General features: G+C 71.0%; 41 protein-coding genes and 2 rRNA genes (1 of these 43 running past the window's edge). 23 read left to right on the top strand and 20 right to left on the bottom strand.

The genetic code is table 11. From position 1 onward, the window contains the following. From prfB to ACIQBL_RS05435, 3 genes are all read right to left on the bottom strand, one after another. Positions 1–10, bottom strand: partial view of a peptide chain release factor 2 gene (gene prfB / locus ACIQBL_RS05445; protein WP_401937155.1) — the 5' end (the start) only. Its footprint begins 1097 nt before the window's first position; only the first 10 of its 1107 coding nucleotides appear in the window; the start codon lies at positions 8–10; the stop codon falls past the left edge of the window. Between the two features lie 160 nt (positions 11–170). Then, positions 171–1412, bottom strand: a complete 1242-nt coding sequence (locus ACIQBL_RS05440) for a serine/threonine-protein kinase (RefSeq protein ID WP_401937153.1) — start codon at positions 1410–1412, stop codon at positions 171–173. 156 nt (positions 1413–1568) lie between these two features. After that, entirely contained in the window at positions 1569–3272 is a 1704-nt protein-coding gene (locus ACIQBL_RS05435) for a serine/threonine-protein kinase (protein WP_401937151.1), read from the bottom strand. Positions 3273–3605: 333 nt separating this feature from the next. Between ACIQBL_RS05435 and ACIQBL_RS05430 the strand changes: the two genes are divergently transcribed. The 8 genes from ACIQBL_RS05430 (at position 3606) to ACIQBL_RS05395 (ending at position 19386) form a co-directional block, all read left to right on the top strand. Further along, positions 3606–7256 carry an FHA domain-containing protein gene (locus tag ACIQBL_RS05430; RefSeq protein ID WP_401938875.1) on the top strand — a complete coding sequence of 1217 codons (3651 nt, stop codon included), beginning with the start codon at positions 3606–3608 and terminating at the stop codon, positions 7254–7256. 155 nt (positions 7257–7411) lie between these two features. Further along, on the top strand, positions 7412–8797 hold the full coding sequence (locus ACIQBL_RS05425) for an ABC transporter substrate-binding protein (protein ID WP_401937148.1): 1386 nt from the start codon (positions 7412–7414) through the stop codon (positions 8795–8797). A gap of 70 nt (positions 8798–8867) precedes the next feature. Beyond that, complete coding sequence (locus ACIQBL_RS05420) at positions 8868–10148, top strand: carbohydrate ABC transporter permease (protein WP_401938872.1); 1281 nt, start codon at positions 8868–8870, stop codon at positions 10146–10148. Beyond that, on the top strand, positions 10145–11053 hold the full coding sequence (locus tag ACIQBL_RS05415) for a carbohydrate ABC transporter permease (RefSeq protein WP_401937145.1): 909 nt from the start codon (positions 10145–10147) through the stop codon (positions 11051–11053). Before ACIQBL_RS05420 ends, ACIQBL_RS05415 begins: the two co-directional genes overlap by 4 nt. 154 nt (positions 11054–11207) lie before the next feature. Beyond that, on the top strand, positions 11208–13469 hold the full coding sequence (locus tag ACIQBL_RS05410; protein WP_401937142.1) for a CDP-glycerol glycerophosphotransferase family protein: 2262 nt from the start codon (positions 11208–11210) through the stop codon (positions 13467–13469). 151 nt (positions 13470–13620) lie between these two features. After that, positions 13621–15855 (top strand): CDP-glycerol glycerophosphotransferase family protein, encoded by a 2235-nt coding sequence (locus ACIQBL_RS05405; protein ID WP_401937140.1) that lies wholly within the window; start codon positions 13621–13623, stop codon positions 15853–15855. Between the two features lie 7 nt (positions 15856–15862). Next, positions 15863–18085, top strand: coding sequence for a CDP-glycerol glycerophosphotransferase family protein (locus ACIQBL_RS05400; RefSeq protein ID WP_401937137.1), 2223 nt, complete (start codon positions 15863–15865; stop codon positions 18083–18085). Continuing rightward, positions 18082–19386, top strand: coding sequence for a hypothetical protein (locus tag ACIQBL_RS05395; protein ID WP_401937135.1), 1305 nt, complete (start codon positions 18082–18084; stop codon positions 19384–19386). The genes ACIQBL_RS05400 and ACIQBL_RS05395 overlap by 4 nt, the downstream gene beginning before the upstream one ends. Positions 19387–19459: 73 nt before the next feature. Here ACIQBL_RS05395 and ACIQBL_RS05390 read toward each other — a convergent pair whose 3' ends face one another. Beyond that, complete coding sequence (locus ACIQBL_RS05390; RefSeq protein ID WP_401937132.1) at positions 19460–19873, bottom strand: organic hydroperoxide resistance protein; 414 nt, start codon at positions 19871–19873, stop codon at positions 19460–19462. A gap of 130 nt (positions 19874–20003) precedes the next feature. Here ACIQBL_RS05390 and ACIQBL_RS05385 point away from each other — a divergent pair, with 130 nt between their 5' ends. Beyond that, positions 20004–20477, top strand: a complete 474-nt coding sequence (locus ACIQBL_RS05385; RefSeq protein ID WP_401937129.1) for a MarR family winged helix-turn-helix transcriptional regulator — start codon at positions 20004–20006, stop codon at positions 20475–20477. On the opposite strand, the gene ACIQBL_RS05380 is transcribed toward ACIQBL_RS05385, so the two are convergent. Beyond that, entirely contained in the window at positions 20437–22206 is a 1770-nt protein-coding gene (locus ACIQBL_RS05380) for a hypothetical protein (protein ID WP_401938870.1), read from the bottom strand. The two genes, ACIQBL_RS05385 and ACIQBL_RS05380, sit on opposite strands and share 41 nt — an antisense overlap. Before the next feature lie 188 nt (positions 22207–22394). On the opposite strand from ACIQBL_RS05380, the gene ACIQBL_RS05375 reads away from it, so the two are divergent. From ACIQBL_RS05375 to ACIQBL_RS05365, 3 genes are all read left to right on the top strand, one after another. Next, positions 22395–23666 carry a glycosyltransferase 87 family protein gene (locus ACIQBL_RS05375; protein ID WP_401937127.1) on the top strand — a complete coding sequence of 424 codons (1272 nt, stop codon included), beginning with the start codon at positions 22395–22397 and terminating at the stop codon, positions 23664–23666. Between the two features lie 78 nt (positions 23667–23744). Further along, the gene (gene galE, locus ACIQBL_RS05370) at positions 23745–24725 is read left to right on the top strand and encodes a UDP-glucose 4-epimerase GalE (RefSeq protein WP_401937124.1); all 981 of its coding nucleotides are present in this window, start codon (positions 23745–23747) and stop codon (positions 24723–24725) included. A 13-nt stretch (positions 24726–24738) separates the two neighbouring features. Next, positions 24739–24861 (top strand): hypothetical protein, encoded by a 123-nt coding sequence (locus ACIQBL_RS05365; protein WP_401937122.1) that lies wholly within the window; start codon positions 24739–24741, stop codon positions 24859–24861. A gap of 20 nt (positions 24862–24881) precedes the next feature. Here ACIQBL_RS05365 and ACIQBL_RS05360 read toward each other — a convergent pair whose 3' ends face one another. Beyond that, positions 24882–25508, bottom strand: coding sequence for a TetR/AcrR family transcriptional regulator (locus ACIQBL_RS05360; RefSeq protein ID WP_328682918.1), 627 nt, complete (start codon positions 25506–25508; stop codon positions 24882–24884). 566 nt (positions 25509–26074) lie between these two features. On the opposite strand from ACIQBL_RS05360, the gene ACIQBL_RS05355 reads away from it, so the two are divergent. Both ACIQBL_RS05355 and ACIQBL_RS05350 read left to right on the top strand, forming a co-directional pair. Then, the gene (locus ACIQBL_RS05355; protein WP_401937118.1) at positions 26075–26992 is read left to right on the top strand and encodes an ABC transporter permease; all 918 of its coding nucleotides are present in this window, start codon (positions 26075–26077) and stop codon (positions 26990–26992) included. Continuing rightward, complete coding sequence (locus ACIQBL_RS05350; RefSeq protein ID WP_401937117.1) at positions 26985–27854, top strand: ABC transporter ATP-binding protein; 870 nt, start codon at positions 26985–26987, stop codon at positions 27852–27854. Before ACIQBL_RS05355 ends, ACIQBL_RS05350 begins: the two co-directional genes overlap by 8 nt. 4 nt (positions 27855–27858) lie before the next feature. Here the strand turns inward: ACIQBL_RS05350 and ACIQBL_RS05345 are convergent, their stop codons facing one another. Further along, positions 27859–28320: a GtrA family protein gene (locus tag ACIQBL_RS05345; protein ID WP_401937114.1), complete on the bottom strand. Its 462-nt coding sequence runs from the start codon at positions 28318–28320 to the stop codon at positions 27859–27861. A gap of 115 nt (positions 28321–28435) precedes the next feature. Next, positions 28436–33367: an NAD-glutamate dehydrogenase gene (locus tag ACIQBL_RS05340; protein ID WP_401937113.1), complete on the bottom strand. Its 4932-nt coding sequence runs from the start codon at positions 33365–33367 to the stop codon at positions 28436–28438. Positions 33368–34033: 666 nt separating this feature from the next. Between ACIQBL_RS05340 and ACIQBL_RS05335 the strand changes: the two genes are divergently transcribed. Next, positions 34034–34600: a DJ-1/PfpI family protein gene (locus tag ACIQBL_RS05335; protein ID WP_401937110.1), complete on the top strand. Its 567-nt coding sequence runs from the start codon at positions 34034–34036 to the stop codon at positions 34598–34600. An 82-nt stretch (positions 34601–34682) separates the two neighbouring features. Here ACIQBL_RS05335 and ACIQBL_RS05330 read toward each other — a convergent pair whose 3' ends face one another. Next, positions 34683–35348, bottom strand: coding sequence for an HAD family hydrolase (locus ACIQBL_RS05330; protein WP_401937108.1), 666 nt, complete (start codon positions 35346–35348; stop codon positions 34683–34685). An 86-nt stretch (positions 35349–35434) separates the two neighbouring features. Beyond that, positions 35435–35950, bottom strand: a complete 516-nt coding sequence (locus ACIQBL_RS05325; protein ID WP_401937105.1) for a DUF6912 family protein — start codon at positions 35948–35950, stop codon at positions 35435–35437. A gap of 320 nt (positions 35951–36270) precedes the next feature. On the opposite strand from ACIQBL_RS05325, the gene ACIQBL_RS05320 reads away from it, so the two are divergent. Next, the gene (locus ACIQBL_RS05320) at positions 36271–36903 is read left to right on the top strand and encodes an Rv3235 family protein (protein ID WP_401937103.1); all 633 of its coding nucleotides are present in this window, start codon (positions 36271–36273) and stop codon (positions 36901–36903) included. Between the two features lie 591 nt (positions 36904–37494). Here the strand turns inward: ACIQBL_RS05320 and secA are convergent. After that, positions 37495–40311: a preprotein translocase subunit SecA gene (secA, locus tag ACIQBL_RS05315; protein ID WP_401937101.1), complete on the bottom strand. Its 2817-nt coding sequence runs from the start codon at positions 40309–40311 to the stop codon at positions 37495–37497. Between the two features lie 269 nt (positions 40312–40580). Between secA and ACIQBL_RS05310 the strand changes: the two genes are divergently transcribed. Next, positions 40581–41150 carry a GNAT family N-acetyltransferase gene (locus tag ACIQBL_RS05310; RefSeq protein ID WP_401937099.1) on the top strand — a complete coding sequence of 190 codons (570 nt, stop codon included), beginning with the start codon at positions 40581–40583 and terminating at the stop codon, positions 41148–41150. A 58-nt stretch (positions 41151–41208) separates the two neighbouring features. Continuing rightward, positions 41209–42384: a winged helix-turn-helix domain-containing protein gene (locus ACIQBL_RS05305; protein ID WP_401937097.1), complete on the top strand. Its 1176-nt coding sequence runs from the start codon at positions 41209–41211 to the stop codon at positions 42382–42384. Positions 42385–42399: 15 nt separating this feature from the next. On the opposite strand, the gene ACIQBL_RS05300 is transcribed toward ACIQBL_RS05305, so the two are convergent. The 7 genes from ACIQBL_RS05300 to mtnA all read right to left on the bottom strand — a co-directional run bounded on the left by ACIQBL_RS05300 (position 42400) and on the right by mtnA (position 51369). Beyond that, a complete protein-coding gene (locus ACIQBL_RS05300; protein ID WP_401937095.1) occupies positions 42400–43143 on the bottom strand; it encodes a response regulator in 744 nt (247 codons plus the stop codon). A 206-nt stretch (positions 43144–43349) separates the two neighbouring features. Further along, positions 43350–44042 carry a ribosome hibernation-promoting factor, HPF/YfiA family gene (gene hpf / locus ACIQBL_RS05295; protein ID WP_200713180.1) on the bottom strand — a complete coding sequence of 231 codons (693 nt, stop codon included), beginning with the start codon at positions 44040–44042 and terminating at the stop codon, positions 43350–43352. 313 nt (positions 44043–44355) lie between these two features. Beyond that, positions 44356–45429 carry a ComF family protein gene (locus tag ACIQBL_RS05290; RefSeq protein ID WP_401937092.1) on the bottom strand — a complete coding sequence of 358 codons (1074 nt, stop codon included), beginning with the start codon at positions 45427–45429 and terminating at the stop codon, positions 44356–44358. A gap of 188 nt (positions 45430–45617) precedes the next feature. Next, complete coding sequence (locus ACIQBL_RS05285; RefSeq protein WP_401937090.1) at positions 45618–47456, bottom strand: LpqB family beta-propeller domain-containing protein; 1839 nt, start codon at positions 47454–47456, stop codon at positions 45618–45620. Further along, the gene (gene mtrB, locus ACIQBL_RS05280; RefSeq protein ID WP_401937087.1) at positions 47446–49530 is read right to left on the bottom strand and encodes an MtrAB system histidine kinase MtrB; all 2085 of its coding nucleotides are present in this window, start codon (positions 49528–49530) and stop codon (positions 47446–47448) included. The genes ACIQBL_RS05285 and mtrB overlap by 11 nt, the downstream gene beginning before the upstream one ends. Before the next feature lies 1 nt (position 49531). Then, positions 49532–50221 carry a two-component system response regulator MtrA gene (gene mtrA, locus ACIQBL_RS05275; RefSeq protein WP_016438163.1) on the bottom strand — a complete coding sequence of 230 codons (690 nt, stop codon included), beginning with the start codon at positions 50219–50221 and terminating at the stop codon, positions 49532–49534. Between the two features lie 8 nt (positions 50222–50229). Further along, on the bottom strand, positions 50230–51369 hold the full coding sequence (gene mtnA / locus ACIQBL_RS05270; RefSeq protein ID WP_401937084.1) for an S-methyl-5-thioribose-1-phosphate isomerase: 1140 nt from the start codon (positions 51367–51369) through the stop codon (positions 50230–50232). A gap of 140 nt (positions 51370–51509) precedes the next feature. On the opposite strand from mtnA, the gene ACIQBL_RS05265 reads away from it, so the two are divergent. Genes ACIQBL_RS05265 through ACIQBL_RS05245 form a run of 5 tightly spaced genes read left to right on the top strand, consistent with a single transcriptional unit; the run spans position 51510 to position 57165 of the window. Beyond that, positions 51510–52886 (top strand): hypothetical protein, encoded by a 1377-nt coding sequence (locus ACIQBL_RS05265; RefSeq protein ID WP_401937082.1) that lies wholly within the window; start codon positions 51510–51512, stop codon positions 52884–52886. Positions 52887–52890: 4 nt separating this feature from the next. After that, positions 52891–53676 carry a DUF4129 domain-containing protein gene (locus ACIQBL_RS05260; protein WP_401937079.1) on the top strand — a complete coding sequence of 262 codons (786 nt, stop codon included), beginning with the start codon at positions 52891–52893 and terminating at the stop codon, positions 53674–53676. Further along, positions 53673–54866 (top strand): DUF4350 domain-containing protein, encoded by a 1194-nt coding sequence (locus ACIQBL_RS05255; protein ID WP_401937077.1) that lies wholly within the window; start codon positions 53673–53675, stop codon positions 54864–54866. The genes ACIQBL_RS05260 and ACIQBL_RS05255 overlap by 4 nt, the downstream gene beginning before the upstream one ends. Continuing rightward, entirely contained in the window at positions 54866–55855 is a 990-nt protein-coding gene (locus ACIQBL_RS05250) for an AAA family ATPase (RefSeq protein ID WP_401938867.1), read from the top strand. The genes ACIQBL_RS05255 and ACIQBL_RS05250 overlap by 1 nt, the downstream gene beginning before the upstream one ends. Beyond that, positions 55855–57165, top strand: coding sequence for a DUF58 domain-containing protein (locus tag ACIQBL_RS05245; RefSeq protein ID WP_401937074.1), 1311 nt, complete (start codon positions 55855–55857; stop codon positions 57163–57165). Before ACIQBL_RS05250 ends, ACIQBL_RS05245 begins: the two co-directional genes overlap by 1 nt. Before the next feature lie 95 nt (positions 57166–57260). On the opposite strand, the gene rrf is transcribed toward ACIQBL_RS05245, so the two are convergent. Both rrf and ACIQBL_RS05235 read right to left on the bottom strand, forming a co-directional pair. Further along, positions 57261–57377: ribosomal RNA gene (rrf, locus tag ACIQBL_RS05240) — 5S ribosomal RNA — on the bottom strand. Positions 57378–57469: 92 nt separating this feature from the next. Continuing rightward, positions 57470–57671, bottom strand: a 23S ribosomal RNA gene (locus ACIQBL_RS05235); the annotation flags it as partial.

Raw genomic sequence — 57671 nt, 5'->3', positions numbered from 1 at the left:
CGACTGCCACGCCCCCAGCGTAACGGCTCCGCCAAGCGGGGTGCGCCGTGCCTGTCACCGGGCTCTGGTCACCCCGTGCCGGTGCCGGCGTACCTGGGGACTCCGCCCCCGTACCCCCGACCTGCGCCCGCGCACCACCCGACTCGGTCGGCCGAGAGGTGCCGAAACCCCTACGGCGAAGCCGGTGCCGAGCTGTTCGTGGCCGGGGAGTCCGCGCCGGAGTCGTCGCTGGACGTGGCCACCCACGTACCGACCCCGACCGCCGCCACCAGCGCCACCGCCGCCGCGCCCAGCGTCAGCCGCCTGCGGCGGGTCGCCGCCCGGTGCCGGGCCGAACCGGGGCGTGGAGCGCCCGCCGGGCGGGGTGCCCGGGCCGTTCCGAGGGGGCCGCCCGCCAGCTCGTCCGGGGCGGGGACCCGCATCGAGGTGTGGGTGTCCCGGTTGGAGTCGGCGGGCTTGGCGCCCGGCACCAGCGGTACGGCACCGCGCCGTACCCGCTCCCCGCGCGCGGGCGTGGCCACCGGGGTCTCCTCCTGCTCCGCCTCCTCCTGCTCGGTGTCCGGCTCGTCCACGTCCAGCGGGGGCATCCCGGCCAGCAGGGGGAGCTGTTCGCGCAGGCGGGCGGCGAGTTCGGAGGCCCGCAGCCGGGAGGCCGGGGCCTTCGCCAGGCACTGCACCATCAGCTGCCAGAGTTCGTCGGGGATCCCGGGCAGCGGTACGACGGTCTCGGTGACGTGCCGGCGCAGCACCGCGCCGGGGTGGCCACCGCCGAAGGGGGTGAAGCCGGCGAGGAGTTCGTACAGGACGGTCGCGAGGGCGTAGATGTCCACGGCGGCGCGCGGCGGCAGGCCCTCGACGATCTCGGGGGCGAGGTAGTCGGGCGTGCCGATGATCTTCGTGGCGCGGGTGCGGCGCGGGGAGTCGATGAGTTTGGCGACCCCGAAGTCCGTCAGCAGGGCGGGGTGCGCGCCGCCGGGGCCGAGCGGGCCCTGCATGTCGAGGAGCACGTTCTCCGGCTTGACGTCCCGGTGCACGACCCCGGCCGCGTGGGCCGCCGCCAGTCCGTCCGCGATGTCGGCGACGATCGCCACCGCGGCCTCGGGGGCGAGCCTGCGTTCCCGGTCGAGGCGGGTGCGCAGGTCGGTGCCGCGGACGAGGTCCATGACGAGGGCGAGGTCGTTGCCGTCGACGACCAGGTCCCGCACGGACACGATGTTCGGGTGCTCCAGGCCGAGCAGGGCCGTGCGCTCCTGCACGAAGCGTCCGACGAGTTCCTGGTCGGACGCGAGGTCCTCGCGCAGCAGCTTGACGGCGACGGGCCCCTCGGGACCCTCACCCAGCCACACCGTGCCGGCGCTGCCCCGCCCCAGGATCTGGTTGGCGGTGTACCGGCTGCCGATCTTCCGTGCCAAGGCTGCTCCTACCAGACGCGTGTTGTCGCTAAAACTACGCGCCGGATGAGCCAACCTTCACCGCTGGGGCGGAAATCACCCACCGGGTGTCGACAAATCACCAACACAACGCCGGACTTGGGGCTTTAGGGCCGTAGGTCGGCGGTCGGTCGGCGGTCATTTGCCCGACGCGGAGCCCAGATCCTTGACCCAGCCGCTCACCGTGCCGACGAGACCGCTGATCTCACTCCAGTAGCTCTTGCCCGTGCCGATCCAGTGCTGCAACGGGGTCAGCTCCCAGACCAGCCAGCCCGCGACGAACAGCAGGACGATCGTGAACAGGCAGCCCTTCAGGCAGCCGAGTCCGGGGATCTTCATCGGGTTGGCGCTGCGCTGCCGCGGCTGGCGGGGCTCGCGCGCGGGCTCCTGGGGCCGCTGGGGCTGCTGCTGGCGCGGCGGGGCGTACTGCTGCGGCTGTTGCTGCTGCGGACGGCCGTAGCCCTGCTGTTGCTGCGGGCGCTGCTGGCGCTGCGGGGGCCGCTGCTGCGGGCGCTGCGGGGCGGCCTGGCGGGGCTGCTGCGGCGGCTGCTGCGGGCGGGAGACCTGGCGCTGGGGACGGCGGCGCAGCGGGTCCTCGCCCGGGTCGAGGTAGGGCTGGAACTGTGTCTGTTCGTTGCGGTCGCGGGCGGCGCGCAGCTGGTTCTGCCAGGGGTGCGGCTGCTCGGGGCCGGGGCCGGACTGGCCCTGTTGACCCTGCCCGCCCTGCTGGCCGTACGGGTTCTGCGGCATGACCGTGGTCGGGTCGGCCGCGCCGCGGTGGGGCATCACGGTGGTCGGGTCGGCGGCGCCCACCGGGCCACCGGTGTGCGGGAGGACGCTGGTCGCCGCGTTCGGGTCGTAGGCGCCCGCTCCGTGCGAGAGGACCTGCGTCGGGTCGGCGGCGCCGGGTGCGCCCGGTACGGCGGCGGGCGCGGGGTCGGGGGCCAGGAGCATCGCGACGTTCTCGGCGGCGGCGATCTGCGCCGAGTTCGCGTGCACACCGACGCCCTCGGCGACGACGCGCAGGCCGCGGGCGAGGTTCTCGGCGCTGGGGCGCTCGTCCGGGTTCTTGCGCAGGCAGCGCTCGATGACCGTCCACAGGGGGTCGGGGATCGTCGAGGGGCGGCGCGGTTCGGCGCTCAGGTGCTGGTGCAGGACTTCCAGGGCGGAGCCGCCGGAGAACGGCGGATGGCCGGTGACCAGCTCGTACAGCAGGATGCCGGCGCCGTAGATGTCCACGGCGGAGGTCTGCGGGCGGCCCTCGGCGGACTCCGGCGCGATGTACGCGGGCGTGCCGACGAACTCCTGGGTGCGGGTGAGGCCCGGGGAGTCGGCGAGGCGGGCGATGCCGAAGTCGGTGAGCAGCGGGTACATCTGGCCGCCGCCCTGCTTGAGCAGGACGTTGGCCGGCTTCAGGTCGCGGTGGACGACGCCGTCGGCGTGGCTGGCGGCCAGCGCGTCGGCGACCTGCGCGGTGAGCAGGGCTGCGCCGACGGGGCTGAAGGGGCCGTTCTCGCGCAGGTAGTGATGCAGGTCGGGGCCCTCGACGAGGTCCATGACGAGCGCCAGGAGGTCGCCCTCGACGACCAGGTCGCGGACCCGGACGATGTTCGGGTGGGTCAGGCGCAGCAGCACCGACCGCTCGCGGAGGAACCGCATCACGATGTCGGGATCGTTCGCGAGCTCTTCCTTGAGGACCTTGATCGCGACGGTCTCGCCCGGCTGGCCCTGGACGGCCGCCTCGGCGCCCGCGGTCTCGCGCTGGCGGGCCCGCCAGACGGTGCCCGTGGCACCGCGTCCGAGTGGCTCCTCCAGGAGGTACTTGCTGCCTACCGGCCGCACGTCTGCGCTCCCTGCTGCTTGCCTGTGTTCCGGTCCACTGTAGTGCCGCCCCTCTCGCGGCTACCTACGTAAGCGCTGCCGTACATGTTCGAAGGAAAGACGCTCACCCCGGTCTCCTGGTTGCCGGAGCCGGACATGACCGGTCTCACTCGATCACCGGTGCGGCACTGGTCAGGCACTTTTGGGGACAGAGCTGACCAATCAAGATCACTTGCTGCCGGGCCCCGGGCGCGTTGTCAGTGGCAGGTGCGAGGATGCGTGCAGAACTGGCCGATGTGCTCGTGTGGGGGCGCGGAGAAATCCGTGCCCGGGCAGAAGGGACCGCTGACGGCGATGCAGATCCGGCTGACCGTCGTAGACCCGCAGGGGCCGCCCGCGCAGCCGCGGGGCCGCTCCGCGAGTTGCGACGTGCTGGTCACCGCGCCCGCCGGCACGGCCCTGGCCGCGGTGGCCTCGGCGCTGGCCTCGGCGGTCTCCGCCGACGCGGCGGCGTCCCAGCCCGAGCGGAGCCGTGAGTCCGGCGGCCCGATCGTGCTGTACGCGGGCGTGGAGCGCCTCGACACCCAGCGCTGCACGCTCGGCGAGCCGCCGCTGACGGACGGCGCGGTGCTGTCCCTGGGCGCCCCGGCCGAACCCGAGGCGCATCCCGAGCTGGACGACGCCCCGACCCAGCTCCATGTGGTCGCCGGGCCGGACGCGGGCGGGGTGCACCTCCTCCATGGCGGGCAGATCCACATCGGCCGCTCCGCCGACGCCGACGTCCCCCTGGACGACCCGGACGTCTCCAGGCTGCACTGCGCGGTCACCGTCGACCCCGGTGGCCGCGTCTCGGTCGCCGACCTGGGCTCGACGAACGGCACGACACTGGCGGGCACGCGCGTGGGCACCCGCCCGGTGCGCTTCGCGCCGGGCGCGCTCCTGCGCATCGGCGAGTCGGCCCTGCGGCTGACCCCGTCCGGCGGTGCGGGAGCGCGGGCGGAGACGGCCCCCGACGGCGAGGGCCACGTGCGCGTGTCTCCCGGCACCCCCTCCGCACCCCGTAGCGAACCGCTCGTGGTCCCGGGCCAGGCAGGCGCCCCGAGCATCGAGCACCGCGTCGTCCACGAGGGCGGGGACACCCACGCCGGCCGCTTCGGCGTGTTCGGCGAGGCCCTTGAGGACGGGGCCGCCGATGACGCGTTCTCCGCGCGTACGACGACCTCCCGCATCCCCACCGGCGACGACTCCGGTGACCACGGCGGACGCAAGGGCACCCCGCTGAGGGGCACCGACGTGCCGCCGGGTGTGCGCAGGCGCGGCGGCATCGGCAAGTGGGCCCGCCGGCTGACGGGCGGACGCGGCGATGCGACGACCGAGGACCCCGAGTCGCCGTACGGCTCGGCATACAGCGCCTCCTACGACGAGGAGGGCGCCGACGAGAGCGTGCCGCCCCCGCCCGTCGTCCCCCAGCAGCCGGACACCTGGCCCGACCCGGCCGCCCTGCTGCTCACCGCCCTGGGCCCGGGACCCCGGCTGTGGGAGCGCGCCCCCGGTCACCCCGAGGCGCTCACGGTGCGGCTCGGCACGGCGGACCGGGCGACACCGGACGGCTCGGCACTGCTGCCCGCCGTGCCGGTGACCTCCGGGCTCCGCGAGGTCGGCGCGCTGGGCCTGGCCGGTCCGCGCGCGCGGCTGTCGGGACTGGCCCGCGCGGTGGTGGCCCAGCTCGCCGCGCTGCACTCCCCGGACGCCCTGGAGATCGTGCTGATCAGCACGGACCGCGCGCGTACCGCGGCCGAGCGCACCGCCGAGTGGTCCTGGCTCGGCTGGCTGCCGCATCTGCGCCCCGGACACGGCCAGGACTGCCGTCTCCTCCTGGCCTACGACCGCGAACAGGCCACGGCCCGCACCGACGAACTCCTCCGCCGCCTGGAGGACCAGGCGTCCGACACGCAGGGCACGGGTCGGCCGACCGTCACGTCCGGCGCCTCCGACCGGCGCACTCCGGGCATCGGCGCGCAGCGCGGCTCGACGGAGGGGCGGTCGGGGATGTCCTCCCCGTCGGGGGTCTCCTCACAACTCGGTTCGGCCGAGGGCCAGTTGGGGGCCGACACCGCACGGCACGCGGCCGACGACCACCGTCGGCGCGGCGCGACCACCAGGTACAGCACCAGCGACGACGCCCACCACCACCGGTCCGGCACTTCCGACCCGTCGGGCGCCCTCACCCCGCACACCTTCGACGACCCGGCCTCCGGCGCCACCCGGCCGCGCCCCGCCGACACCGAGCCCGCCGACTCCGCCGACCCGGTACGCGGCGCCGCCCACCGCCCGTCCTGGGCCCGCACCGACGACGGTGACGGCTCGGCGGACGGCTTCGTGGGGCCGTACACCGTGCTCGTGGTGGACGGTGACCCCGGCGGGGCCGATGTCCGCGAGGCGGTGGCGCGGCTGGCCCATGACGGACCCCGGGCCGGTATCCACGTCGTGTGTCTCGCCGAGACGGAGCCGGCCTCGCCCGCGTCACCCGTGACGGAGACGTACGAGGCGGCGTGCGCGGCGGCGCCGACGTTCCGGGAGTGCGGGGCGGTCGCGCTGCTCAGCGGTGATGTCGCGACGGCACTGCGGGTGCTGCGGGTCGCGCACGGCGGTGCGGGGTCGGCTCGGCCCGGCACAGAGGCGTCTCGGCCCGGCCGGACGGACTCCGGTTCCTCCGCCCCCGGCCCCGTCGGCCCAGGCACCGAGGCCGCCGTGGACGCCGTCTCGCTCGCGTGGGCCGAGCGGTTCGCGCGGGCGCTGGCGCCGCTCCGGGCGGACGGTCCCGCGGGCGAACGGCACACGCGCGTGTCGGCGCCCTTGCCCCCATCGGCGCGGCTGCTCGACGAGTTGGGGCTGGCGCGGGCCACCCCGGCGTCCCTGCTGACGCGCTGGGCGGACGCCGGCGACGACAAGGACGCGCTCGGCGGGCGGGCCTGGGCGGTGCTCGGCGCCGGTCCGCGCGGGCCGGTCAGCGCGGACCTCGCCGCCGAGGGACCGCATCTGCTGATCGAGGGCCCGCCCGGCAGTGGCCGTACGGAGCTGCTGCGGGCGGTGGTCGCCTCGCTCGCCGCCGCCGAGCGCCCCGACCGGCTGGGCATCGTGCTGATGGACGGCCGGGACAGCGTCGGCGCCGGGGGTACCCCCTCTGGGGGAGGCGGTCACGGCGAGGGCCTGCGGGTCTGCACGGACGTACCGCATGTGACCACCCACCTCACGGCCAACGACCCTGTGCGCATGCGGGAGTTCGCGCAGTCCCTGAGCGCGGAGCTGAAGCGGCGGTCCGAGTTGCTGGGCCGGGTCGGCTTCGCCGAGTGGCACGCGCGGCACGAGATCTCGGGCCGGATCATCGCCCAGCGCGGCACGTCCGGCGCCGCGGACCTGGAGAGCCCGTCCAGTGCGACGATCCGGCTGCGCCCTTCGGCGGCGGCCCGTCAACAGACCGAGGCGGCACCGCCGTTGCCCCGGCTGGTCGTGGTGGTCGACGACCTGGACGCCCTGGTGAAACCGCCCCTCGGCTCCCCCGGGCGCCCCGCGGCGGGCTCGGTCATACGCGCGCTGGAGGCGGTGGCCCGCGAGGGCGAGCGGCTCGGCGTGCACCTGGTCGCGGCAGCCGCGCTGGACGCCCGTACGTCCGAGACGGAACCGGCCCGGCACGCCACGCTCCGCATCACCCTCGATCCGACGGCCCAGGGCCCGGACGAACCCGCCCCGGGGCGCGGCCGGTTGACCCTCCCGGACGGCCGGGCGACCCCCTTCCAGGGCGGCCGGGTCACGGGCCGTATCCCGCGCACGGCGACACTGCGCCCCACGGTGGTCCCGCTGGAGTGGCAGCGCATGGGCGACCCCCCGGCCCGCCGCCCGGTCCGCGAACTGGGCAACGGGCCCACGGACTTGGCGCTCCTGGCCAGCGCGCTGGAGAGGGCCACGCGTTCGGTGTCGGCGGCGGAGGTGCCGTCGCTCCTCTGATCGTTCACAGGCCGACCGCACAACCCCACGTCACGACCCAGTCACGATCCCGGTCTTGACAGCGGACGCCATCTTGCCGCCTTCAAGTACCGGGCGTAGACCAGTGCGCACGGAAGCGTTCGAGCGTTCGACGAGGAACGAAGAACGGGGCAGTGATGCGCAGCACGAGCAGCACACACCGGACACGTACCACCTTACGCACAGCGGCAGTTGTCGCCGCGGGAGCACTGGCGCTCTCCCTCACCGCCTGCGGTGGCGGCGGCAGCAAGAGCGACAACAGCAAGTCCAGCACCCCTTCCGGGAGCACCGGCACGGTCACCCTGCCCAAACTGAACGGCGCGAGCCTCGAAGTGGCCGCCGTGTGGACGGGTGCCGAGCAGACGAACTTCAAGGCGGTCCTCGCGGAGTTCGAGAAGCGCACGGGCGCCAAGGTCACCTTCGTGCCCGCCCAGGACCCGATCATCAACTTCCTCGGCTCGAAGGTCGCGGGCGGCCAGCCGCCGGACGTCGCGATGCTCCCGCAGCCCGGCGCGATCAAACAGGCCGTCGACAAGAAGTGGGCCAAGCCCCTCGGACCCGACGCGGTCAAGGAGTTGCAGAAGAACTACTCGCAGGGCTGGCAGGACATCGGCAAGGTCGGCGGCAAGCAGTACGGCGTGTACTACAAGGCCGCCAACAAGTCGCTGATCTGGTACAACGCGAAGGTCTTCGCGAACGCGGGCGCCAAGGAACCCAAGACCTGGCAGGAGTTGCTGACGACCGCGCAGACGGTCTACGACTCCGGGGTCACCCCGTTCTCGATCGCGGGCGCGGACGGCTGGCCGCTCACCGACTGGTTCGAGAACGTGTATCTGTCGCAGGCCGGGCCGGAGAAGTACGACCAGCTCGCCCAGCACAAGATCAAGTGGACGGATCCCTCCGTGAAGGAGGCCCTCACCACGCTCGCCCAGATCTGGGGCAAGAAGGCCTATATCGCGGGCGGTCAGGACGGCGCGCTCCAGACCGAGTTCCCCGCCTCCGTCACCCAGACGTTCACCGGCGGCGACCAGCCGAAGTCCGCGATGGTCTACGAAGGCGACTTCGTGCAGGTCAACATCGGTGAGACCAAGGCGAAGGTGGGCACGGACGCGAAGGTGTTCCCGTTCCCGGCGGTGGGCTCCACCGCGCCCGTGGTCTCCGGCGGCGACGCGGCCGTCATCCTGAAGGACTCCAAGGCGGCCCAGGCCCTCGCGACGTTCCTCGCCTCCCCGGACGCGGCGACGATCCAGGCGAAGCTCGGCGGCTATCTCTCCCCCAACAAGAACGTGCCGGACTCGGCGTACCCGAACGTGGTGCAGCAGAAGATCGCCAAGTCCCTGATCTCCTCGGGCGACAACTTCCGCTTCGACATGTCGGACCAGGCCCCGCAGGCGTTCGGCGGCACCCCCGGCAAGGGCGAGTGGAAGGACCTCCAGGACTTCCTGAAGAACCCGACCAACATCGCGGGCACGCAGGCGCAGTTGGAGAAGGACGCGGCGGCGGCGTACGCGAGCGGGAGCTGATCCGGCGATGACGTCGGCAGCGGCGGCGGAGGTCCCTCCGACCCCCGCCGCACCCCGTAACCGCAAGAGCGTGACCGGCACCCGCAGGACCGTGGCAGTGCTGTTCCTGCTGCCCGCCCTGGTGCTGCTCGGCGCGCTCGTGGTCTACCCGATCGGGTACTCGCTGGTCCGCAGTTTCGGCAACCAGGCCGGTGACGGTTTCGCCGGATTCGACAACTACAAGGCCCTGTTCACCGACGACGGCATCCGCACCGCCCTGAAGAACAACGTCATCTGGGTGGTGTTCGCGCCGACGGTCGCCACCGCCCTCGGTCTGATCTTCGCGGTGCTGACCGAACGGGTGCGCTGGGGAACGGCGTTCAAGCTGGTCGTCTTCATGCCGATGGCGATCTCGATGCTGGCCGCCGGCATCATCTTCCGTCTCGTCTACGACCAGGACCCGCACAAGGGGGTCGCCAACGCGGTCTGGGTCGGTATCCACGACACGTTCGCCTCGTCGTCGGCGTTCCCCAACGCCCACCCGGGCCGCCACTCGCCGCTGAAGGCGGACCACGGCGGCTTCATCACCAGCACGACGGTCCGCACCGGCCAGACCGTCACCCTCCCGCTGGTCGGCGTCGCCCCCGACCAGATGCCCGGCGGCGCGAAGAAGGCCGTGGCGGCGAAACCTCAACCGGGGAAGATCACCGGCACGACCTGGCAGGACTTCACCCGCGGCAAGGGCGTCGGCAGACTCGGCGGGGTCGACCCGTCCGAACTCGGCTACGGCGGGATGCGCGTCGAGGCTGTCAAGGACGGCAAGGTGGTCGCCTCGACGAAGGCCGCGGGCGACGGCACCTTCACGCTGCCCGCGCGTGCGGACGGGGCCCAACTCCGGCTCCCGGCAAGCAACTTCAAGGCGCCGTACAACGGTGTGGAGTGGCTGGGCCCGTCGCTGGTGACGCCGGCGATCATCGGGTCGTACGTGTGGATGTGGGCCGGGTTCGCGATGGTGCTGATCGCGGCCGGGCTCGCGGGGGTGCCGAGGGAGTTGTTGGAGGCGGCTCGCGTCGACGGTGCCAACGAGTGGCAGGTGTTCCGGCGAGTCACGGTGCCGCTGCTGGCGCCGGTGCTCGCGGTCGTCGTCGTCACGCTGATGATCAACGTCCTGAAGATCTTCGACCTGGTCTTCATCATCGCCCCGGGCTCCTCGCAGGACGACGCGAACGTACTGGCCCTGGAGCTGTACCGGAAGGGCTTCTCGGAGGACCAGCCGGGGATCGCCAGCGCGATCTCGGTGTTCCTGCTGCTGCTGGTGATTCCGGTGATGCTGTTCAACGTTCGCCGGCTCAGGCGGGAGGTGCGGCGATGACCACGGATGCCGGAACTCTGGGCAAACCAGGGCCAGTTGAGGTCGTCAAGGCGCGGGAGTCGCTCGGCGAGCGGCTCGCGGGGATCGTGAGCGGGGGTCTCGTCCGGGTGTTCCTGATCGTCGTCGGCCTGTTCTGGCTGGTGCCGACGATCGGGCTGCTGCTGTCCTCGCTGCGCAGCCCGGAGGACATGAGCGCGAGCGGCTGGTGGAAGGTCTTCAGCCAGCCCTCCCAACTCACCTTCCACAGCTACAAGACGCTGCTGGAGAACAGCGACATCACCAGCTCGCTGTGGAACACCGTCCTGATCACCGTCCCGGCGACGATCCTCGTCGTGGTGATCGGCTCGCTCGCGGGCTACGCCTTCGCGTGGATGGAGTTCCCGGGCCGCGACTGGTGGTTCCTGGGCGTGGTCAGCCTGTTGGTCGTGCCGGTGCAGGTCGCGCTGATCCCGATCGCCCAACTCTTCGGCAAGATCGGCCTGTTCGGGACCATCTTCGGGGTGATCCTGTTCCATGTCGGCTACGGGCTGCCGTTCGCGGTGTTCCTGCTGCGGAACTTCTTCGCCGAGATCCCACGCGAGCTGTTGGAAGCGGCACGGCTGGACGGAGCGGGTGAACTGCGGCTGTTCGCCCGGGTCGTGATGCCGCTCGGCGGGCCCGCGATCGCGAGCCTGGGCATCTTCCAGTTCCTGTGGGTGTGGAACGACATGCTGGTCGCGCTGGTGTTCACCAAGTCCAGCACGCAGCCGATCACGGTCGCACTGCAGACGCAGGTACGCCAGTTCGGCAACAACATCGACGTGCTGGCACCCGGTGCGTTCATCTCCATGGTGATCCCGCTGGCCGTGTTCTTCGCGTTCCAGCGGCAGTTCGTGTCCGGTGTCATGGCGGGTGCGGTCAAATAGTCACAAACCGCACATAGTTCGAGGGGTGGGCCGTCACCGGCCCGCCCCTTCGCGTTCACCGTGCGTCCCCCGTATGCCGTACGCGGCGTAACCAAGTCACTCCATCGGCCGTTCCCGGGCAGAACGCCCGCGCCGACCGACCCATGGATGTCCCTTGCCCAGGTTCAGTGTCATTGTCCCCGCGTACAAGGTCCAGGCGTACCTGCACGAATGCCTGGAATCGGTGCTCTCCCAGTCGTATCCCGATCTGGAGCTGATCGCGGTCGACGACTGCTCGCCGGACGCCTGCGGCGCGCTCATCGACGAGTTCGCGGCCCGCGACGCCCGTGTGCGCGCCGTCCACCTCCCCGAGAACCAGGGCCTCGGCCGCGCCCGCAACGCCGGTCTGGAACAGGCGACCGGCGACTATCTGCTCTTCCTCGACAGCGACGACACGCTCACGCCCGACGCGCTGCGGTCGATCGCCGACCGCCTCAAGGAGACCGGCGAACCGGACGTCCTGGTCTTCGACTACGCCCGCACCTACTGGTCGGGGGAGACCCAACGCAACAAGACCGCCGCCCAGTTGACCGAACAGGGCCCGGCCCCCTTCCGGCTGGAGGACCGCCCCGGGCTGCTGCGGGTCATCATGGTCGCCTGGAACAAGGCGTACCGGCGGGAGTTCGTCGAGCGCGAGGGCTTCGCCTTCCCGCCCGGCTACTACGAGGACACCCCGTGGACCTACCCGGTCCTGATGGCGGCGGAGACGATCGCGACCCTCGACCGGGTCTGCGTCCACTACCGCCAGCGCCGCCAGGGCAACATCCTCGGCACGACCAGCCGCCGGCACTTCGACGTCTTCGAACAGTACGACCGGGTCTTCGCGTTCGTCGACGCGCGCCCCGAACTCGCCCAGTGGCGGCCGGTGTTGTTCCGCCGCATGGTCGACCATCTGGCGACGGTGTTCACCAAGCCGGACCGGCTGCCGCGCGGCACCCGCGCCGAGTTCCTGCGCAAGGCCCGTGCCCACTACCGCCGTTACCGCATCCCCGGCAGCACGGTCCCGCTGCGCACCCGGATGCGGCACACGTTCGTGCACTTCGGCGTCCACCGCACGTTCCGGGCCGTGCAGCGGGCGATGAGCTGGCGCCGCAGCGCGGTCAAGCTCACCGCGAAGCTGCTGCGCACCCTCAGGGCGGCCGTCCTCCAGCTGCACTACCGGGTCCAACTCCGGCTCCCGCTAAGGGATCGCGCGGTGTTCGCCGCGTACTGGGGGCGCGGCCACAGCTGCAACCCGGGCGCGCTGGAGAGCGCGTTCCGCACCCACGCCCCGCACATCCGCACCGCGTGGATCGCCCGCCCCGAGCACCACCACACGATCCCGGCCGCCACCCGCAGACTGCGCCCGGACACCGCCGCCTACTGGACGGCACTCGCCCGCTCCAAGTACCTGGTGAACAACGTCAACTTCGACCGCCGCCTGGTCAAGCGCCCCGGCCAGACCATGATCCAGACCCAACACGGCACCCCGCTCAAGCACATGGGCCTCGACCTCCAGGAACGCCCGGCGGCGGCACGGGACATGGACTTCGGCGAACTCCTCAAGGGCGTCGACAAGTGGGACCACGTCCTGTCCCCCAACCGCCACACCACCCTGACCTGGGAGCGGGTCTACCCCGGCAGCTACACCACGCTCGCCTACGGCTACCCCCGCAACGACGTGTTCCAGCAGGCGACTTCGGCCGACGTGGCCCGGCTGCGCGAGTCCCTCGGCATCCCGCAGGACACCATCGCGCTCCTCTACGCGCCGACCCACCGCGACTACCGCCGCGTCCAGCGCGCCCACCTCGACCTCGACCGCGTCCTGCGCCGCCTCGGCCCGCGCTTCGTCGTGCTGGCCCGCGCCCACTACTGGCACGAGGGCCCACTCGCCGCCCACGCGTCCGGCCGGATCATCGACGTCACCGACCACCCCAGCGTCGAATCCCTCTGCCTGGCCTCGGACGCGCTGGTCACCGACTACTCGTCCCTGATGTTCGACTACGCCAACCTCGACCGCCCGATCGTCATCCACGCCGACGACTGGGAGGCCTACGAGGCGGCCCGCGGCACCTACTTCGACCTGCGGGCCTTCCCGCCGGGCGCGGTCGCGCGCAGCGAGGACGAACTGATCGACATCTTCGCGACCGACCACTGGCGCGGCTCCCGCTCCGCCCAGCTGCGCGCCGCGTTCCGCGAGCGCTTCTGCCCCTACGACGACGGCCGCGCCGCCGAACGGGTCGTACGCCACGTGGTGTTGGGCGAGAGCGACCTCCCGCCGGTCGTGCCGCTCGCCGACCGCCACCCGGTGCCGTCCGCCGCCGCGAGCCTCGCGCGCTCCCCGCTCGCCACCGTGCCGCAGCCCACCACGTCCCAGCCCGTCACCGACCGCCTCTGAACGCCGTTCCCACACCGGGGAGTTCGCATGCCCTCAAGCCCCTCGCGGCCCACGCCGACCCGGCCGACCACCTGGCGTCCGACGGGGCGCCCCGGCCACCGCGCGCACTGACCCGGAACCCCCCCCTCCGGACCACTGGAGAAAGAGCAGAATGCCCCGCTTCAGCATCATCGTCCCGTCCCACGGGGTCGCCGGCCGGCTCTCCCAGGCCCTGGACTCGGTCCTCGCGCAGTCCTACGGCGACTTCGAGCTGATCCCGGTCTGCGACGCCCCCGGCTCCCCGGCCGACGACGTCGCCGCCGCGCACGCCGGGCGGGACTCCCGGGTGGCCCCGGTGCACTCACCACCCTCGGCCGGCCTGAGCGGGGCCCGCAACACCGGCCTGCGGGCGGCGACCGGCGCCCACGTCCTGTTCCTGGACGGCGACGACACCCTCGCCCCGGGCGCGCTGGCCGCGCTGCACACCCGGCTGACGGAGACGGGGGATTCCCGAGACGTCGACGTCCTGTACTTCGAGCACGAGCGGACCCCGTGGTGGGAGGGCGAGCCCACCAACCCGGCCGCCCCCCTGCTGGCGAAGACCCCGGGCGGCGCCTTCTCCCCCGCGCAGGCACCCCAGTTGACGGGCGTACAGCTCCCGGCGTGGAGCGCGGCCTACCGCCGCGCCTTCCTCACCGAGCACCAACTCGCCTTCCCCGAGGGCCCGTTCACCGACCTCGGCTGGGGCGCCCTGGTCACCGTCGCCGCCGAGCGGGTGGCGGTACTGCGCTCGGTGGTCGTCCGGCATCTGCTGCGAAGGCAGGGCAGCCGGCTCAACCTGCCGGGCGAACACCACCACCAACTCCTCGACCAGGTCGACATGGTGCTGACGCGTGCCGCCAAGAGCGCTCTGTACGACGCCCTGTTCGAGCAGCTCTTCGCGGTGGTGCTGAAGACCGCCTCCCGGCCCGAACGCCTCCCCTCCGGACATCGCGCCTTCTTCCGCCGGGCGGGGCGGCTGTACCGCACGCACCGGCCCGCGGGATTCCGTACTCCGGGCGGGAGTGTGGGAGTACAGCACCGGCTGCTGGCGTCGGGGGCGTACTCGGCGTTCCGGGCGCTGCGCGGCGCCAACCGGTCGGTGACGGTGGCGACGATGGGGGTCCCCCCTGGTCGAGCGAAGTCGAGAGCTTGGGGGAGGGTCCCGCGCCCCCGGATGCTCCGTACCCGTCTGCGCTACGCCCGCGATCTGCGCCGCCCGCTCGACCCCAACCTGGCCGTGTACTGCGCCTATTGGGGCCGGGGCTACGCGTGCAGCCCGGCCGCGATCCACGCCAAGGCGAGTGAACTCGCCCCGCACATCCGCTCGGTGTTCCTGGTCGAGCCGGACGCGGTGGACGCCGTACCGAAGGGCGTCGAGCACGCGGTGATCGGCAGCCGGAAGTACTGGGAGGTGCTGGCGCGGGCCACGTACCTGGTGAACAACGCCAACTTCGCGGAGGGCGTCGTCAAGCGGCGCGGCAGCGTGCACGTCCAGACACAGCACGGGACCCCGCTGAAGAAGATGGGCGTCGACCAGTCGACGTACCCGGTGGTGGCCGCCGCGACCGGCAGCTTCGCCAAGTTGCTGGGCCGGGTGGACCGTTGGGACTACAACATCTCCTCCAACCGGCACTCCACCCAGATGTGGGAGCGCGCCTTCCCGGGCTCGTACGAGGCGTTGGAGTACGGCTATCCGCGCAACGACGTGTACTACACGGCGACGGCGGATGAAGTGGCCCGTGTCCGGCGGGAGTTGGGCGTCCCCGAGGGCAAGACGGCCGTCCTGTACGCCCCCACCCACCGTGACTACCAAACGGGCTTCGACACCGGCCTCGACCTGGAGGCCTTCTGCGAGGAGGCCGGTGAGGACGTGGTCGTGCTGCTGCGCGCCCACTACTTCTACGACCAGGGCCGGGCCAGGAACAGCGGCCGGATCATCGACGTGACCGGGCACCGCTCCTCGGAGGACGTGTGCCTGGCCGCCGACGCGCTGGTCACCGACTACTCGTCGATCATGTTCGACTACGCCAACCTCGACCGGCCGATCGTCGTGTACGCCGACGACTGGGAGGTCTACCGGGAGACGCGGGGCGTCTACTTCGACCTCATGGAGGCGCCGCCTGGCCCGGTCGCGCGCACGCCCGAGGAGCTGGCGCAGCTGTTCCGCGACGGCTCCTACGCGGGGGCGGAGTCGAAGGCCCTGCGGGCCGAATTCCGGTCCCGTTTCTGCGAGTTCGACGACGGACTGGCCGCCGAGCGGGTCGTACGCCGGGTGTTCCTCGGTGAGCCGCCGGAGGCGGTCCCGCCCGTGATCCCGCTCGCGGAGCGCGTCCCGGCCCCCGCCGCCACCCTCGTAAGGAGCTGAACCCGAAGTGCCCCGCTTCAGCGTCATCGTCCCCGTCTTCAAGGTGCAGGGCTTTCTGCGCGAGTGCCTCGACTCGGTCCTGGAGCAGTCCTACCGGGACATCGAGGTGATCGCCGTGAACGACCGCTCGCCGGACGGCTGCGGCGCGATCCTCGACGAGTACGCGGCCCGCGACCCGCGCGTACAGGTGCTGCACCTGCCGGAGAACGTCGGTCTCGGGCGTGCCCGCAACGCCGGAATGCCCCTGGCCACCGGCGACTTCCTCTTCTTCCTCGACAGCGACGACACCCTCACCCCGGGCGCCCTGCGCGCGATGGCCGACCGGCTCGACGCGAGCGGCGACCCGGACGTCCTGGTCTTCGACTACGCCCGCACCTACTGGTGGGGCGGCACCCGGCGCAACGTCCTCGCACATGTCCTGACGGAGGTCGACGACACCTTCACGGTCGCCGAACACCCGGAGATCCTCGACCTGTTGATGGTCGTGTGGAACAAGGTGTACCGCCGGGAGTTCGTGCACAAGCACGGCTTCGAGTTCCCGCCGGGCTACTACGAGGACACGCCCTGGACGTTCCCGGTGCTGCTCAGCGCGGAGCGGATCGCCACCCTCGACCGGATCTGCCTGAACTACCGGCAGCGGCGCCAGGGCAACATCCTGTCCACCACCAGCCGCAAGCACTTCGACATCCACGACCAGTACGAGCGGGTCTTCGCCTTCGTCGACTCCCGCCCGGACCTGGCGAGTTGGCGCCCGTACCTGCATCGCAAGATGGGCGAGCACTGTCTCGACATCCTCGGCAAGCCGGACCGGCTGCCCCCGTCCGACAAGGCCGAGTTCTTCCGCCGTACGGCCGAGCTGTTCGCCAAGTACAAGCCGGCGGGCGTGGCGGTGGACGCCGAAGGCCGTTCCCTGGAGGGCGGTTACGCGCTGTACCGGGTCGGGCGACAGGCGGGGCGGGCCGCCCGGCAGCTCGAAGTACGGGCGCTGCAAGCACGCAAGTCGGGGGCCGGACGGGTCAAGGGCGGCTGGGCCGCGCTGCACGCCCGCCGGCCACTGGACCCCAACCTCGTGGTGTACTCGGCCTTTTCACACCGAGGTGTCCTCGGCGACCCGGCCGCCGTCTACCACAGGGCGAAGGAGATCGCCCCGCGGCTCCGGGGCGTGTGGGTCGTACAGGACGCGGAACAGGCCGCGTTGTTGCCGCCGGACGTCGAACACGTCCTCCTCAACACCCCGCGTTACCACCAACTCACCGCGCGCGCCAAGTACTTCGTGAACAACGTCAACTGGCCCGGCACCCTCACCAAGCGCCCCGGCAGCGTCCACATCCACACCCACCAGGGCACCCCGCTCAAGTACATGGCGGCCGACCTGCTGGACAAGCCCGGCGCCCGCTACGGCGTCGACGTACCGCAGATGCTGCGCCGCGCCGACCGCTGGGACTACAGCCTGGTCGCCAACCGGCACTCGGAACTGGTGTGGGAGCGGGCGTATCCGTGTCACTTCGCGTCGGTGCGGACCGGGAGCCCGCGCAACGACGTGCTCGTCGGGGCAACTCCCGAAGCGGGTAAGGCGGTTCGCGCACGGCTCGGCATCCCCGCCGGGCACACGGTCGTGCTGTACGCGCCGACCCGGCGCGAGTACAGCAGGGGCGGGCACGTCGACCGCCTCGACCTGGCCCGGTTCGCCGAGGACCTCGGCCCGGACCACACCCTCGTCGTACGCCTGCACCCCACCCTCGCGACCGGCCCGGCGCGCGGACTCGGCCTCGCGGACCTGCACCGGCGCGGTGTCCTCGTCGACGCGACCGACGAACCGTCCGTGGAGGACGTGATGTTGGCGTCCGACGCGCTGGTCACCGACTACTCGGCCCTGATGTTCGACTACGCCAACCTCGACCGGCCGATCGTCATCCACGCCGACGACCGGGAGGCGTACGCGGCCAGCCGGGGCACGTACTTCGACGTCACCGCCGCGCCACCGGGTCATGTGTCGGGTTCCTACCGGGAGTTGGCGTGGCTGTTCGCCTCGGGCGCCTGGCGGGACGAGGACGCGGGGCGGCTGCGGGGCGAATTCCGGTCGCGCTACTGCGAGTTCGACGACGGGCGGGCCGCGGAGAGGGTCGTACGGACGCTGCTTCTGGGCGAGGACGACTGGCAGCCGCAGCCCGGATCCGGTGCGCGGGTCCCCTCCCCGGCCGCCGGTCACGACCAGTTGGCGTCCTCATGAGGCCCCGCACCTGGGTGCTGGTGCTGGCCGCCGTGTTCGCGGTGCTCCAACTCGCCAACGTCACCGGCCGGGCCACCCCCGACACCAAGAACTACCTGTCGTACGCGCTGAGTCTGCGCGGTGCGAGCGAGCGCGAGGCCGCGACCGTCGCCATCGACTACAGCTGCGCGAGCCAGGGGTCGACGGCACGGCGCGACCAGAGCGTGAACCCGCTGAACTTCCACGGCAAGGACCCCGCCGCGCGGGTCGCGAAGAAGTGCCGGGACGCGGAGTGGCGGGGGGTGAACGCGCGGCTGCGGGCGGGGCAGACGGACGGGTTCATCACGCCGTTCACGTCGGAGCGGTTCATGCGGATCTTCGAAGTGCGGCCCGGATACCCGGTGTTCCTCGTGCCGTTCGTCACCGCGCTCGGTCCGGTCTGGGGGCTGTGGACGTCGAGCGTCGTCCTCACGGTCGCGGGCGGGATCCTCGTCTTCCTGATCCTGCGCACGCTGTCCGTGTCCGTGCCGCTCGCGCTGACCGGACAGGCCCTCTACTACGTGCTGCCGTGCGGGACCACCGCGATGCGGCCGATGACCGAGGGGCTGATGACGGCCCTGACGCTGGCGGCGCTGTGGGGCTGCGCGCTGGTGCTGAAGGGGCGCCGTACGCGCTTGGGTCCGACCCTCGTGGGCGGTTCCCTGCTGCTGCTCTTCACGGTCAAGCACTCGCAGTCCCTGTTCCTCGGACTGTGCCTGGCCGGCGCGGGCGCGCTGGTCGCCGTAGGACGGTGGCGGCGCGGGCGGGCTCCGGGGCGCGCGCTGACGACGGTCGCCGTGCTCGGCGGAGCCGCCGCGCTCGGCACACTGGTCCTGGCGAGTGTCCTGCACTACCCGTCCCAGACCGACAGCGTCCAGGACCTGCTCACCGATCACTACGCGCGGCCCGACCGCACCCGGCTGTGGCCCGAATTCCTGCACCTGGAAGCGAACTTCTGGCTGGAGTGGACCCGGCAGCAGCTGTGGCAGCCGGTGCTCGCGGCGGCGCTGGGCGCCGGTGTGTGGGGTGCGCTGCGGCGGCCGGCGTTCGGGGTGTTCCTGGTCGCGACCGCGTTCACCGGGATTCTGACGCAGGCCGCGCATCCGGACATCAGTGTGTGGGGCGGGCGGCTGATCGTGCTGGTGTGGCTGCTGCCGGTGGTGGGGGTGCCGTTGCTGCTGGAGACCGTCGTGCGGGGGAAGGCGGCCGTTCCGGTGCCGGTCCAGGCACAGGGGCGGGAGCAGGGGCAGGGGCTCGGGGAGCAGGCTCACTCGGTGCGGTGACGCGGGGACACGCACGAGACCCCGGCGACGAGGTGCTCACCACTCGTCGCCGGGGTCTCGTGCGTCGTAGGAACTACTCGATGACGAGGTCGACCTCGACGTTGCCGCGGGTGGCGTTGGAGTAGGGGCAGACCTGGTGGGCGGTCTCGACCAGCTTGCGGCCGGTCGCCTCGTCCACGGTGTCGGGGAGCTCGACGCGCAGCGTCACCTTGAGGCCGAAGCCCTCGCCCTGCTTGCCTATGCCGACCTCGGCGGTCACGGCGGCGTCGGTGACGTCGACCTTGGCCTGCCGGCCGACGAGGCCGAGGGCGCTGCCGAAACAGGCGGCGTAACCGGCGGCGAACAGCTGCTCAGGGTTGGTGCCCTGGCCGTTGCCGCCCATCTCGACCGGAATGCCGAGCTGAAGGTCGATCTTGCCGTCGTTGCTGACCGCGCGGCCGTCACGGCCGTGGGTCGCGGTGGCTACGGCGGTGTAGATCGCGTCCATGGAAACCATCCCTCTCGGAAGTCTTTACGGGGGTGGCCGGTCCGGGTGTCCGGACCGCCTCACGACCACAAGTAGAGCACACAATTCAATTGCACACAACTAAATGGCCCACTCGCGCTATCCTGGAACCATGACCACCACTCCCGCCGCCACCCCCACCACCGACTGGCTCCGCCTCGACCAGCAGATCTGCTTCTCCCTGAACGCCGCGTCGCGCGCGTTCGGCGGCGTCTACCGCGTGATCCTCAAGGATCTCGGACTCACGTATCCCCAGTACCTGGTGATGCTGGTGCTGTGGGAGCACGGCGAACTGCCCGTCAAGAAGCTCGGCGAACACCTGCGGCTCGACTCCGGCACCCTGTCCCCGCTGCTCAAGCGGCTGGAGACGGCCGGTCTGGTACGGCGTGAGCGCAGCGCCCGCGACGAACGCTCGGTGGAGGTACGGCTCACCGACGAGGGCGTCGCCCTGCGCGAACGCGCCCTTGAGGTACCGCGCCGTATCGTCGGCGCGACCGGCTTCGACATCGACGAGATCCGCGCGCTGCGCGAACGGCTCGACGAACTCACGGGCGCGCTGGACTCGGCGACGCTGGAGCAGTCGTAGACGCTGGAGCAGTCACAGGCGCTGGAGCAGTCACAGGCGCTGGCCGCAACGGCCGCATCGGCTGCGGGGGCATGCGGCGGATGTAGAGGGCGAGTTTCACCCGGCCGCGCACATACTCCTGCCGGCGCGCGAACTCCCCGTCCACGACGTCGAGTTTTACCCGGTCGGCCGGGTCGCCGGGAACCCAGCGGGACGGCAGCAGATTCGACTGCGCGACGATCCACACGCGGTCCACACCGGCGAGCCGCTCCCGCAGCTCCCTGGGGGCCACCTCACGCCCACTGAGCGTCCCGGACCTCGCCCCCGACTCCTCCAGCGCCAGGTCCCGGACACCGCGGAAAGGCCCCGGATACGCCAACGCCGTCACCCTCCAGAACGACGGCAGGAACAGCACGGGGTCGCCTGGCCGCATCTCACTGCCGACGAGGGCGGAGACGGCGGCGAGATTCTCGGGGCGGTGGGCCGCGGAACGGTCGTTGCGATAGGCGGGCAGGCCGTGGAGGAAGGGGACGGCCACGGCCAGGACGCCGGCGAGGGTGACGAGGTGGGCGCGGTGCGGTGAGCACCTAGCGGGGGGTGTCGCGCGGGCAGGCGGTCGCGGGGGACTTGGCGGCCGGCTCGCGGCTCCGGTCGTACGGTCGGCTCCGGAGCGGTGAGCACTCGCGATCGGGGCGCCCACCAACTGGGGGTGTCTCTGGGGATGTCTCTGGGGATGTCTCTGGGGATGTCTCTGGGGGTGTCTCTGGGGGTGTCTTTCGACTCCGGCCAACGCTGGGGTGACGGCCACGTGACGACCGCTCGGCACACGGCGGCCACCCTGCCGCAGCCGACCGACCGCCCCGACCAACCGGTCCGCCCCCGCCGCCGCCAGCAACGGCGCCCCCGCCAGCGCGTACAGCACATACCGCTCGTGGAACAGTGGCCGGTACTGCGAGACAGTCAGCAGGATCACCGGCGGTACGACCAGCAGCGGCAGGGCGACCGACGTGAGGCGTCCGGCGCCGAGTCCGGCCAGGATCAGCAGGACCGAGGTCCAGAAGACGACTCCGGTCGGGGTGACGGCGAGGAAGTCCCGGGCGAGCCGTTCCGTCGTGTCCCGGTCGGGCACCCTCAGCCACGCCACCTGGCCCGACTGCCGCTGGGACACCCAGGCCAGCGGCAGCAGGACACCGCCCACCACACCCGCCGCGCGGCCCCAGCCGGCCCACACCGCCCTCGGCACCCGCGCCGCCGCCAGTGTGAGCGCGTGCGCGCAGAGCACCAGGACCGCGAACTCGTGCAGCAGAGAGGTCGCGGCGAGGACGGCGCCGTACGGCCACCAGGACCGCCCTTCGAGTGCCCGCACCAGGAGCAGCGTCGCCCCGGTCACGCCCGCCGCGACAAGGGCGTAGGAGCGGCCCTCCTGGGCGTAGTGGCCGGTCAGCGGGGTGATCGCGTAGAGGAGGCCGGCCCAGAGGCCGACCCGGGGGCGGGCCAGGCGTACGCCGAGGGCGGCGACCAGGCCGGCCGTCGCCGCCGCGCCGAGGACGGACGGCAGGCGGAGGGTCACCTCACCCGGACGGATGACGAGGAGAGCGTGCATGAGGAGGTAGTACAGGCCGTGCACCGCGTCGACACCGTGCAGCAGGTGCCAGATCTGCGGCACCGTGCGCCGCCCGACCAGGAACGTGACGCCCTCGTCGCCCCACATGCCGCCGCGGTCGAGGCCCCACAGCCCCAGCGCGAGCATGACGGCCACCGGCACGATCACGGCCACGATCCCCGCACGCGTCCGCCGCACCGGTCGTGTCCGTCGCCCGTACTTACCCTCACCTTGGCTGTCCACCTGGCTGATTTTGTACTGTTAGCAAGCTCTTACCGACGATTGACGGTGTATTAGCAATGCTGCGGCATTCACCCGGCTTACGATCCGCTGTGATGAACGCCGTCCGCAGACACCGCCTCCTCGCCCTCACCCTCGCCTGGCTCGCCACGCGCGCCGGGATGCTGCTCCTCCTCGCCCACAACAGCCTCCCCCTGCTCGGCCGGGGCGGCGTCGCGCGCGAAGTGTGGCGCCTGTACCACCACTGGTACGGCGTCCTCTCGCACGGCGCGTTCCCGGCGCACGACCCCCTGTGGCAGTACCCGCCGGGCGCCGGGCCCGTCCTCCTGGCCCCCGCGCTGCTTCCGGGCCTGACGTACTTCCAGGCGTTCGTCGCCCTCACCCTCGCCACCGACGCGCTGATCACCCTGACCCTGGCCCGCGCGGGCACCCGCCCCGGCCGCAGCCTGCGCGGCGCCGCGTACTGGATCTGCGGCCTCCCGCTCCTCCTCCACGTCCCCCTCGTCCGCTACGACGTGCAGGTCACGGCGTTCGCCGTCATCTCCCTGTTGACGTTGTCGCGCTCCACGCGTGCGTGCGGCGCGTTCGCGGCGCTGGGCGCTCTGGTGAAGGGGTGGCCGGCGCTGGTGCTGCTGGGGATGCCGAGGGGGCGGACGACGCGGTCGGTGTGGTCGTCGGCCGTGGTGACGGGGACCTTGTCGCTCATGATCCTCGTGGTTTTGTTCAACAATCCTTTCGCCTTCTTGCGTCAACAGGGCGGCAGGGGCGTACAGATCGAGTCACTCGGCGGCACGGCCCTCGGCCTGGCGACCCACGCCGGCTGGGCGGGCCAGGTGCACTACCGGTACGGCGCGATGGAGTTCACGGGGCCGTACGTCACCGCCGTCGCCGACGTCTCCCTCGCGCTCACGGCGGTCGCCTTCGGGTTCCTGCTGCTGTGGCGGATCAGGGCCCGCCGCTGGACCGACGCGACGCCCTACGACGCCGCGCTGAGCGCCGTCCTGCTGTTCACCGTGACCAGCCGGGTCATCAGCCCCCAGTACATGATCTGGCTGCTCGGCCTGGCAGCCGTCTGCCTGACCTCGCGGCACACCACCCAGCGCGCGGTGGCCGCGCTGATCGTGGCGGCGACCGCGGTCAGCACCGTGGAGTACCCCGCCCTGTACGCCGACGTCATCCACAGCACGTGGACGGGCTGCGCCCTGATGGTCGTACGCAACGGTCTGCTGGCCGCCGCGGCCGTCCTCTCCTTTGTCCGCCTGTGGCGCTCGTCGAGGCCGCTCCCGGCGACGACGCACACGCGCGTGCGGCCCTCCGGCCCGTACGGGGAGTCCCAGCCGTTGACCGCGGCGCACACCGGCGCCTGATTGACTGAGCCCGGAGAGCGTGGGGGGACGCACCACCACGGATCGAGCGACATCCAGTGACGGAGGGGACGGCCGCACATGACCTGGCTGATCACCGGCGGCGCCGGCTACATCGGAGCGCACGTCGTGAGGGCGATGACCGAGGCGGGCGAACAGACGGTCGTCTACGACGACCTGTCCACCGGCATCGCCGACCGCGTGCCCGACGGCGTGCCCCTGGTGGTCGGTTCGACCCTGGACGCGGAACGGGTCGCCAGGACCCTCACCGACCAGGACATCACCGGAGTCGTCCATCTGGCGGCCAAGAAGCAGGTAGGCGAGTCGGTGGACCGGCCGCTGCACTACTACCGGGAGAACGTCGAGGGCCTGCGCGTCCTCCTGGAGGCGGTGACCGCGGCCGGCGTCCCGTCCTTCGTGTTCTCCTCCTCGGCGGCCGTCTACGGCATGCCGGACGTGGAACTGGTCACCGAGGAGACGCCCTGCGTCCCCATGTCGCCGTACGGCGAGACGAAGCTCGCCGGTGAGTGGCTGGTCCGCGCGACGGGCCGCGCGACCGGCCTGTCCACGGCCTCCCTGCGCTACTTCAACGTGGCCGGAGCCGCCGCCCCCGAACTCGCCGACGTCGGCGTCCTCAACCTCGTCCCCATGGTCTTCGAGAAGCTCACCGAGGACGCGCCCCCGCGCATCTTCGGCGACGACTACGCCACCCCCGACGGCACCTGCATCCGCGACTACATCCACGTCGTGGACCTCGCCGAGGCCCACGTCGCCGCGGCCCGCGCCCTCCAGTCCTCCCCCGGCCGCGCCCTCACCCTCAACATCGGCCGCGGGGAAGGCGTTTCGGTCCGCGAGATGATCGACCTCATCAACGCGACCACCGGCTACGACCGCCCCCCGACCGTCCACCCCCGCCGCCCCGGCGACCCGGCCCGCGTCGTCGCCTCCGCCGACCGCATCACCACCGAACTCGGCTGGAAGGCCAAACACGACGTCCAGGACATGATCACGTCGGCGTGGGAGGGGTGGGTGCGGTCGCATCCGGGGGCGGCGCGGGCTTGATGAGCGCGACCTGATGAACTCCGGCTCGGCGAACGGCTGTTCCAGACCGGAACGCGTCCTGGGTGCCGTCCTCGGCTCCGCCGTCGGTGAGGCTCTCGGCGCGCTGGCGCGGGGGTTGGACCGACGGGACGGCTGACTCGCCGGGTCGGGCGAGGTCTACAACGCCTTGAGCCCCTCCGTGGTCGCCCGGGCCAGTGCCCCGAGGTATCCCTTCGGCAGCTTCGGGCTGCGGATCACCACGGCACGCCAGTACAGGGGACCGGAGATCAGGTCCAGGGCCAGGTCCTCGTCCATGCCGGGGCGGATCTCACCACGCCGCTCCGCCGCCGCGAGGATCTTGCTGGCCACACCCTCCTGGCCCTCGCGCAACGCCTTCTGCATGGCGTCGGCGATCTCGGGATTGCGGGCCGCCTCGGCCTGGAGGTCGGGGATGATCTGCGAGGCGACGGGGTGACGCAGCGCCCGTGACGTCACCTCGTACAGCATCCGGAGGTCACCCTCCAGCGAACCGGTGTCCGGCGTCGGCAGCCCCATCACCGCGATCGCCGACACCACGTCGAGCACCAGGTGCAGCTTCGACCGCCAGCGGCGATACACCGCCGTCTTGCCCACTCCCGCCCGACGCGCGATCCCCTCGATCGACATCCGGGCATATCCGACCGCCGCCAGCTCCTCGAAGACCGCCGCCCGAATGGCTTCCGTCACATCCTCACGGAGTACGGCCGCCCCGGCGGGGGTGCGGCGGCGCTGACGTGTCTGGGGCTCGTCGGCGTTCGTCGTCATAGGCCAAGCATAGGGGCGTTGCGACGAAACGGTTGCGTTCCGACGCGGAGTGGCACGTCGCGACGAAACGGTTTCGTCGTGACGCACGCTGTCCGGGTGCGGCGCCCGGGTGGGCTGGGCCGCGGCGGGCGGGCGCGTCGGGACGAACCCGATCCGTCGCAACGACGGAACCGACCCGTCCTCGCGACGCGACCGGCCCGTCCCGACGACGCAACCGATCCGCCCCCACGACGCAACCATCTCGTCGCCACGACGCCACAGACCCGTCGCCACGCCGAAACCGTTGCGTCCTCGCGCCGAAACCGCACCAACCCGGCGACACCAACACCTGCCCCTCAGAGCGTATCGACGCAACAGTCCCGTCCCCACCCAAACCTAACGACCCGATCACATCCGTGACGACGAAACGGTTGCGTTCCGACGCCGAATCGGCCTACGCTCACGTTGCGACGATACGGTCCCGTCCCGACGTAAGAGAACGTAAAGAGAAGCGTAAGGAAACGCCGGGCAACGGAACACGGCAGCCGGACGCACGCACCCCCCTCCCCCGAGCGAAAGCAGCGGATGTGAGCCAGGTCCTCCACACACCGCCCCCTTCGCCGGCTCCGGCCGACGAAGACGACCTCGCGGCGCTCGCCGCCCGCCACGGCCTCACGGTCAGCGGCGCCCGCCCCTCCCTGCCCGAGTACGTGCGGCAGTTGTGGGAGCGGCGGCACTTCATCACCGCGTTCGCCACCGCCAAGCTGACCGCGCAGTACAGCCAGGCGAAGCTGGGCCAGGTCTGGCAAGTAATGACGCCGCTGTTGAACGCGGCGGTGTACTACTTCATCTTCGGTGTGCTGCTGGGCACCAAGAAGCACGTGCCGGACTACATCCCGTTCCTGGTGACGGGCGTGTTCATCTGGACGTTCACGCAGAGCTCGATCATGGCGGGCACCCGGGCGATCTCCGGCAACCTCGGCCTGGTCCGGGCGTTGCACTTCCCGCGGGCCGCGCTGCCGATCTCGTTCGCGCTGCAGCAACTCCAGCAACTGCTGTTCTCGATGGCCGCGCTCATCGTCATCCTGATCTGCTTCGGCGTGCCGATCAGCGTCTCCTGGCTGCTCGTGATCCCTGCACTGTTCCTGCAGTTCATGTTCAACGCTGGTGTCTCGATGGTCATGGCGCGGATGGGCGCGAAGACCCCGGACATCGCCCAGCTGATGCCGTTCGTGCTGCGCACCTGGATGTACCTGTCCGGCGTCATGTGGAGCATCTCCAAGCTGACCAAGGGCGACCACCTGCCACACGTGGTGACGATCGCCCTGGAGACCAACCCGGCAGCCGTCTACATCGACCTCATGCGCTACGCGCTGATCGACAGCTTCCACTCCAGCCAGCTCCCCCCTCACGTGTGGGCGGCGGCGACGGGCTGGGCGCTGCTCGCCGGAGTCGGCGGCTTCATCTACTTCTGGAAGGCTGAGGAGACGTACGGCCGTGGCTGAGCAGACCATCGAGTACCACACCGAGCGGACCCCCGTGGCCGCCGACAGCACCATCCCCACCGTCGTCTGCGACGGCGTCGACATCGTCTACCGGGTCAACGGAACCGGCGCCGGACGCGGCTCCGCGACCGCCGCCCTCAACCGCATGCTGCGCCGTGAGAAGGCCGAGAAGGCGGCGGGCGTGCGCACCGTGCACGCGGTCAAGAAGGTGTCCTTCGTCGCCTACAAGGGCGAGGCGATCGGGCTCATCGGAACCAACGGTTCCGGCAAGTCGACCCTCCTCAAGGCGGTCGCGGGCCTGCTCCCCGTCGAGAACGGCCGCATCTACACCCACGGCCAGCCCTCCCTCCTCGGCGTCAACGCGGCCCTGATGGGCGACCTGACCGGCGAGCGCAACGTCTACCTCGGCGGCCTGGCCATGGGCATGTCCCGGGAGCAGGTCAAGGAGCGCTACCAGGGCATCGTCGACTTCTCCGGGATCAACGAGAAGGGCGACTTCATCACGCTCCCCATGCGGACGTACTCCTCCGGAATGGGCGCGCGGCTGCGGTTCTCCATCGCCGCCGCCAAGGACCACGACGTCCTGCTGATCGACGAGGCGCTGGCGACGGGCGACCGGTCGTTCCAGCGGCGTTCCGAGGAGCGGATCCGCGAGCTGCGGAAGCACGCGGGCACCGTCTTCCTGGTCAGCCACAACAACAAGTCGATCCGTGACACCTGCGACCGCGTGCTGTGGCTGGAGCGCGGCGAGCTGCGGATGGACGGGCCGACCGAGGAGGTCCTGGAGGCGTACGAGGCCTTCACGGGCGGCGCCGACAAGCCCAAGACCCCGGCCGCGGCCGCGGCGGGCCAGGTCGCCTGAAAGGTCAGAGTTCCTCGTCCTGGAACACCCAGGTGCGGTAGACCAGGAAGCGGAACGCGGACGCGAGCACGATCGACAGGGCCTTCACGACGTTCACCTCGAGCGGACCGTGGAGGCCCAGGCCGTGGTAGCCGACGTAGAAGAGTCCGCTCTCCATGAGGACGCCGATGCCGCTGAAGGCGAAGAACAGCGCGATGCGGCGGGCGCCGGGGGCCTCGCGGTCGCGGTAGGTGTAGTAGCGGAAGCCGAGGTAGTTGGCGCCCATCGCGACGCAGCTGGCCAGAACGGTCGCGAGCATCGCGGGCCAGCGCAGGCCGTGCAGCAGGGCGTTGAAGACCGCGAAGTTGACCAGGACGCCGCTGCCGCCGACGATCCCGAACTTCACGATCTCCAGGACGACCCGACGGGCCGGGCGGGCCTGCTGTACGGGAGCGGCCACGCGGTCCTCGGCGAGATTCACTGTCACACCACAAGCAATAGCGGGCCACAGTAAGCCCTCTGCCTGATTACTCCTAAGGCACGCCAAGAAAGGGCGCCCCGAGCCGTTGCGGCCCGGGGCGCCCTTGTCGTTGTCGTAGGGACTACGAGTGCGTGCGCAGCAGCGTGCGCATGGTGCGCATCGCGACCGACAGGTTGGCCAGGTCGAACATCTCCGAGCCCTGGATCTCGTCCAGGGTGGTGCGGGCGCGGCCGAGGAGCGCGGTGTTCTTCTGCTCCCACGCGGTGAAGCGCTGTTCGGGAGTCGAGGTGCCGTTGCCGGACGTGAGGATGTCGGCGGTGAGGGCCGCGTGGGCCGCGTACAGGTCCTCGCGGATGGAGGCGCGGGCCATGGACTGCCAGCGGTCCGCGCGGGGCAGCTCGATGATGCGGTCCATGAGCTGGGTGATGTGGAGGCGGTCGGCGAGGTCGTAGTAGACCTCGGCGACATCCATCGGGTCCTTGCCCGTGCGGTCGGCCACCGAGACGATGTCGAGCGCCGGGAAGGCGGACGAGAAGCCGGCCACGCGGGTGGCGAGTTCGGCGGGGACGCCGGCGCCGGTCAGCTCGTCGTAGATCTGCTGGTACCACTCCAGGTCCGCGCCGCGCAGCAGCTTGGGCAGCTGGGACCAGACCTGCTCGACGCGCTCGCCGAAGAACTCGACGGTCTCGGCGAGCTGGAGCGGCTGCGGGCGGTTGTTGAGCAGCCAGCGGGTGCCGCGCTCGCACAGGCGGCGCGAGTGCAGGCGGATGCGGGTCTGGACGGGCGCCTCGACGGTGTTGTCGAGGGCTTCTACGCCGTCCCAGACCTCGGCGGCGTCGAAGATCGCGCGGGCCGCGGTCTGCGCCCGGACGATCTCCTCCAGGGAGGCCCCGGTCTCCTCGCGGAGGCGGTGCAGGAAGCTCGTACCGCCGGTGTTGACCGTGTCGTTGACGAGGACCGTGGTGACGATCTCGCGGTGCAGCGCGTGGGTGTCGATCTGCTCGGCGAACTTCTCGCGCAGCGCGGTCGGGAAGTAGGCGTGCAGCAGGGTGCGCAGATACGGGTCGTCGGGCAGCGTGGTGTGCAGCAGCTCGTCGGCGACCGTGATCTTCGTGTACGCCAGCAGGACGGCCGTCTCGGGACTGGTCAACCCCTGTCCCTGCGCGAGCCGTTCGCGGATCTGGCGGTCGGTGGGCAGGAACTCCAGCGCCCGGTCGAGGTGGCCCTCGCGGACCAGGGTGCGCAGGAAGCGCTGCTGGGCGTGGAGCATGTCCTTGGACTGGGCGAGCGCGTTGGCGATCGCGGTGTTCTGCGCGTAGTTGTTGCGCAGGACGAGGGCGCCGACCTCGTCGGTCATCTCGGCGAGGATCTTGTTGCGCTGCTTGACGGTCATGTCGCCGTCGGTGACCAGGCCGTTGAGCAGGATCTTGATGTTCACCTCGTGGTCGGAGGTGTCCACGCCCGCGCTGTTGTCGATCGCGTCCGTGTTGATCTTGCCGCCCTGCTGGGCGAACTCGATCCGGCCGAGCTGGGTCAGGCCCAGGTTGCCGCCCTCGCCGACGACCTTGACGCGCAGGTCGGCGCCGTCGACCCGGATCGCGTCGTTGGCCTTGTCACCGACATCCGCGTGGGACTCGGTGCTCGCCTTGACGTACGTCCCGATGCCGCCGTTCCACAACAGGTCGACCCGCGACTTCAGGATCGCCTTCATCAGGTCGGCCGGCGTCATCTTCGCGACCTTGTCCTCGATGCCGAGGGCTTCGCGGACGTGTGCGTTGACCGGGATCGCCTTCGCCGTGCGCGGGAAGACTCCGCCGCCGGCCGACAGCAGGCCGGTGTCGTAGTCGGCCCAGCTGGAGCGCGGCAGCTCGAACATGCGGCGCCGCTCGGCGTACGAGACGGCCGCGTCCGGGGTCGGGTCGAGGAAGATGTGCCGGTGGTCGAAGGCGGCGACCAGGCGGATGTGCTCGCTGAGCAGCATGCCGTTGCCGAACACGTCACCGGACATGTCGCCGACGCCGACGACCGTGAAGTCCTCGCTCTGCGTGTCGACGCCCAGCTCCCGGAAGTGCCGCTTGACGGACTCCCAGGCGCCGCGCGCGGTGATGCCCATCTTCTTGTGGTCGTAGCCCGCGCTGCCGCCGGAGGCGAAGGCGTCGCCGAGCCAGAAGTTGTAGCTCTCGGCGACCCCGTTGGCGATGTCCGAGAAGGTCGCGGTGCCCTTGTCGGCGGCGACCACCAGGTAGGTGTCGTCCTCGTCGTGCCGGACCACGTCCGCCGGGGGGACGACCTCGCCGGCCACCAGGTTGTCGGTGATGTCGAGCAGCGCCGAGATGAACATCTTGTAGCTGGCGATGCCCTCGGCGAGCCACGCGTCGCGGTCCACGCTCGGGTCCGGCAGCTGCTTGGCGACGAAGCCGCCCTTGGCGCCGACCGGCACGATGACCGTGTTCTTCACCATCTGCGCCTTGACCAGGCCGAGGATCTCCGTACGGAAGTCCTCCCGCCGGTCCGACCAGCGCAGCCCGCCGCGCGCGACCTTGCCGAACCTGAGGTGCACGCCCTCGACACGCGGCGAGTACACCCAGATCTCGTACGCGGGGCGCGGCGCGGGCAGGTCCGGGATGGCCTGCGGGTCGAACTTCATCGAGACGTACGCGTGCGCGTGCCCGCCGCGTGCCTCCTGGAAGAAGTTGGTGCGCAGGGTCGCCTTGATGACGGTCAGGAAGGACCGCAGGATGCGGTCCTCGTCGAGGCTCGCCACCTGGTCGAGGGCCGCGTCGACCTCTTCGAGGAGGGCGTCCACGATCTCGCGCCCGGCGCGCTGCCGGTCCGGCGACATCCGCGCCTCGAACAGGGAGACGAGCAGCCGGGTGGTGTGGACGTTGTTGCGGAGGGTGTCCTCCATGTAGTCCTGGCTGAAGGTCGAACCGGCCTGCCGCAGGTACTTGGCGTACGCCCGCAGCACCATCGCCTGCCGCCAGTCGATCCCGGCGCTCAGCACCAGCGCGTTGAAGCCGTCGTTCTCCGCCTGCCCGGTCCAGGTCGCGGCGAACGCCTCCTGGAACCGCTCGCGTCCGTCGTCGCCGAGGTAGTCCCCGTTGCCGTTCGGAGACTTGGGCATCCGCAGCCCGAAGTCGTAGATCCACGCCGTCGTACGGTCCGAGCAGCGCAGTTCGTACGGCCGCTCGTCGACGACCTCGACGCCGAGGCGGCTGAGGACCGGCAGCACGGCGGAGAGGGAGACCGAGGCGCCCTTGCGGTAGATCTTGAAGCGGCGCTCGTCGGGGGCGGCGCCCACCGGCTCGTAGAGGCTGAGCGCGAAGGCCTGCTCCTCGGTGAGCTGCTCCAGGTGGACCAGGTCGGCGACGGCGGCGCGGGGGGTGTGGTCCGCCTTGTAGCCCTCGGGGAAGGCGTTGCCGTAGCGGCGGATGAGTTCGGCGGCGCGCTCCTCGCCGCACTCGGCGTTCAGGGCCTCACCGAAGCCGTCGGCCCAGGAGCGGGCGGCCTCGACCAGGCGGGCCTCGATGCGGTCCTTGTCGGCGTCGGACAGCTCGGGCAGTTCGGTGCCCTGCGGGACGCGGACCACGAAGTGCAGCCGGGAGAGGATCGACTCGGTGTTCCAGGCGGTGAAGTCGACGCTGGTGCCGTCGAGCTCTTCTTTAAGGATGTCGATGATCCGCAGGCGCACGCCGGTGGTGTACCGGTCGCGCGGGAGGTAGACGAGGGCCGAGTAGTAGCGGCCGTACTCGTCCTGGCGCAGGTAGAGGCGCAGCCTGCGGCGTTCCTGGAGGTAGAGCACCGACGTGACGATCGAACGGAGTTCGTCGACCGGGGTCTGGAACAGCTCGTCGCGCGGGTACGTCTCCAGGATCTGGAGCAGGTCGCGCCCGTCGTGGCTGTTGGGCGAGAAGCCGGCACCCTCCAGCACCTCGTCGACCGTGCGCCGGATCACCGGGACGCGGCGGACGGACTCGGTGTAGGCGGCCGAGGAGAACAGGCCCAGGAAGCGGCGCTCGCCGACGACCTCGCCGTTCTCGTCGAACTTCTTCACACCCACGTAGTCGAGGTACGACGGACGGTGCACCGTGGAACGGCTGTTGGCCTTCGTCAGGACGAGGAGCTTGTGCTCGCGGGCCTTGGCGCGGGCGTCGGCCGGGAGACGCTCGAAGGACGGGCTCACCGGGTGGTGGTCCTCGCCGGCGTGCTGCGGGTCGGAGCGCAGGATGCCGAGGCCGGTGCCGGGGACGGCGGCGAGGGAGTCGTCCTCGCGGAGCTGATACTCGCGGTAGCCGAGGAAGGTGAAGTGGTCGGCGGCCAGCCAGCGCAGCAGCTCGCGGGCCTCCCCGACCTCGCTGGAGGGCAGGTCGGAGGCGGTCGGCTCGGCGGGCAGCTCGTCGGCCATCCGCAGGGCCGCGTCCCGCATCTTCTCCCAGTCCTCGACGGCCTCGCGGACGTCGGACAGGACGCGCAGCAGGTCGGCGGTGATCTGCTTCAGGTCGGCGCGGTCGGTCTCGCGGTCGATCTGGACATGGATCCAGGACTCGGTGTGCGCGTCGTGCGGCAGCTCGCCGGTGGGCGGGGTGGTGAGCACCTCGATGAGCTTGCCGGTGAGGTCGCGGCGGACGACGACCTGCGGGTGGATGACGACGTGGATGCCCCGGCTCTGCCGGGTCAGTTCGTTCGTCACCGAGTCGACGAGGAAGGGCATGTCGTCGGTGACGACCTCGACGACGGTGTGGCTGCACGTCCAGCCGTTCTCCTCGACCGTCGGGGTGTGCACCCGTACGTTGGCCGTGCCCTGGGGTCGGGTCTCGGCCAGCCGGTAGTGGGAGTAGGCGGCGCCGAAGACGTCGACCGGGTCGCGGTCGGCGAGGTCCTCCGGGGCGGTGTGCAGGTAGTAGCGCTGGAGGAACGCGAGCACGGTGTCCCGGTCCGGGGTGCCCTCGTCCGTCGTCCCGGTCGGTAGGTGCCCACCGACCGGACTGTTCTCAGCTACCCGAGCAGCCCTCTCGAGCAACTCGGCCTTTGCTTCGTCCAGCTTGGTCTGCATTGTCCTCTGGCTCCTGTCGCGCGCCGTTGCGTGACGTAGAAGGAAGTACGGTGTCTTCCCCTGCGGCTCGACGCCACGGCCCGGGGTGTCCGGTCTGCTCCGACGCTATGCCGCAAGGTGAGATGAGCGGTGGGTTATCAGCCATTTTCGGCACGCCCGAAGGGTGTGACGCTGATCTCTGTCGCGTCGGTACCCGGGGTGTGCACGGCGTCCTGGGAGCCCTTGGAGCTCCGTCCCGCCCGCGAAGGCCTGTCGAACAGACCCTGGGACCAGCGACCGCCGCCCGGTCACGGATGTCGTCCGTGGTCGCCGGGCGCAGAGCAGGGGCGACGATGCCCCCGCGAAATATCGCGCTGATCACGCCACAAGGCTATCGCTCCTCACCGGGGGGTCGTCATGAGCCGGATGTGTACAAAAGCGAGGGTGGAACTTTGACGTTGTGCACAGGGGCGCGGAGAGTGAAATCGTCGTATTCACGGGCAGTCGGGACGGTGACGATGTCCGAGCGGTGAGGGCCCTTGGCAAGCGACCCGGCGCGCGGCACGTTGCCCATGGGCCCGTGGGTTCGCGGATCCACGAGTCGGTGGGTCCATGGGCGCCCGACCGCCCATGAGCTCATGACGCCCGGCGGAGACACCTGCCACGGCCACAGAGGAGCGCACCGACATGACAGCGAAGATCCTCATCGTCACCGGCGACGCAGCGGAGTCGCTGGAAGTCCTCTACCCCTACCAGCGCCTGCGCGAGGAGGGCTACGAGGTCCACATCGCCGCCCCCGAACGCAAGCAGCTCCGCTTCGTCGTCCATGACTTCGAACCCGGCTTCGACACCTACACCGAGAAGCCGGGCTACACCTGGCCCGCCGATCTCGCCTTCGCCGAGGTCGATCCCAGCCAGTACGCGGCCCTTGTCATCCCCGGCGGGCGGGCCCCCGAGTACCTCCGCAACGATCCCGAACTCCGCAAGATCCTCAAGTCCTTCTTCGACACGGACAAGCCCGTGGCCCAGATCTGCCACGGCCCCCTGCTCACCGCCGCGATCGACGGTCTGCGCGGCCGACGGGTCACGGCGTACCCGGCGCTCGAACTCGACATGCAGTCCGCCGGAGCGACCTTCCAGGACGCCGAGACGGTGGTCGACGGCACCCTGGTCTCCGCCCGCGCGTGGCCGGATCACTCCAGCTGGATGCGGGAGTTCCTCACGGTGCTGCGGGCGAAGACTCCGGTGACGTGACCTCGGCGGTCGGCATCACGTGACGCGGCGCGCGGTGTCTCCGCAGGCACCGCGCCCCGTCACACCGGCCGGCAGATCGTCCCTACGCCGCCAACCGCTCCGCCTCCGCGACGGCCTCGGCCAGCGAGTCCACCACCGGTACGCCCACGACCTCGAGGCTGGCCCGGCTGTGCGAACCGCCGGTGTAGAGCACCGCCCGCGCCCCCACGTGCAGGGCGGCCACCGCGTCGTCGGCGGCGTCGCCGATCACCACGGTGCGCGCGGGGTCCACGCCGGCCAGCGCCCCGAGGTGCCGCACCATGTGCTCGGCCTTGCTGCCGCCGGAGGGCCCGGTGCGCCCGTCGACGCGTATGAAGTGCGACTCTATCCCGAACCCCCGTACCAGCGGGACGAGTTCGTCATGGCCGTACATGCTGAGGATCGACTGGCTGCGGCCCGCCGTCCGCCACCCCGCGAGCAGCTCCGTCGCACCCTCGGTCAACCCGCAGACGACCCGGTGCTCGGTGTAGTGCCGATGGAAGGCGTCGTCCATGACCTCCCACTCGGCGTCGGTGGGCAGCCGGCCCATCAGCCGCTCGTAGAACTTCGGCACCGGCACGCAGTACAGCGCCCGGTACTCCTCCATCGTGATCGCCTTGAGCCCCAGCTCGGCGAATGCCGCGTTCGTCGCCCCGATGATCGCGTCATTGTCGTGGAACAGCGTGCCGTTCCAGTCCCAGACGATGTGCGCGCTTCCTTGCATCCCCATGCCAAAAAAGTACCCGCCGCCACTGACAATCAAGAGAATCGCAGTTCAGCGGGCATCTTCGGCCGTCCGGCCGTTGCCGAACGGGCTCAGTCGGCCAGCCCGACGAGATTCGGGATCTCCTGCGTCGCGTACCAGAGCAACTCGTGGTCCTCGGCCCCGTCCACGACGAACTGCGCGTCGTCGTCCCCCCGGTCCGCCGCCGGAAGCACGTCGGCGGCGGCGCTCACATCGCCCTCCGCGTCGCCCAGATCCACGTGTACGGCCGCCGCCCTGCCCAGCGCCACGGTTCCGGCGACCCGCACCTCGCCGAGCGCCGCCGGGTCGAGTCCGCGGTCGGGGTCGACGTGCGCGGTGCCGTCGGGTACGTCGACGGCGACCACGACGCGCCGCCGCGGCGCGTCGGGGTCGGCCGCCAGCAGTCGCAGCGAGGCCAGCGCGGCCCGGTTCAGCGCCGCGTACTCCAACTCCTCGATGTCGTCGGAGAGGTACCACTCGCGCAGCGCGGGCGTGACGGCGTACGCGACGAAGGGTCCCGTCCCCAGCTCGCCCGTCTTGTACGCCTCGGCGAGACCGGAGAGGGTCAGGGGGACGTAGACGCGCATGGCTGGCCGCTTTCGTAGTCGGAGAGGGCCTCGGGGAGGACGGTTCCGTGCCTCCGGGAGGGCCTTCAGGATACGTGCGCGTGTCCCCCATCGAGTCCCCACCCGCACCGTCGGAGGCGTCCACCCCACGCCGGGAATTCACCCGGGGCACCCCTGCGGCCACGGGCTCCAGGCCCTCCCGATCACTCGGATAAGTGAACATTCCGGCCTCTCCGACGCGGCCCGCCCCTTCCTTGCCGCCCCCGGCCACGGCCCCGTACAAGATCCCCAACCAGCAAGTTACTTCCCGGTACATCCCGGGCCGATCCACGGGGACCCCCATGCACAAGGTCATGACCAGGACCGCCCAGCACACCCCGACCCGCCCTCCGACCCGCCGCGACCCCCGCCGCCCCGGCACGGGTTCGCCTCGCGGACAGGGTGGGGGTACGTCTCGTAGTACGTCGCCCGAGGCTGCGGCGGCGGTGAACACGGCTCTGGCGGCGCGCGCAGGCACTCTCACACCGGCGGCGCTGGGCCGTGGCCCAGCCCCTTCGCCATCGACTCCTGCGACAGGCCGAGCCGCGGACAACACGGTGCCCGCCCAAGCCGCCCCCGGCCGCGTTCCACAGCCCCGCCCCACCGACCTCTTCGCCGACCGCCTCCTCGCCGTACTGAGCGGCCAGCGGCCCGTCCACTGGATGCTCCGGCACACCGCCGGCCGCGCCTACGACGAACTGATCCGGCTCGCCGAACACGGCCCCCTGCGCGCCACCCGCGGCACGCGCCCGGTGGTCCGCGACATCGGCTACTACGTCCCCCGCCCCGGCGCGGTCGAGGCCTTCGCCCGCATCGGCACCGGCGACCGACTGCGCGCCATGGCCTTCCGCCTGGAGCGCGGCACGGACCTCCGCTGGCGCTGCACGGCGGTGGAACTGGGCGACCCCCGCGCCCCGCACCCGGACGACGACTGAGGAGGGCGGAGGAGAGCTGAGGAGGGCGGAGGAGGGCCGAGGAGGGCTTACGGCGACTGACCGGCGGCCAGGGCGTACAAGACGGCTGACCGGCGGACCAGGGCTTACGACGACCGGCGGTGGCTGGGGCTGGGGCTGGGCTGGGCTGGGCTGGGCTGGGCTGGGCTGGGCTGGGCTGGGCTGGGCTGGCGAGAACAGGCCGGCCGCCGCGCCGGTCACCCTCGCAGTACCCACCGCATCCGCCGCGCCAGCCACACCCGCCGTACGCACCACGTCCGCCGCGCCAGCCACACCCGCCGTACCCACCACGTCCGCCGCGCCAGCCGCCCCCGCCGTACCCACCACACCAGCCACACCCCGCGCGCCTGCCCATACCCCGCGCGCAGGCCCGCACTCCTGCACGCCCGGACGCCCGCACAAGGCACACACGCCGAAGGGCCAGGCACCTTCACGATGCCCGGCCCTTCAAAACCTCTGCACGGGGAGCGGCCCCGACAAGCCCAACCCCTCACTCAGGGGCGCCCGTCCGAGTTCGCCGCCCAACCCGCGGAGCGACCGTCACAGCTCGCCGCCCGACCCGCGGAGCGCCCGTCACTTCTTGCGGCGGCTGCCCCGGCGCCCCTGCTTGCGGCGCTCCGCGCGCGTGAGGCCGTCCGCCTCGGAGCGCACCGGCTCGTCGTCGTCGCTGGTGAAGTCGCCCTCGACGATGCCGCCCTCGCCGTCCACGGTCGGCGCGGAGAAGTGCAGCCGGTCCGGCCGCTGCGGGGCGTCGAGCCCCTTGGCGCGGATCTCGGGACGGGCGCTCGCCTGCGCGGGCACCGTGTCCTCCTTGTCGAGCGACGGCTTGTCGTCCTCCACGAGGACTTCCTCGACCTGCTGCTCGACCTGGACCTCCAGGTTGAACAGATAGCCGGCGGACTCCTCCTTGATGCCGTCCATCATGGCGGTGAACATGTCGAAGCCCTCGCGCTGGTACTCGACCAGCGGGTCCTTCTGGGCCATCGCACGCAGGCCGATGCCCTCCTGGAGGTAGTCCATCTCGTAGAGGTGCTCGCGCCACTTGCGGTCCAGGACCGACAGGACGACGCGGCGCTCCAGCTCACGCATGATCTCGGAGCCGAGCTGCTCCTCGCGCCCCTCGTACTGCTCGTGGATGTCGTCCTTGATGGACTCGGCGATGAACTCGGCGGTCAGACCGGCCCGGTCCCCGGCCGTCTCCTCCAGCTCCTCCACGGTGACCTTCACCGGGTAGAGCTGCTTGAACGCTCCCCACAGCCGGTCGAGGTCCCAGTCCTCAGGGAAGCCCTCGGCGGTCTCCGCGGTGATGTACGCGTCGATCGTGTCGTCCATGAAGTGCACGACCTGCTCCTGCAGGTCCTCGCCCTCCAGGACACGGCGGCGCTCGCCGTAGATGACCTCGCGCTGACGGTTGAGGACCTCGTCGTACTTGAGGACGTTCTTGCGGGTCTCGAAGTTCTGCTGCTCGACCTGCGACTGGGCGGACGCGATCGCGCGCGTGACCATCTTGTTCTCGATCGGCACGTCGTCCGGGACGTTCGCCATCGACATCACGCGCTCGACCATCTGGGCCTTGAACAGCCGCATCAGGTCGTCGCCGAGGGAGAGGTAGAAGCGGGACTCGCCCGGGTCGCCCTGACGGCCGGAGCGACCGCGCAGCTGGTTGTCGATACGGCGCGACTCGTGCCGCTCGGTGCCGAGGACGTAGAGGCCGCCGAGGTCCTTGACCTCCTCGAACTCGTCCTTGACCGCCTGCTCGGCCCGCTCCAGGGCAGCGGGCAGGGCCTGGGCCCACTCCTCGATGTGCTCCTCGGGGTCGAGGCCGCGCTGGCGCAGCTCCGCCTCGGCGAGGTCGTCGGGGTTGCCGCCGAGCTTGATGTCCGTACCGCGGCCGGCCATGTTGGTGGCGACCGTCACGGCACCCTTGCGGCCGGCCTGGGCGATGATCGGCGCCTCGCGGTCGTGCTGCTTCGCGTTCAGCACTTCGTGCTGGATACCGCGCTTGGCGAGCTGCTGCGAGAGGTACTCGGACTTCTCGACCGACGTCGTACCGACGAGGATCGGCTGGCCCTTCTCGTGCTTCTCGGCGATGTCGTCGACGACCGCCTCGAACTTCGCGACCTCGGTGCGGTAGATCAGGTCCGACTGGTCCTTGCGGACCATGGGCCTGTTGGTCGGGATCGGGACGACGCCGAGCTTGTAGATCTGGTGGAACTCGGCGGCCTCGGTCATCGCCGTACCGGTCATGCCCGAGAGGTTGCTGTAGAGGCGGAAGAAGTTCTGCAGGGTGATCGTGGCGAGCGTCTGGTTCTCGTCCTTGATGTCCACCCCTTCCTTCGCCTCGATCGCCTGGTGCATGCCCTCGTTGTAGCGGCGGCCGGCGAGGATACGGCCGGTGTGCTCGTCGACGATCATGACCTCGCCGTCGATGACGACGTAGTCCTTGTCCTTCTTGAAGAGTTCCTTGGCCTTGATGGCGTTGTTCAGGTAGCCCACGAGCGGGGTGTTCACCGACTCGTAGAGGTTGTCGATGCCCAGCCAGTCCTCGACCTTGCTGACACCGCCCTCGTGGATGGCTACCGTGCGCTTCTTCTCGTCGACGTCGTAGTCACCCGTCTCCTCCAGGCCCTTGAGCGAGTTGCCGGCCTCGCCCTTCTTCAGGCGGGTGACCAGCTTGGCGAAGTCGCCGTACCACTTGGTCGCCTGGTCGGCCGGGCCGGAGATGATCAGCGGCGTACGGGCCTCGTCGATGAGGATCGAGTCGACCTCGTCGACGATCGCGAAGTTGTGGCCGCGCTGCACCAGTTCGTCCTGCGACCACGCCATGTTGTCGCGCAGGTAGTCGAAGCCGAACTCGTTGTTCGTGCCGTAGGTGATGTCGCACGCGTACTGCTCGCGGCGCTGGGTCGGGGTCATGTTGGCGAGGATGCAGCCGACCTCGAGGCCCAGGAACTTGTGGATGCGCCCCATCATCTCGGAGTCGCGCTCGGCCAGGTAGTCGTTGACCGTGATGATGTGGACGCCGTCTCCGGAGAGGGCGTTCAGATACGCGGGCAGGGTGCCGACCAGGGTCTTGCCCTCGCCGGTCTTCATCTCGGCGACATAGCCGAGGTGCAGCGCCGCGCCGCCCATCATCTGCACGTCGTAGTGGCGCTGGCCGAGGACGCGCTTGGCGGCCTCGCGCACGGTGGCGAACGCCTCGGGCAGCAGGTCGTCCAGGGTCTCACCATCGATGTAGCGCTGCTTGTACTCCTCGGTGAGGGCCTTCAGCTCGGCGTCGGAGAGGTCGACGAAGTCCTCTTCGATGGAGTTGACCTGGTCCGCGATGCGGTGCAGTTTGCGCAGGATCTTGCCTTCGCCTGCACGCATGATCTTCGAGAGGACGGACACGGGGGTTGGTCTCCTTGCCGGTCGGGCCTGGGACGGTCGGTTTCCAATGACATAACTGAGCAACGGACATCGTATGCGAGGACCCCACCACGCCGGGAGGCCTGCCGGGGACGCCGACCGTCCACTCCTTCAAATCTGCTTCAAAGGGGACAACGGCCAGAGGTCGCCGATGGTGCCGCGTCCCTGCGAGGAATTGCGCGAAATGTGATCACTCGCTCACGCAGCGCAAAAGGATGGCGTCTTTGTGCACCCCCGAGCAGAATCGGCCGATGGAACCCGTCACGCTCACGACCGACCGTCTCCTTCTGCGCAGCGTCGGCCCGCAGGACACCGACGTCGTGTATTCCGCGGCCCAGGACCCCGAGATCCAGCGCTGGACGACGATCCCCTCGCCCTACCTCCTGGAGCACGCGCAGAGTTTCACCGAGCAACTCGTGCCCGAGGGCTGGGCGAACGCATCGATGTTCACCTTCGGTGTCTTTCTCCCCGAAGGGGAGTTGGTGGGCATGCTCGCCGTCACGATGCGCTCCCTGGGCGTCGGCGAGATCGGCTTCTGGGCCACGAAGGAGCACCGCGGCAACGGCTACATCACCGAGGCCACCGTCGCCGTCTCACGCTGGGCCTTCACCCGTCTGTCGATCGACCGCGTGGAATGGCGCGCGGAGCTCGGCAACAAAGGCTCCCGCGCGGTCGCCGAACACGCCGGTTTCACCATCGAGGGCACGCTCCGCTCCGCGATCAACAACAAGGGCGTACGACGGGACTGCTGGGTCGGCTCCCTGCTCCCGTCGGACCTGGGCCTGCCGTCGACGGCCCCGTATCTGCCCGCCCAGCCGTGACGCGGCGAATCCGCAGCTCAGGCCGCGTTGTCAGTGGCACCCTCTATCGTGCGCAGACATGACGAGTGCCCCGCGCCCCACGACCGATCTGTCGGCAGACGACGCCCGCCGCATCGCCCTGCGCGCCCAGGGTTTCCTCGGCGTCCCCGACCGCCGCGCGGGCGTGCGCGGCGTGCTCCGCCATCTCGGCGCGGTGCAGCTCGACACCATCTCGGTCCTCGCCCGCTCCCACGAGCTGATCCCGTACGCCCGCCTCGGCGCCGTGCCCCGCAGGACGGTCGAGGACGCGTACTGGACCCAGACGCACGCCTTCGAGTACTGGTCCCACGCCGCCTGCATCCTCCCCGTGGAGGAATGGCCCCACTTCGCCTTCCGCCGTCGCGCCTACCGCAGCCGCCCGCACTGGAACCACGACCTCCCGGACGGCACCTACGACCAGGTCATCAAGCAGCTCCGCGCCGAAGGCCCCCTCACGTCCACGGAGTTGGGCGGTGCCAAGCGCACCAGCGAGTGGTGGGACTGGTCCGGCGCCAAGGTCGCCGTCGAGCGCGCGCTCATGTACGGCGAGGTGGTCTGCGTGCAGCGCCGCGGCTGGAAGCGGGTGTACGACCTCGCCGAGCGCGCGATCCCGGAGCCGCTGCTGCACGACGAGCTGGATGACACCGAGTGCCTCCGCCGCCTGGTCCGGCTGGCGGGACAGTCACTGGGCGTCGGCACGCGCGCGGACATCGCCGACTACCACCGGCTCAAGGGCGAGCAGGTCGACGCGGTGATCGCCGACTCGGGCCTGGTCCCGGTCACGGTCGACGGCTGGGGCAAGCCCGCCTGGGCCGATCCGGCGGCCCTGGAGACACCTCCGCGAGGCCGCCACCGCACCACACTCCTGTCCCCGTTCGACTCCCTGATCTGGGAGCGGGCACGCACCGAGCGGATCTTCGGCTTCACCCACCGCCTGGAGGCCTACGTCCCCAAACCGAAGCGGGTCCACGGCTACTTCGCGATGCCGGTCCTCGCCGGCGGCCGGCTGGTCGGCCGCGTGGACCCGGCGCGGGAGGGCCGCACCCTGGTCGCCAAGCAGGTCACCCTGGACGGCGCGAAGGCCGTCCCGTCCGTGGCACAGGCCCTGGTCGAGGCCGCGAGCTGGGTGGACTGCACGGACGTACGCCTGGAGCGGGTCGACGCCCCCGAGCTCCGCGCACCCCTCACCGGCGAACTCACGCGCCTCCTGGCCTGAGCGTCACCGGATCTGTCACCGGATCTCGAGGATCTTCTCCCGCATCGCGTAGACCACCGCCTCCATCCTGGAGTGCAGCTGCAGCTTCTCCAGGATGTTGCGCACATGGTTCTTCACGGTGTTCTCGGAGATGAACAACTGCTTGGCGATATCGCGGTTGTTCATTCCGGTGGCGACGAGTTTGAGGACCTCCAGCTCACGGTCGGTGAGCCGCGGCGCCGGCACCAGTCGGCGCTCGTCGGTGCGCTGGATCATCGACTTGAACTCGGTGAGCAGTTTCGACGCCATGGAGGGGCTGATCTGCGACTGTCCGTCGGCCACGGCGCGAATGGCGGTGGCCACCTCGTCGGTCGAGATCTCCTTGAGGAGATAACCGGTCGCGCCCGCCTTGATCGCGTCGTAGAGATCGGCCTCTTCGTCGCTGATCGTGAGCATGATGATTTTCGCGCTGGGTGCCACCTCCTTGATGGAGGTGCACGCCTCGATGCCGCCCCGCTTGGGCATCCGTACGTCCATCAGGATGATGTCCGGCAGCAGGTCCGCGGCCTTGTCCACGGCCTCGGCGCCGTCCCCCGCCTCGCCGACGACCTGGATGTCCTCCTCGGCCGCGAGCACGATCTCCAGGCCTCGGCGGAAGAGAGCGTGGTCGTCCACGACAAGGACTCTGATCGGCTCCTTGCGTGTCGAGCCCGCTTCCGGGCCCATGGCGACGACACCGTCGGCATCCTCGACATGCATCGGTCCGAAGCTGTCCGCCATCGTTCCTCCCCCTGAAGGCTGTGGCCTGTGGTCCTGCGCCATCGCCAACCCAAGGCAGCGGCCCACCGGTTGGGCCCTGTACGGCCATGATTCCATGCCCGGACGACAGTGCGGTCACGGAGCGGGGCGCGAAGTGGTCGCACACCGGTGCCCCTGGGGGCGCACACGCGCTCCAGGGGCACCGGCTCAGCTGTCGGCCGGGTGGGTCAGCCGCCCAGCGTGCCGCCCGCCGCGGGCGGTTGGGCCTGCGTGACCATCGGGTCCGTGCTCAGGTGGATGACGCCGTAGTCGTAGGCGTGCCGTCGGTAGACGACGCTCGGCTCCTTGGTCTCGGAGTCGACGAACAGGTAGAAGTCGTGTCCGACCAGTTCCATCTCGTAGAGGGCCTGGTCGAGGGACATCGGAGAGGCGACGTGGGTCTTCTCGCGGACGATGAGCGGGCCTTCGCCCTTCACTTCCAGCGAGCCGATCTTCTTGGTGGGCACACCGTCCGACTGCTCGTCCGGGACGGCGTGGCCGTTGCCGTTGAGCGTCGCCGCGCCCGGGACGTGGTCGGGGACCTCGGCGGCCGTGAGCCGGCGGGCACCGCGGCGTGTGTGACGCTTGTCGTGCTGCTTCCGCAGCCGGGCATCCAGCTTCTCCGCCGCGAGGTCGAGCGCCGCGTACGGATCGTTGGCCGATGCCTCCGCCCGGATCACCGGACCGCGGGAGCGGAGCGTGATCTCCACCCGGTCGCAACGGTCGGCCTGTCGGGGGTTGGGCTCCTTGGACACCTCGACGTCGAGGCTGATCACCTTGCCGTCGAGCTTCTGGATCTTCTCCAGCTTCAGCTTCTCGGCCACGTGCTTGCGGAACCGCTCGGGCACCTCGGTCTTGCGGCCCTTGACGACGATGTCCACGCAGAACTCCGTTCCCGGATCACTCCGCTTCGCTGCGGAGCGTCTCCCTTTTGCACCAGGCTCCGGTCACCCCGGAACCTCGGACTCGGTGACTTCCACCTCCTCCTCCCCCATGGGCAAGATCTGCACCCCATGGCCGCGGGTGACTGCGGAAAACCCACGGCACGGCATTCGGATAGGAGAGGTGCGGCCTGCGCCTTTCTCTCACAACCGAACATATCTCGCCCGGACGGATGTCGTCACCCTCTACCGCGCTGTACCTCCGTTCAGGTGAATTGCTCCTGTCGTTACCTGCAACGACGCAAGTTCGCAGTCAGTTCCGGTTTATTTCGAAGGAATCAGGCGATGCTGCGATCACCGCCGCGCAGATCAGGTCACCAGGGCCGTTCACATCCACGATTCCCGGTGCACTGAGTGCCATGTTCCTCCCGTTCTCCATTGATCTCTCGATGTGTTCCCCTCTGCCTTCCCGGAACGCACGCGAGTACACAGCCGCAGTCGCTCCAACCGCTCCGTCGCACCCGATCGCCGCACATACGGCACGCGCCGCCTCCCTCAAGGAGGCCCCCGTCGTCATCAGGTCGTCGACGAGCACCGCCCGACCACCCGCGAGCAACCGGGCACCGCCCGCGACCACCTCCAGCGCACCCGCGAGATTGTCCAGCCGCTCCCGTGAGTTGAGCCCCGACTGATCAGCCACCCACCGCCGCTGCCGCAGCACAGCCACCACCCGAGCCGGAGTCCCCGCCCGCCGCAACTCCCCCGCCGCCGCCCACGCGATCCGCCGCGCCGGATCATGCCCCCGAGCCCGCACGGTGCCCCGCGCAGAAGGCACAGGGACCAGCAGCACGGGCGCGTCACCGCCACGCCGGGAGCGGGCATGATCGACGTCACCGCCACGCCGGGAGCGGGCTGGGCCGACGTACACGCGTTCCCCGAACTGAGCCTGCCGTCCCTCCCCCAGCACCCCAAGTCCCTGCACGAACCCCCCGTCCGGCCTCACCGACCCCCCGTCCGACCTCGCCACGCCCCCGTACTCCCCCGCCAACCCCCCTTCCAGCCCCGCCGCACCCCGATCACCCTCCACCCGGCACTCCCGCACCCCCGCCCGCACCGCGCCCGCCAGAGCCGCGCCCAGCGGCCCCGCGAGGGCCAGCGCGCCTCGCTCCTTGTGGGCGAGGAGCATCGCGCGCACCTCGTCCGCGTAAGGAGCCGCCGCATACGTCGCCGGTAGGCCGGGCGGCTCGGGCATCGGTCGTACCCGGCTCGGTACGGCCCCGTTGAGGGCGGCACGGCACTCCGGGCAGAGCACCGTGCGAGGCATCCCGCAGCCTCCGCACTCGGCCGGCAGCACCAGATCCGTGAGGTCCCGCCACCACCCCCGCATGCCCACCACTGTGCCGACGCCCTCGCCGACCGGCCACCCCTGTGGACAACTGCCTGTGGACAACCCCACGCAACCGTCAACGACCGTCCCCCACACGAGTGCACGATCGCCCCGGAACACGCGAACGGCCGCCTCCACCAAGCCTCAGCCCGGCCGGAGACGGCCACTGTTCACCGCACCTCTGCGCCTCAGCCCGGATAGACCGGCGCCGACCCCGTCTTGACCACCTTCTGCCACTGCGCCCCGGTGGGCAGCCGTACGATCCCGTCCTCCGAGTAGGCCACCAGCGGCAGCTTGTCGTCCTCGGACGCGGCGATCTCCTTCACCCCGGTCAGGGCCGCCGGCGCCGGGCCCTCCGGCGTGGAGCCGTCGACCTGGACGTACCGCATCTGCAGCACGCCCTGCTGCTCGCGCCCCACCACCACGAGCCGGCTGTCCCCGGCCCACGACATGGCCGTGATCTCCTCCAGGTCCGGGGTCGCGGACCGCAGTTCGAGGACCGAGACCACCGGTTGCTCACCGGTCGCCCCGGTCCGCTGGATCCGCCCGACGAACAGGGACCGCTTGCCGTTCTTCTCCACGACGAGCGCGATCCGCACCCCGTCGGCGGCCACCCGCACCGATTCGACACGGCCGTCCAGCCCTGGCATCTCCACCGTGATCGGCTGTCCCGCGCCCTTCTGCAACAGGAGCAGCCGGGGGTTCTTCGGGTCCCGGTCGGCCACCCACAGGTCGCCCTGCGCATCCCAGCTGGGCGGCGTCAGCCGGTCGTCCTCCGTCTTGCCCTGACTGGTCAGCACGGGGTCCCCGAGCGACGCGCCCGACACCAGCGACCCGACGTAGAGCGACTTCCTGTCGAGGCCGACCCCGGCCGCGGTCTCCTCGTCACGCGACACCGCCACGGACCGCAGCGGCTTGTCGCCCTCGCCCAGCGCACCCGGCACCGGATCGGCGTGCGTGCCCCTGCTGCCGCTGGGTATCCGCACCAGCCGGTGCTTGTCGTCGAGGAAGTACAGGTACTCGGGGCGCCTTATCGGGCCGTGTGCCGCGAAGCCCTTCGCGTCGTTCTCGGAGAACACGCACAACTGCGCGCCGTTGGCGGCCTGCAGCTCGACCTCGTCCACCGTGGGCGTCATGGTCTGGAGCGTGTAGAGGATCTGCGTGGCCATCTCGTTGCACCGGGCCAGCCCCACTCGGGAGGCCTTCTGGTTCAGCGGGACCGTCAGCTTGTTCTGGTCGTCGGGCGTCAGCGAGGTGACACCCTTGCGCAGCGCAGTCCCGGTGGGGAAGCTCGACCTGACCACGGGCCCGAGCCAGCTGGTGGGCCCGTTGAGGAGCGACCGCACCATCTGCGTCATGGGGTCCACCCGCCGCCGTACGAACACGGGGTCCGCCACGGCGATCGGCTGCGAGGTCGCTCCGGCCGTCGTGTTCGACGCGAAGTAGTACTTGTTGACCGACATGTAGTTGCGCTGGAAGTCCGAGTTGCCCATGACGACGCCCTGCGGCAGCACGTCGATGCGCCACTGCCCGCTCTTCGCGTCCTTCGTCAAGTGCACCCGCTGGCTGTACCGCCCGCTCGCCGGCGAGTACGCCTGTTGCGAGTCCACCGTGGCGACCCGGTCGCCGGTCAGTGTGTACGTGAAGGTGTCGGTGTCGTCCCGGCCGCCGGGTACGCGGACGGGCTCCGTGCTCGGCCCGCCCGCGAGCACCGTGGTGGACAGCTCCGGCTGCCAGCCCCGCGCCGCCTTCGCGGTCAGGTACATGCGAGCCGTCTTGTAGTTCGGATCGTCGCTCGTCAGCGCCTCCAGGAAGCCCTGCACGATCTCCGCCTGCGACGCGTCCTCCTGAGGAGGCATCGCGAAGACCCGCACCTGGGTGTCCTGTCGCGGCGTCGACTCGACCCCCCGCAGGTCCCCGCTGTCGGGCATCGAGGCACATCCCGCCAGCACTACGACGCCGCACGCGACGTACGCCACCGCGCGTGCCGGCTTCCGCCGGGCGCCCCCCTCGCGGTCAGCGCCCACGAGATGCCTCCCCTTGCTTGTTCGAGTCCTCCGGTGCGGCGGCCGGGTCCGTGCTGCTCGCGCTGTCGCCCCGGGGCGTGTCCACCGCGGGCCGGTCCTCCTGCCGCCGGGTGCCGCCGGTCGGCCGGGGCACCACGCGCGCGCCGTTGCCGGGCAGCGCCGTCGGGTCCGCGGTGGGAGTCGTCGCGGTCAGCCTCGGAGCGATCGGGTTCCGCGCGGGTATCGGCGGCACCTGGTCGCCCATCGGCTGTACCGGGACCGTCGCGCGCTTGTCGCCGCCGCCGCTCGGCAGACCGGCGTCATTAAGTCCACGATTACGGCGTGAGTCCTTGGGCTCCAGGGGTATCGGCGAGCCCCGCAGCGGTTCGTCCGCGGTCCGCGGCAGTGTCAGCCGGAACTGAGACCCGCCGCCCGGCTCACCCCACGCCTGCAGCCAGCCGCCGTGCAGCCGCGCGTCCTCCAGGGCGATGGACAGCCCCAGTCCCGTACCACCGGTGGTACGCGCGCGTGCCGGGTCCGCCCGCCAGAAGCGGCTGAACACCCGGGTCGCCTCACCGGGCTTGAGCCCGACTCCGTAGTCGCGCACCGCGATGGCGACCGCCCCGCCCGCCGTGGCGAGCTTGACCACGACATCCTTGCCGTCGCCGTGCTCCACGGCGTTGACGACGAGATTGCGCAGCACCCGCTCCACCCGCCGGGCATCGGCCTCGGCGACGACGGGCTGCTGGTCGCCGACGACCCGGATCTGCGTGCCCTTGCGCTCGGCGAGCGGCTCGGCGCCGCTGAGAACCCTCCGTACGACCTCCCTGAGGTCTATCGGCTCGGCCTCCAGAGCCGCCGCTCCCGCGTCGAAGCGGCTGATCTCCAGCAGGTCCGCGAGCAGCGTCTCGAACCGGTCCAGCTGGTCGGCGAGCAGTTCTGCCGACCGCGCGGTCATCGGATCGAAGTCCACGCGCGCGTCGTGGATGACATCGGCCGCCATCCGTACGGTCGTCAGCGGCGTCCGCAGCTCGTGCGACACGTCGGAGACGAACCGCCGCTGCATCCGCGACAGGTCCTCCAGCTGCTGGATCTTCAACTGGAGGTTCTGCGCCATCTTGTTGAATGCCTCGCCGAGCCGCGCGATGTCGTCCTCGCCAGTGACCTTCATCCGCTCCTGGAGCCGCCCTGCGGACAACCGCTCGGCGATCCCGGCGGCCATCCGCACCGGCGTGACGACCTGCCGCACCACGAGCCAGGCGATGGCCCCGAGGAGTACGACGACGAAGAGCCCGGCCGTGGCGAGGGTCCCCTTGACCAGGCTGAGGGACTTCTCCTCCTGAGTGAGCGGGAAGAGGTAGTACAGCTGGTACGGGTCGCCGTTCGGGTCGTTGACCTGCTTGCCCACGACCAGCGCCGGCTGGGACTCCTTGCCGTTGCTGTAGATGATGCGGGTGTAGCTCTGGGCCGCCGTCGTACGGTCGTTGATCCGCGCGCGCAGGTCCTCGGGCACGCTCGCGGACGGGTCGACGTATCCGGAACCGCGGGGGCTGCGACCGCCGCCGCTGTCCGCGCCCGCGGGCAGCGTCACCACGTCGAAGGCGCCCTGGCCGCCGCTGGACAGCGACGACACGAGGTCGCTCATCCAGGAGATGACATTCTGCGAGGAGCTGCCGTCGGTCGCGGAACCGTCGTCGGCGGTCCCGCTGGCCGCCTCGTCCGCCTTCTGCTTGGCCACGGCGAACCCGCCCGTGGCCTGGCTCTGGGAGGCCTTCACCTTGGCGTCCAGCAGGCCGTTGCGCACCTGGCCGATGACGACGAAGCCCAGCAGCAGGACGACGCCCAGTGACATCAGCAGGGTCGTGACGACGACCTTGAGCTGGATGTTGCGCCGCCACAGCCGCATGACCGGCAGCAGTGGCCTGCGCACCCAGCGCATGAACAGGCGGAGGACCGGGCTGCCCTGGACCCCGCCCTGCAGCAGCCCGCCCTCCAACAGGCGTCCCCAGCGGGAGCCCGCCGCCTTCCGGCCGACAGGCCGCCCCGCGCGGGCCCCGGTCCCCCCGGGCGCCGAAGCGGCACTGTCCTTGGACATGTCAGCTCGGTCCCGCCTTGTAACCGACCCCTCGGACGGTCACCACGATCTCCGGCCGCTCCGGGTCCTTCTCGACCTTGGAACGCAGCCGCTGGACATGCACGTTGACCAGCCGGGTGTCCGCCGCGTGCCGGTAGCCCCAGACCTGCTCCAGGAGCACCTCCCGCGTGAACACCTGCCACGGCTTACGGGCCAGCGCGACCAGCAGGTCGAACTCCAGCGGCGTCAGCGCGATCGACTGCCCCTCCCGCTTCACGGAGTGACCGGCCACGTCGATGACCAGATCGCCTATGGCGAGCTGCTCGGGCGCCGGTTCCTCGGACCTCCGCAGCCGCGCCCGGATCCGGGCGACCAGTTCCTTCGGCTTGAACGGCTTCACGATGTAGTCGTCCGCGCCCGACTCCAGGCCCACGACGACATCGACGGTGTCGCTCTTCGCCGTGAGCATCACGATCGGCACCCCGGACTCCGCCCTGATCAGGCGGCACACCTCGATACCGTCCCGTCCGGGCAGCATCAGGTCCAGGAGCACCAGGTCGGGCTTGCTCTCACGGAAAGCGGCCAGCGCCTTGTCGCCATCAGCTACGAAAGACGGCTCAAAACCTTCACCACGCAACACAATGCCGAGCATCTCGGCCAGTGCGGTGTCGTCATCGACGACAAGGACTCGTCCCTTCATAAACGACATCATCCCATTAACTAAATCGTTACCTGTCGTGACCTGTCACACAGCTCTGCGAGCGCCCCCGCAGTCACGGGCGAAACGGCGCCTTCTTCGGTGACGATGGCCGTCACCAGCTCGGGAGGCGTCACATCGAACGCCGGGTTGTACGCCTGGGTCCCCAGCGGTGCCACCGGAATCCCCCCTCCCGCTCCCGCCTTCGTCGCCTGGGGTGACGTGATCTCCGTCACCTCGAACCCGGGGCGCTGCTCCACCTCGATGGACGCCCCGTCCGGCGTGTCCGGATCCACCGTCGTCACCGGCGCCACCACGATGAACGGCACATGGTGGTACCGGGCGAGCACGGCGAGCGGATAGCTCCCCACCTTGTTCGCCACCGAACCGTCGGCGGCGATCCGGTCCGCGCCGATCAGCACCGCGTCCACCTCCCCGGCCGCGAACAAGGAGCCCGCCGCGTTGTCCGTGAGCAAGGTGTACGCCATACCGTTGCGCGCCGCCTCATACGCCGTCAGGCGAGCACCTTGCAGCAACGGACGCGTTTCGTCCACCCAGAGCCGCCTCAGCCGCCCCTCCCGGTGTGCCGCGAGCGCGACGGCGAACGCCGTGCCCTCACCACCCGACACCAGCGCTCCGGTGTTGCAGTGGGTCAGAATCCGGTGCCCACCGCCGGGCAGCAGCTCATCCAGAAGGGCCAGCCCATGCGCGGCCATCCGCGCGCTGGCCGCGGCGTCCTCCCTGTGCAGCCGCCGCGCCGCCGCCAACGCGGCCCCGGCCGCCTGCTCGGGATCACCTCCCTTGGCCATGGCGTCGCGGTGCGCGGCCCGGGCTCTGCGCACGCCGACGGAGAGGTTCACCGCGGTGGGGCGGGCGCCCGCCAGCGCCCTCGCGGCCTCGTCCACGTCGAAGCCCCGCGCGGCGGCGAGCGCGACGCCGTACGCCCCCGCGATGCCGAGCAGCGGCGCCCCGCGCACCGCCAGCGAGCGGATCGCGTCCACCAGCGCGGACGCGTCCGTGCACACCAGCTCGACCTCCTCGGCCGGCAGCCTCGTCTGGTCGAGAAGAACCAGAACAGGGCCCTCGGGGGGCTCGTCCCAACGGATCGCGGGTATCCCGGTCGGCCTGCCGTCCTCGCCGGATCGCGCGTACTGATCAGCCATGCGGTCAGTCTGCCCCGTATCCGGCGGACAATTGAAGGTGTCCAGCCCATACCGCGGCCGGTCACCGGTCGGCCACCCCATGGCACGATGGCTGCCAACCTGCCGCCGCGCCCGCGGACGGGCACCGTGAAGGAGCGACGATGAACGACACTCCGGGCTGGGCCTCGCCCGGATCCGCCCCGCCCGACGGGCCGGAGCCCGGCGCGTCCGGCTCCGCCGAGCCCGCGGACCAGCCGGGCACGGACCCGTCGGGCACGGACCCGTCGGGCACCGGCCCGCAGTGGTCCAAGGAGCAGCCGCCACCCGGCCAGTGGTCCGCGCCCACCGGCGCCCCGGGCCAGGGCCAGGCACCGCCGCCCCCACCGCCGGGCCCGGGCTGGGGCGGCGCCCACCCCGGCGGCCCGGCCGGCCCCGGAGGCCCTGGGGGCCCTGGGGGTCCTGGGGGCCCTGGGGGCTACGGCGGCTACGGCGGACCCGGCGGTTACGGCGCTCCCGGCTGGGGAGCCGGCTGGGGCGGTCCCCCGCCCGCGGCCAAGCCCGGTGTGATCCCCCTCCGCCCCCTCGGTGTGGGCGAGATCCTCGACGGCGCCGTCTCCACCATGCGCACCTACTGGCGCACGGTCCTGGGCATCTCCCTCACCGTCGCCGTCGTCATGCAGACCATCGTCGTCCTCGTCCAGGGCTTCGCGTTCAGCGACCTCGCCAGCACCCAGGCCCTCGACGACCCGAACGCCAGCGCCTCCGAAGTGACCCGCGCCATGAGCGAGGCCTTCCTCAGCACGGGCGTCGTCTACCTGGTCGTCCTCATCGGCACCGTCGTCGCCACCGCCCTGCTCACCGCGGTCACCAGCCGCGCCGTGCTCGGCAAGCCGGTCACCGCCGGAGAGGCCTGGCGCGACGCCCGGCCCCAGCTGCTCAAGCTGTTCGGCCTGATCTGCCTGCTGATCCTCATGGCCGTCGCCCTGATCGGCATCCCCACCGTGCCCGGCATCGTCGTGGCCGTCACGGGTTCGCAGGCCGCGGGCATCGCGCTCGCCGTCATCGGTGGCCTCGCCGGCTCCGTCGTCACCCTCTGGTTGGCGATCCGCTTCTCCCTGGCCTCGCCCGCGCTGATGCTGGAGAAACAGGGCATCCTGAAGTCGATGAGCCGCTCCTCGAAGCTGGTGCGCGGCTCCTGGTGGCGCATCTTCGGCATCCAGCTGCTCGCCCAGATCATCGCGAGCATCCTGTCGTCGATCCTCGTGATCCCGTTCGCCTTCATCGCCGGGCTGTCGAGCGGCGACGGCCTCAGCGGCCTCGTGAACGGCACCGGCGACGTCGGCTGGACGTTCCTCGTCATCAGCGGCCTCGGCTCGGTGATCGGCCGCATGATCGCGTTCCCGATCACGGCGGGCGTCACCGTCCTCCTCTACATCGACCAGCGCATCCGCCGCGAGGCCCTCGACCTCGACCTGGCCCGCGCCGCCGGCGTCCAGGACTACGGCACCGCCGCCCACGGCCCCACCCCGGGGAGCTGATGCGGTGAGCCTGGCGGGGGGAGTTCTCACCGCGGTACCCGCGGCGCTGCCGCGTGCCGTCGAATCGGCCGCGGGGCCACTGCTGCGCGCCCACGGCACAGCCGTACAGTCGTCGCTCCTCTCGGGCGACGAGCCGCCGGTGACGATCCCGCGCGACCCCGCGCGGGAGGCGGCCCGGCGTGAACTGTCCAAGCAGATGTACCACGAGAACGACCCCGGCCTGGCGCAGCGGGCCCTGAACGCCATCTCGGACTGGGTCGACAGATTGTTCGGCAGGGCCTCGGAGGCCACACCCGGCGGCACGCTCGGCCTCGTCGTCGTCATCCTGGCCGTCCTCGCGGTCGGGGCCGCCCTGTGGTGGCGCCTGGGCACCCCGCGCCGCCAACCCGTCTCCGCCACCGCCCTGTTCGAGGACGGCCCCCGCAGCGCCGCCGAACACCGCTCGGCCGCCGAGGCACACGCCGCCCAGGGACACTGGAACCCCGCCGTGCAGGAACGCATGCGTGCCATCGTCCGCGCCCTGGAGGAACGCGCCCTGCTCGACGTCCGCCCCGGCCGCACCGCCGACGAGGCGGTCGCGGAAGCCGCCCGCGCCCTCCCGTCGCACACCGACGAACTGCGCGCCGCCGCCGGACACTTCGACGACGTGACGTACGGCGGACGCGGCGCGAGCGAGCAGTCGTACCGCCGCATCGCCGAACTCGACCACGCCCTGGAGCGGACCAGGCCCGTCCTCACGAGCAGCGCCCACAGCACGGCCCACCACACCAGCCAGGGGGCCGCCGAATGACCACGCAGGCGACGCTCCCCGCCACCTCGGCCTCGCCGACCGCCCGCCAGGTGTGGACCCGCGCGCGGGGCATCGTCCTCGCACTCGTGATCCTCCTGGCGGCCGCCGTGGCGATCGCCGCGATCCGCTCCGACGCCCGGCACGGCGCCCTCGACCCGCGCTCCGCCGACCCCTACGGCAGCCGCGCCGTCGCCGTACTCCTCGGCGACCGGGGCGTGTCCACGCGCGTGGTCACCACCCTGGCCCAGGCCCGCGCCGCGGCCAGCCCGGACACCACCCTCCTGGTCGCCGTCCCCGACCTGCTGACCAAGCGTCAACAGTCCGGTCTGCACGCGGCGTTCACGAACTCCGGCGGCCGTACGGTCCTCGTCGCTCCCGGCTCCCCGTCCCTGGACCGGCTCGCCCCCGAGGTCACCGTGGACGGCGGGCCCAGCTTCGACTCGCCGCTCTCCCCCGACTGCTCGTTGCCCGCCGCCCAGCGCGCGGGCGACGCGGAGACCGGCGACTACCGGTACACGACCACCGCCTCCGACGCCGACGAGTGCTACCCCAGCGACGGCCGGCCGACCTTGCTCCGGCTCCCGGACGCGTCCGGGGGCGGCGACACCGTCGTCATCGGCGCGCCCGACATCCTCTTCAACAAGCGTCTCGACAAGCAGGGCAACGCCTCGCTCGCCCTCCAACTCCTCGGCTCGCGCCCCCATCTGATCTGGTACCTCCCCTCGCTGTCCGACATCTCGGCCACCGACTCCGGCAGCCAGAGCTTCTTCGACCTGCTCCCCTCGGGCTGGCTCTGGGGCACCCTGCAACTGTTCGTCGCAGCAGCCCTGGCCGCCCTCTGGCGGGCACGCCGACTCGGCCCCCTGGTGCCCGAAAAACTCCCCGTGGCGATCCGCGCCTCCGAAACCGTCGAAGGCCGCGCCCGCCTCTACCGCAAGGCCAACGCCCGCGACCGCGCGGCCACCGCTCTGCGCTCCACCGCCCGCACTCGCCTCGCCCCCCTCGTAGGCGTCCCCGTCTCCCAGGCGCACGCGCCCGAAGCCCTGCTCCCCGCGCTCTCCGCCCACCTCCACGGCGACGGACAGACCCTGCACGCCCTCCTCTTCGGCCCGCCGCCCAGCGACGACGCGGCCCTCATCGCACTCGCCGACCAACTCGACGCCCTCGAAAGAGAGGTACGCCGTCCATGATGAACCCGACCACTGACAACGCCGGGACCACAGGGAATCCGGACACCGCCCGAGCCTCCCTCGAATCCCTGCGCGCCGAGATCGCCAAAGCCGTGGTCGGCCAGGACCCCGCCGTGACCGGCCTCGTCGTCGCCCTCCTCTGCCGCGGACACGTTCTCCTAGAAGGAGTCCCCGGAGTCGCCAAAACGTTGCTCGTCCGCGCCCTCGCGTCCGCACTCGAACTCGACACCAAGCGCATCCAGTTCACCCCGGACCTGATGCCGAGCGACGTCACCGGCTCCCTGGTCTACGACACGCGCTCCGCCGAGTTCCGCTTCCAGCCCGGCCCGGTCTTCACCAACCTCCTCCTCGCGGACGAGATCAACCGCACCCCGCCGAAGACCCAGTCCTCCCTCCTCGAAGCGATGGAGGAACGCCAGGTCACGGTCGACGGCACCCCACGCCCGCTCCCCGACCCGTTCCTGGTCGCCGCGACGCAGAACCCCGTCGAGTACGAGGGCACGTACCCCCTCCCCGAGGCCCAACTCGACCGCTTCCTCCTCAAACTGACGATCCCCCTCCCCTCCCGACAGGACGAGATCGACGTCCTCACCCGCCACGGCGAGGGCTTCAACCCGCGCGACCTGCACGCCGCCGGCCTGCGCCCCGTGGCCGGCCCCGCCGACCTCGAAGCAGCCCGCGCGGCGGTCGCCAAGACGACGATCTCCCCCGAAATCACCGCCTACGTAGTCGACATCTGCCGCGCCACCCGCGAATCGCCGTCCCTCACCCTCGGCGTGTCCCCGCGCGGCGCCACCGCCCTCCTCGCGACCTCGCGCGCGTGGGCGTGGCTCACGGGCCGCGACTACGTCATCCCCGACGACGTGAAGGCCCTGGCACTCCCCACCCTCCGCCACCGCGTACAGCTGCGCCCCGAGGCCGAGATGGAGGGCGTGACGGCGGACTCCGTCATCAACGCGATCCTCGCCCACGTCCCGGTCCCCCGCTGATGGCCCTCACCGGACGCACCGCCCTCCTCGCAGCCCTGGGCTCCCTCCCCGTAGGCATCTGGGAACCCAGCTGGACGGGCATCCTGGCCCTCAACGCCCCCCTGGCGGTGGCCTGTGCCTGCGACTTCGCCCTGGCCGCCCCCGTACGCCGCCTGAGCCTGACCCGCTCGGGCGACACCTCCGTACGCCTGGGCGAATCCGCAGACGTCACACTGACCGTCACCAACCCGTCCCGCCGCGTCCTACGAGCCCGCATCCGCGACGCCTGGCCCCCCAGCAGCTGGCTCCCCGGCACAGAATTCGCCGCATCCCGCCACAGCCTGACGGTCCCACCCGGCGAACGCCGCCGTCTCACCACCCGCCTACGCCCCACCCGCCGAGGCGACCGCCAAGCAGACCGAGTGACGATCCGTTCCTACGGCCCCCTCGGCCTCCTCACCCGCCAGGGCACCCACGCGGTCCCCTGGGCGGTACGTGTCCTGCCCCCGTTCACCAGCCGCAAGCACCTCCCGTCGAAACTCGCCCGCCTGCGCGAACTCGACGGCCGCACCAGCGTGCTGACCCGCGGCGAGGGCACAGAATTCGACAGCCTGCGCGAATACGTCCCCGGCGACGACACCCGCTCCATCGACTGGCGCGCCACAGCCCGCCAAACGACGGTCGCGGTACGCACCTGGCGCCCCGAACGCGACCGCCACATCCTCCTCGTCCTCGACACCGGCCGCACCTCGGCGGGCCGCGTCGGCGACGCCCCCCGCCTCGACTCCTCCATGGACGCCGCCCTGCTCCTGGCAGCCCTCGCGTCCCGCGCCGGCGACCGCGTGGACCTCCTCGCCTACGACCGCCGGGTCCGCGCCCTCGTCCAAGGCCGCACGGCACATGACGTACTCCCGTCACTGGTCAACGCGATGGCGACACTCGAACCGGAACTGGTCGAAACAGACGCCCGAGGCCTGGCAGCCACCGCGATCCGTACAGCACCACGCCGCTCCCTGATCGTCCTCCTGACAAGCCTCGACACGGCCCCGGTCGAAGAGGGCCTGCTTCCCGTGCTCTCCCAACTCACCCAGCGCCATACAGTTCTGGTGGCATCCGTGGCAGATCCGCACATCGCCCGTATGGCCACGGCCCGTGGAACCACGGAGGCGGTCTACGAGGCGGCGGCTGCGGCACGTGCCCAGACCGAACGCGACCGCACCGCGGAAAAACTCCGCCGTCACGGCGTCACCATCGTCGATGCGACACCGGACGACCTTGCTCCGGCATTGGCGGACGCGTATCTGGCTCTCAAGAGTGCGGGACGTCTATAACACGCACGCAAGAAAGCCCTGCTTGAAAAAGCAGGGCCCCTAAACGCAGAAAACCCCTGTACCGAATAAACGGTACAGGGGTTTTCGCAATATTTGTTCGGCGGCGTCCTACTCTCCCACAGGGTCCCCCCTGCAGTACCATCGGCGCTGTAAGGCTTAGCTTCCGGGTTCGGAATGTAACCGGGCGTTTCCCTCACGCTATGACCACCGAAACACTATGAAACAATCAACCGCACCACACCCAGTGGCCCTGGACATGGGGTTGTTCGTGGTTTCAGAACCAACACAGTGGACGCGAGCAACTGAGGACAAGCCCTCGGCCTATTAGTACCGGTCACCTCCAGCGGTTACCCGCCTTCCAGATCCGGCCTATCAACCCAGTCGTCTACTGGGAGCCTTAACCCATCTAGTGGGTGGGAACACTCATCTCGAAGCAGGCTTCCCGCTTAGATGCTTTCAGCGGTTATCCCTCCCGAACGTAGCCAACCAGCCATGCCCTTGGCAGA

Source organism: Streptomyces sp. NPDC088350, from assembly GCF_044753545.1.
Classification (GTDB): Bacteria; Actinomycetota; Actinomycetes; order Streptomycetales; family Streptomycetaceae; genus Streptomyces.
Note: the sequence above shows the minus strand (reverse complement) of the source record. Positions and strands in the feature narration are given on the sequence as shown.

Coding starts and splice junctions, on each gene's coding strand:
- ACIQBL_RS05430 (WP_401938875.1), top strand. CDS start 3,606: ATGCAGATCCGGCTGACCGTCGTAGACCCGCAGGGGCCGCCCGCGCAG.
- ACIQBL_RS05425 (WP_401937148.1), top strand. CDS start 7,412: ATGCGCAGCACGAGCAGCACACACCGGACACGTACCACCTTACGCACA.
- ACIQBL_RS05415 (WP_401937145.1), top strand. CDS start 10,145: ATGACCACGGATGCCGGAACTCTGGGCAAACCAGGGCCAGTTGAGGTC.
- ACIQBL_RS05405 (WP_401937140.1), top strand. CDS start 13,621: ATGCCCCGCTTCAGCATCATCGTCCCGTCCCACGGGGTCGCCGGCCGG.
- ACIQBL_RS05395 (WP_401937135.1), top strand. CDS start 18,082: ATGAGGCCCCGCACCTGGGTGCTGGTGCTGGCCGCCGTGTTCGCGGTG.
- ACIQBL_RS05390 (WP_401937132.1), bottom strand. CDS start 19,873: ATGGACGCGATCTACACCGCCGTAGCCACCGCGACCCACGGCCGTGAC.
- ACIQBL_RS05385 (WP_401937129.1), top strand. CDS start 20,004: ATGACCACCACTCCCGCCGCCACCCCCACCACCGACTGGCTCCGCCTC.
- ACIQBL_RS05380 (WP_401938870.1), bottom strand. CDS start 22,206: ATGCTCGCGCTGGGGCTGTGGGGCCTCGACCGCGGCGGCATGTGGGGC.
- ACIQBL_RS05375 (WP_401937127.1), top strand. CDS start 22,395: ATGAACGCCGTCCGCAGACACCGCCTCCTCGCCCTCACCCTCGCCTGG.
- galE (WP_401937124.1), top strand. CDS start 23,745: ATGACCTGGCTGATCACCGGCGGCGCCGGCTACATCGGAGCGCACGTC.
- ACIQBL_RS05365 (WP_401937122.1), top strand. CDS start 24,739: ATGAACTCCGGCTCGGCGAACGGCTGTTCCAGACCGGAACGCGTCCTG.
- ACIQBL_RS05360 (WP_328682918.1), bottom strand. CDS start 25,508: ATGACGACGAACGCCGACGAGCCCCAGACACGTCAGCGCCGCCGCACC.
- ACIQBL_RS05340 (WP_401937113.1), bottom strand. CDS start 33,367: ATGCAGACCAAGCTGGACGAAGCAAAGGCCGAGTTGCTCGAGAGGGCT.
- ACIQBL_RS05335 (WP_401937110.1), top strand. CDS start 34,034: ATGACAGCGAAGATCCTCATCGTCACCGGCGACGCAGCGGAGTCGCTG.
- ACIQBL_RS05330 (WP_401937108.1), bottom strand. CDS start 35,348: ATGGGGATGCAAGGAAGCGCGCACATCGTCTGGGACTGGAACGGCACG.
- ACIQBL_RS05325 (WP_401937105.1), bottom strand. CDS start 35,950: ATGCGCGTCTACGTCCCCCTGACCCTCTCCGGTCTCGCCGAGGCGTAC.
- ACIQBL_RS05320 (WP_401937103.1), top strand. CDS start 36,271: ATGCACAAGGTCATGACCAGGACCGCCCAGCACACCCCGACCCGCCCT.
- ACIQBL_RS05310 (WP_401937099.1), top strand. CDS start 40,581: ATGGAACCCGTCACGCTCACGACCGACCGTCTCCTTCTGCGCAGCGTC.
- ACIQBL_RS05305 (WP_401937097.1), top strand. CDS start 41,209: ATGACGAGTGCCCCGCGCCCCACGACCGATCTGTCGGCAGACGACGCC.
- ACIQBL_RS05300 (WP_401937095.1), bottom strand. CDS start 43,143: ATGGCGGACAGCTTCGGACCGATGCATGTCGAGGATGCCGACGGTGTC.
- ACIQBL_RS05290 (WP_401937092.1), bottom strand. CDS start 45,429: ATGCGGGGGTGGTGGCGGGACCTCACGGATCTGGTGCTGCCGGCCGAG.
- mtrB (WP_401937087.1), bottom strand. CDS start 49,530: ATGTCCAAGGACAGTGCCGCTTCGGCGCCCGGGGGGACCGGGGCCCGC.
- mtrA (WP_016438163.1), bottom strand. CDS start 50,221: ATGATGTCGTTTATGAAGGGACGAGTCCTTGTCGTCGATGACGACACC.
- mtnA (WP_401937084.1), bottom strand. CDS start 51,369: ATGGCTGATCAGTACGCGCGATCCGGCGAGGACGGCAGGCCGACCGGG.
- ACIQBL_RS05265 (WP_401937082.1), top strand. CDS start 51,510: ATGAACGACACTCCGGGCTGGGCCTCGCCCGGATCCGCCCCGCCCGAC.
- ACIQBL_RS05255 (WP_401937077.1), top strand. CDS start 53,673: ATGACCACGCAGGCGACGCTCCCCGCCACCTCGGCCTCGCCGACCGCC.
- ACIQBL_RS05250 (WP_401938867.1), top strand. CDS start 54,866: ATGAACCCGACCACTGACAACGCCGGGACCACAGGGAATCCGGACACC.
- ACIQBL_RS05245 (WP_401937074.1), top strand. CDS start 55,855: ATGGCCCTCACCGGACGCACCGCCCTCCTCGCAGCCCTGGGCTCCCTC.